We start from the raw sequence: 57,671 nt of genomic DNA, 5'->3' as shown, positions 1-57,671 counted from the left end.
CATCCAATGGAGTCACCTGTTTGGTGTATTCTGATAGCGGCTTGGCCTTGTTATCATCCCAAACATTGCGGGCAAGACTTTCCAGGTCATCATTAGACAGTAGGCTTAAATCAGCCAGTTGCTCCTGAATAAATTTGCCTATGCTTTCTTCCAGTTTCTGCTCAATTCGTTGTTGCTGGCGGTATGAAAAGCTTTTTAGTTTTTGCTGCCATTCATACTTGCTTTCAGATATTCTGTCTTCATCATCCTGTGAAAACAGTTTTGGCAACTTGTTCTGCAAGGTTGTGGTGGCAATGTACTGGCACAATTGCTCAATAGAGGGACTTTCTTTAAGGAAGTGGTTGAGATAGTGGCGGATATTTTCCAGTTCCAGAAATTTGGAAAGCCATATTTCAAACTGCTGATCTGAAAATAAGTCTTGTAATTCTGCTGAAGACTGTAAAGAAAAAACATGCAGCCGTTGAGCAATCTCACCAATAAATTCCAGTAACCCTGCACCAAGCTGCATTTCAAAGGCATAACGCTTAACGACGGCCTGAATTTGCTCCAGTTCAACAACTTCCCTGAGTTGGATGTCTGGCGCATGTTGTATAAAAAGCTGGATAAACTGTTGAAAAAACTCAGCAGAAAGCTGGGTAGTCAGTTGGTTTTTATAAAATGCCACCTGCTCAAGCAAAAGTGCTTGAGCAAGGTGTTGTGACTTTTCAGAAACAATCTGTTCAGTCATTCGCAGTCCATCCATTGACGATAGGGTAACGGCGTTCACGACTGAACGCACGCGAGCTGATACGTGGTCCAATTGCCCCTTGGCGACGCTTGTATTCGTTACGGTCAACCAAACGAATAACTTTCTCGACCACTTCAGCTTCATAGCCTTTGGCAATGATGTCTGCCTGACTCAGGTCTTCCTCAATGTAGGCGTACAGGATTGCATCCAGTACATCATACGCTGGTAAAGAATCCTGATCTTTCTGGTCTGGGCGTAACTCTGCTGATGGTGGACGTGTAATCACACGTTCAGGGATAACAGGTGTTTTACTCAAAGTATTGCGATATTTCGCCAACTCAAACACGATGGTTTTATACACATCCTTGAGTACAGAGAAACCACCCACCATATCACCATACAATGTGCAGTAACCCACTGAAATTTCCGACTTGTTACCTGTGGAAAGGACAAGGTTGCCAAACTTATTCGATAAGCCCATCAACAGAGTGCCACGGGTACGTGCCTGCAAATTTTCTTCGGTTGCATCGGCAGGGCTATTGCCAAAGAATGGATAAAGGGTTTGCATGAAACTGTTCACAATTGGATGAATTTCAGCAATACCAAAGGTTACACCCATACGGCGTGCCTGTTCAGTCGCATCCTCCACACTCATTTGAGAGGTATAAGTATAAGGCATCATCACAGCCTGTACCTTATCTGCGCCAATCGCATCCACCGCAATCGCAAGGGTGAGTGCGGAGTCAATACCACCCGATAGACCCAGAATCACGCCAGGGAAGCCTGAACGTTGCACATAGTCGCGGGTTGCCATGACCAATGCCTGATAAATTTCAGCAAAAGTGTCGAGGGGAGGCGTGGTTTTTGCGGTTTTAAACAGCTTCTGTTTTGCATCATATTCAGCGAAATAAACAGATTCCTGAAAACTTGGGGCCTGTAAGGCAAGCTGCCCATTATGATTGCTTACAAAACTCGACCCATCAAAAATCAGGTCATCTTGTCCACCCACCTGATTCACGTAAACAATATTCAGGCTAAGCTGTTTTGCCAGCTCATTCAGGGTTTGTACACGGTGCTGGGGTTTACCGACTTCATATGGTGAAGCATTTAAGATCAGCACAGTTTCAACATTGAGCTGGCTTAACTGTTTCACGGTACTGAGTGACCACACATCTTCACAGATCAAGACACCAAACTTATGCCCTAGATATTCAAAAACCAGGTGCTGGTGACCCTCCTGAAAATAACGTTTCTCATCAAACACACCGTAGTTTGGCAAGTTGTGTTTGTTGTAAACACCTAAAACCTGACCATCTTTCATTACAGCGGCGGAGTTGTAGCGATGTCCTTCCTCAGTCTGGTGCACAAAACCGAACACCATCACAATATCTTTGACTTCGTTTAACTGGGCAAACGCCTTTTGGGTTCGTTTTTGTAGGTTCGGACGAAGTATAAGGTCTTCAGCAGGGTAGCCCAGCGTGGAGAGTTCTGGGAAGATGATCAAGTCAGCCTGTTGTTGTTTCGCTGAATTTGCCTGTTCAACCATCTTTTGAGTATTTGCATCAATATTGCCAATATGCGGAGAGAACTGAGCAAGGGCAACTTTAAAATTTTTCATTCAAACTTAATCCTGAGTTTTAACAAATTATGATATGCAAGTTTTTGATTTATATAGGTATGGTTTTAAAAAACATTGCTATATCATGGCGCCAGACATTCTATATCTTAAAGAAAAATGACAAGTTTACTAATATATACTAAATGCACATTTTTCTGCGTAGAAAAAACAAATTTTTCTGTGTAAAACGGCAACATTTCTCAATGTTTGCGTAGTTATGCTGCATGAGTGTGAAGAAATTTCATATAGCGCTATAAAGTTTTTTTCCGCTCATTTTGGTGTATGGACATGATATGTACTGATAATCCATTTTAAAGTTTAATTTGTACAATAAATATACATAAAATAATAAAAATGACTATATTTTACTTATTTGAGGTGGGGTTTTTATGAAATAATTTAATTAAATCAATTTGTTAAAATTTTATATACCGTTTGTCGGGAGTTACTTTGCTACGCTTGAGTGTACAATTGTACACTGCTATTATCTTAATTAATGTGAACATATGTACACTATTGTTATCCAATGAAGCATCATGTCGTAATACATGATCAGAAAAAAGAGGTATTCGCTATGTCAGTAGTATGGTTTCCTGTAATTGCATTTGGTCTGGCTGTGGTTGTTGGTCGTATTGGTACAGTCATGTTCCGAGAACAAGAGCAGGAACTTAAATAAGTTCAGAAGAACCTGATTTTTAACATGAGAGGTAAGTAGTAATGATTCCAGTAATTTTATTTCCAGTGGTTGCATTTGGTTTGGTAATTGGCGTAGGGCGTGTTGGTACAATTGTTAAGGATGCAATGCGTGTGGATTTTACGACTGAAATGGATGATAGTCATGAACACAGCCCAGAAGCTCGCAAAGGCTCTATTGTTTAAAGTAGATTGCGATCCAATTACCTAAAAAGCCCTGTGGATAAAATCACGGGGCTTTTTATTTTTTAATGATATTTGGAATTTTCCTGAAAAAAATATCTCGTGCAATGTCACCCTGCTGTTCAATATTATAATCCTCAAAAGCTTTGCCCTGAATAAATTGATAACAGTAAGGATTGTATTTTTTAAAACTTAGATAATAGCCCAGTTGTAGGATTGCACCTTTCAGAATGACATTAGTCTGTTGCTGGTATTGTAAAATATGTGCCAGCTCATGAATAAAAACACCCTGTAATGCCATTGAGCATTTTGAATAGTCTGCACTGAAAGAGGGTTGACATGCGAATAAATTGCCATTCGGTGCGATAAAAATATTGGCTGGCTGCCAAGGTAAATAAGGGGTATTAAAAATTCTTACCTGATCATAGTTGATCAGGTTGCCAAAAACCTGCTGTGCAATCTCCACTTCACCCTGCGTGAGTCCACGACATTCAAATTCATTTATCCTGAAATGAACAATTAGGCTGGAAATAAATCTGGCTTCTAATCTCTGTATCAACGATTGTGTGGGCTGGGACATATTTGATGATATCTGGGATTAAAATTATTGTTGGGAATTATCTTCACTTGAAAAGAAAAACCCCAGTTAAAACTGAGGTTTTACCACAACTAAAATGACCACTGCAAGTAGGATCAGGGTGGGCATTTCATTAAAGAACCGCCAAAACTTATGTGATTTGTAGTGGGCATTACCAATCAGTTTTTTACGGTAATAACCACATACAAAATGGTAAATCACCAGTAAACCCACCAAACCGACTTTAAGATAAAACCATAACGCTTCATGATAGTGTCTGGTGGCATCCCCCCAGTCCACAAGGAAATGGGCGGTGATGAGTGTAGCAATCATGGATGGCCACATAATGCCACGGTACAATTTACGTTCCATGACCTCAAAGCGCTGATGACTGACAGTATCTTCACTCATCGCATGGTAAACATAAAGACGAGGCAGATAGAATAATGCAGCGAACCAACACACCACAGCGATAATATGTAATGCTTTCACCCACAAGAAAGCATCAGAAGGTGCATCCATCGATCATCCTAGGTGGGATTATGCATCCCACTTCTTGAAAATGAGGCAGGCGTTTACACCGCCAAAGCCAAAACTGTTACTCATGACAGTATTCAGTTTTGCATCACGTTTTTCAAGTACAATATCGAAACCCTGTGCGCCCTCATCCAGTTCTGTGACGTTGATATTTGGTGCAATAAAGTCATTTTGCATCATCAGTACAGAATAAATCGCTTCCTGAACACCAGCGGCACCCAGACTATGACCCGTCATGGATTTGGTTGAACTTAATGGTGGAACCTGACCCTCACCAAAAGCACGTTCGATTGCTTTAAGCTCCGTCACATCACCAGCAGGGGTGGAGGTACCATGCGTGTTGATATAATCAATCTGCTCAACACCATGTTGTTTGGCTTCTTCCAGTGCCATGAGGATACAGCGGGTCGCACCTTCACCACTTGGCGCAACCATGTCAGCACCATCACTATTCGCTGCATAACCGACAACTTCAGCTAAAATGTTAGCACCGCGGGCCTGAGCATGTTCCAGTGATTCAAGAATAACGAAACCACCACCGCCTGCAATGACGAAACCATCACGGTCTTTTGAATAAGGACGTGAAGCTGTTTCTGGGCTATCATTATATTTAGAGCACAATGCGCCCATTGCATCAAACAGCAGGCTTTGAGACCAGTGATCCTCTTCACCACCACCTGCTAGCATCAGGTCTTGTTTGCCCAATTGGATCAGGTTGTAAGCATAGCCAATCGCATCGGCAGATGTTGCACATGCGCTGGTAATGGAGTGAGCGATACCCTGAAGTTTTAATGACACACCAACGTTTGCAGTAATGGTGTTGCTCATATTGCGTGGAACAAAGAAAGGCCCAATTTTACGTGCGCCTTTTTCCTCTAAAAGTTTCACCATTTCAGCAACAGAGGCGGTTGAATTACCGCCACTACCACCTGTAATCCCATAACGTGGGTTATTGGCCAGGTCTTCCTGTTTAAGGCCTGCATTTTCTACCGCCGCAATCGCCGCATTGTAGGCATACATGGCACAGACACCCATAAAACGTTTAATTTTACGGTCAATGCCATCAAAATCTTGAACAGCCGCCGCGCTGACATGGCTCTTGAAATTAAGTTCAGCATAAGTTGGGTTAAAACGTGTCCCAGAGATTCCATTTTTTAAAGAATGAGTAACCTCTTCCAAAGAGTTGCCGATGCATGAGTTGATGCCCATACCAGTGATTACAACACGTTTCATTTACAGATCCCTTTTATGGTAATGCTAAGCTATGTACGATAATCGTTATTTATAAATCAGGAGAATATAACGATTAAAACAGCTTATAAGTGAATGACACCATGATAGCAGAAAGGTTTTTTATTTCTTATGGCAAATTTTATGCCTATTTCCAGTTGTGTAAATATTAGTAAATATCAGTCATGTTGTGACGAAACGTAATGAAAGTACACACATAAAAGTTGAGATAAATAGATATTCAACCTAGTATCTACCTAGAAATACACACAATTACAGAGCAGAGGTATTTGATGACAAAATCCCAAAATAAGCAATCTTCAGGTTTATTGGCACAGGCCTTTGGAGTGGCTAAAAAGCTCAGTTCAGAATTACAAAAACGTCAGGTTGCCCCAACGACTTCCGCAGCGGAACTCGCCCATTCATCAAATGTGATTGAGGGAAGTGCCCGCTTCAAACCTCCATTTGAGGTGGAAAGGTATGAAACACCACAACAGATGCTGCGCCAGCAATTGCCTAAACTGTCAAACCAGTTGCTGGGTCGTCATTACACGCGGGTCAATAATTTCGCCACCTTTATATCGCCAGACCTAGGTGAAAAAGTCTCTAACTACCTGTTTCAGTGGCTAAATGAGTTTAGTTCAAACACCTCTTTAACAGAAAAAATTCTTGAGGAGGCAGGGGTGAAAGACATTGCTGAACTCACCAGGGATACAGGTCGTTCCCAGCGTCTGAGTCAGGCCTTGATTGAACAGAACAAGCTTTTGGCTGCGGTGCAGGGTTTGATTACAGGTGCAACAGGGGTGTGGGGTGCGGCAATAGACATTCCTGCCTCAATAGTTCTGGCATTGAGAACTGTATATCAAACAGGTCGTTCCCATGGCTTTGACCTCAATGGCGACACAGACCAGGAAATTGTTGCATTTATTTTCAAGGAAATTGATTTGAGCCTTGTGGCGGAAAAGCAAACCCTGCTACTTACATTGAAAGCCGTGAAATCCATGCTGGAAACCCATGACCTGCAACAGTTCCAGCAATTGTTGGGTTCAAATAACGATATTGAAATGATCAGGAAATGGCTAGTTGATGATGAGGGACAATTTAAGTGGGGATGGCTCAACCGTATTCCCCAAGCCTCTGTGATTGGAAAATTGACTCCTGTGGCGGGTGCTGCATTGGGCAGCTTTTATAGCTGGAAACTGCTTGAGGATGTGGGCCATAAGTCACAGTCCGTATTTGGTGCCGCACGTTTCTATTTAAATGAGCATCCAGATGAAAAGATTTCCCCTTTGGCTGCTTATTACAAGGCCGAAGCCTTGCTTCGCAAGGCAAGTCCAAAACTGTTAAATCCAATTGAAACTGAACCACAAAAACCCTCTACAGCGGAAGCAACTAAAAATGATGTGATTACCCATGTTGATGTTCGGGCAAAAGAAAATGCTGCCGATCAGCCATCTGTGGAGGAAAAGGTGGAAACTGGTATCCAGCAACTGGCAAGCCAATATGTTGAAGAGCATGAACATGCTGAACAACAACCTGCCTTGACTGCACAGCAGGATGAGATAATCACAGAAGATGAACCTGAAATTGTGGCTGAACAAAAACCAATTGAGATGGAACCAGCTTCAAAAAAACACAGCTAATTTGTTTCATGATGTATTCATACATCAGAACGCAACAAAAACACTAGGAATGGTCAGCATTTGCTCTATTGTGCGATGTTGACCATTTTTACTTCTTAGCTTACAATTGTGTGCCCTCAAAAAGAGGTGTTTTTCTTTTTGAGGTTGTTTAATAACGGGAGAATTGCCAAATGGCAACAACAAATCAGTTGATCCGTAAGGGTCGTACAACTTTGATTGAAAAATCAAAAGTTCCTGCGTTGAAGGCTTGTCCACAACGTCGTGGTGTATGTACACGTGTATATACGACTACTCCTAAAAAACCTAACTCTGCAATGCGTAAGGTTTGCCGTGTTCGCTTAACTTCTGGTTTTGAAGTGTCTAGCTACATCGGTGGTGAAGGTCATAACCTACAAGAGCACAGCGTTGTTCTTATCCGTGGTGGTCGTGTTAAAGACTTACCAGGTGTACGTTACCATACCGTTCGTGGTTCTTTGGACTGTGCTGGCGTTAAAGATCGTAACCAGTCACGCTCTAAATACGGTGCGAAACGTCCTAAGAAGTAATTCTAGGAAAATAGCCCAAGTAATCCTTTAGCGTTTCGCTTGTTTGAATTCTTCATAGATTTGTAATTCAGGCGACGTATAGTAAGGCCAGCGTCATGTACACGACACTTAGTACAACTGCTGGATCATCCTGAAGTGTCATAATATTAGGTGTATTAAAATGCCAAGACGTCGCGTAGTCGCTGCTCGTGAGATCCTTCCAGATCCGAAATTTAGCAGCCAAACAATCGCTAAATTCATGAACCACGTTATGCAGGATGGTAAAAAATCTGTTGCTGAAGGTATCGTTTACGGTGCTTTGGAACGTGTTCAGGAAAAAAATAAAGTAGACCCAGTTGAATTTTTCGAGACTACTCTTGAAAAAGTTCGTCCTATGGTTGAAGTAAAGGCACGCCGTGTTGGTGGTGCTACTTATCAAGTACCTATGGAAGTGCGCCCATCCCGTCGTACTGCCTTGGCTATGCGTTGGTTAGTAGATGCTGCTGCTAAGCGTTCTGAAAAAACGATGGCTTTACGTCTTGCTGGTGAGTTGCTAGATGCGGCTGAAGGTAAAGGTGCTGCGATCAAAAAACGTGAAGACGTGCATCGTATGGCTGAAGCCAACAAAGCCTTCTCTCATTACCGTTTCTAAGCGGATAAAACAGTCCCTAATCAGGAGAATATTCATGCGTACCGCAGCTCGATTCAACATCGCTCTCTACCAAAGTGGGGGCTTTGCGGGTATTTAAGTTGCCTGCTTGAATATTTGTACGCATCAATTTAATTGATGCGTCCTGTTTTAAATATAACATTTAGGAATGTAGACATCATGGCTCGCCAAACCCCAATTAGTAATTACCGTAACATCGGTATCTCTGCGCACATTGACGCAGGTAAAACAACTACAACTGAACGTATTTTGTTCTACACAGGTGTATCTCACAAAATTGGTGAAGTACATGACGGTGCAGCAACAATGGACTGGATGGAACAAGAGCAAGAGCGTGGTATTACAATTACCTCTGCTGCGACAACTTGTTTCTGGTCTGGTATGGCTAACCAATTTCAACAACACCGTATCAACGTAATTGATACACCGGGACACGTAGACTTCACGATCGAAGTTGAACGTTCTATGCGTGTTCTTGATGGTGCGTGCATGGTTTACTGTGCTGTAGGTGGTGTACAACCTCAGTCTGAAACTGTATGGCGTCAGGCAAACAAATATAAAGTGCCTCGTTTAGCATTCGTGAACAAGATGGACCGTACAGGTGCAAACTTCTTCCGTGCTGTTGAGCAAGTTAAAACTCGTTTAGGTGGTAATCCTGTACCTATCGTTGTGCCAATCGGTGCTGAAGATACGTTTGCAGGTGTTGTTGACCTGATCGAGATGAAAGCGATTATCTGGGATGAAGCATCTCAAGGTATGAAGTTTGAATACGGCGATATTCCAGCTGACCTCGTTGATACTGCTGAAGAGTGGCGTACCAAGATGGTTGAAGCTGCTGCTGAAGCTTCAGAAGAATTAATGGACAAGTACCTAGAAGAAGGTGATCTTTCTAAAGAAGAAATCATCGCTGGTTTACGTGCTCGTACATTAGCATCTGAAATTCAAGTCATGCTTTGTGGTTCTGCATTCAAGAATAAAGGTGTTCAACGTATGTTGGATGCTGTAATTCAATTCTTGCCTTCTCCAACAGAAGTTAAAGCGATTGAAGGTATTCTTGACGATAAAGATGAAACTAAAGCATCTCGTGAAGCATCTGACGAAGCACCGTTCTCTGCACTTGCGTTCAAAATCATGAACGATAAGTTCGTAGGTAACTTAACTTTCGTACGTGTTTATTCTGGTGTTCTTAAACAAGGTGATCCAGTTTATAACCCTGTTAAGTCCAAGCGTGAACGTATTGGCCGTATCGTGCAAATGCACGCGAACGAGCGTCAAGACCTTGAAGAAATCCGTGCAGGTGATATTGCAGCGTGTGTTGGTCTTAAAGACGTTACTACGGGTGATACATTATGTGATGAGAAAAACATCATTACACTTGAACGTATGGAATTCCCAGAGCCAGTAATTTCATTGGCTGTTGAACCAAAAACTAAAGCTGACCAGGAAAAAATGTCTATCGCTTTAGGTCGTTTGGCGAAAGAAGATCCATCGTTCCGCGTTCGTACAGATGAAGAATCTGGTCAAACAATTATTGCTGGTATGGGTGAACTTCACCTTGACATCATCGTTGACCGTATGAAGCGTGAATTCGGTGTTGAAGCGAACATTGGTAAACCAATGGTTGCCTACCGCGAAACAATCAAAAAGACTGTTGAGCAAGAAGGTAAGTTTGTTCGTCAAACAGGTGGTAAAGGTAAATTCGGTCATGTATATGTTCGTTTAGAGCCTATGGATGTTGAAGAAGCTGGTAAAGAATACCAATTCGCTGAAGAAGTTGTCGGCGGTACTGTACCTAAAGAATTCTTTGGTGCGGTTGATAAAGGTATTCAAGAGCGTATGAAGAATGGTGTATTGGCTGGTTACCCTGTTGTGGGTATTAAGGCGACATTGTTTGATGGTTCTTACCATGATGTCGACTCTGATGAATTGTCGTTCAAAATGGCAGGTTCTTATGCATTCCGTGATGGTTTCATGAAAGCAGACCCTGTTCTTCTTGAGCCAATCATGAAAGTTGAAGTGGAAACTCCAGAAGACTACATGGGCGATATCATGGGTGACTTAAACCGTCGTCGTGGTATGGTTCAAGGTATGGACGATCTTCCTGGTGGAACGAAAGCAATTAAAGCAGAAGTTCCATTGGCTGAGATGTTTGGTTACGCGACTCAAATGCGTTCTATGTCTCAAGGTCGTGCGACATACTCGATGGAATTTGCTAAATATGCTGAAACTCCACGTAACGTGGCTGAAGGCATCATCGCTAAGTTCCAAGCTGGCGGTAAAAAAGGTGACGACGAGTAATCTTTCGATTACTATATTACCCAACTAAAATTTAGTTAAAAAACCAAGTGCTCATGGGCGACCCTCATGAGCAGTTTATAAAGGAAGATCATCATGGCTAAAGCCAAGTTTGAACGTAATAAACCACACGTAAACGTGGGTACAATTGGTCACGTTGACCATGGTAAAACAACTTTAACTGCTGCGATTGCAACTATCTGTGCAAAAACTTACGGCGGTGAAGCGAAAGATTACTCACAAATCGACTCAGCTCCTGAAGAAAAAGCACGTGGTATTACCATTAATACATCACACGTAGAATACGATTCTCCAATCCGTCACTACGCTCACGTAGACTGCCCAGGCCACGCCGATTATGTTAAAAACATGATCACTGGTGCTGCTCAGATGGATGGCGCGATCCTTGTATGTGCTGCGACTGATGGTCCAATGCCACAAACTCGTGAACACATCCTGCTTTCTCGTCAGGTAGGTGTACCTTACATCATCGTATTCTTAAACAAGTGTGACCTTGTTGATGATGAAGAATTACTTGAATTAGTAGAAATGGAAGTTCGTGAACTTCTTTCTACTTATGACTTCCCAGGTGATGACACTCCAATCATCCGTGGTTCAGCGCTTCAAGCATTGAACGGCAATGATGGCGAATATGGTGAGAAATCAGTTCTTGCACTTGTAGAAGCGCTTGACTCTTACATTCCAGAACCAGAGCGTGCAATCGATAAAGCATTCTTGATGCCAATCGAAGACGTATTCTCTATCTCTGGTCGTGGTACAGTGGTAACTGGTCGTGTAGAAGCTGGTATCGTTAAAGTTGGTGAATCTGTTGAAATCGTTGGTATCCGTGATACTCAAACGACTACAGTTACTGGCGTTGAAATGTTCCGTAAACTTCTTGACGAAGGTCGTGCGGGCGAGAACTGTGGTGTTCTTCTACGTGGTACTAAGCGTGAAGATGTACAACGTGGTCAGGTACTTGCTAAACCAGGTACAATCAAGCCACACACTAAATTCGATGCAGAAGTATACGTACTTTCTAAAGAAGAAGGTGGTCGTCATACTCCATTCCTTAACGGTTACCGTCCACAGTTCTACTTCCGTACAACTGACGTAACTGGCGCGATCAAACTACAAGATGGCGTAGAAATGGTAATGCCTGGTGACAACGTAGAAATGTCAGTAGAGTTAATCCACCCGATCGCAATGGACCCAGGTCTACGTTTTGCAATCCGTGAAGGTGGTCGTACTGTAGGTGCTGGTGTTGTTGCGAAAGTAACTGCATAATCGCCTAGAGTGATAAAAAAACACCCCTTTGGGGTGTTTTTTTATGTCTATTGCTAGACAAAGTTTCCTTGCGTCGAGAAAAATGATTTCACTCATCATCCTTTTTCTCTCTTGCGTCGAAAAATTTAATACTTAATTAAATTTTCCTCCTGATGTCCTAAACTGATACCTTGCTGTCCTAAACTGCACTTAATTCATCGCAATAAAACCGTAATATAAAACACAAGAAAATGAACAAAAGTAGTAAATGGAAATTTTCCATTTAAAAGGAGTCAGTAGCATGAATGCTAAAGTAAATATTTCAAATCGTGCAGGTGCAAGTTTTCCAGTACGTCGTATGAATTTTGATTTTGATCAAGTACCAGAATATTGGATGGATGGTTCGGCTGGCTTAACTCATTTCATGACTGGTTTGTCTGCATTATTCCCAGATGGCGAGAAATTATTTATTGATGCTGTACGTGCTGTACGTTATCACCCAACTATTAAAGATAATGCAGAACTACAAAAAGAAATCAGTGCTTTTATTGGTCAAGAAGCAATGCACACTCAAGAGCATGTAAATTTTAATGCTTCTGCACAAAAGTATGGTCATGATGTTAGATCTTTAGAGCAGATTACGGGACGGTATATCCAATTTGCGCTTAAGAATTTTTCAAAAATCGTCAAACCCTTTGGTATGACAAGAGAGATGGTTGATCTAACGGCAACAACAGCGCTAGAACATTTTACTGCAACGATTGCTTCCGAATTATTACGCAATAAACACATCCAAAATTTAATGACAGATGAGACCATGTCATATATGTGGTTCTGGCATGCAGTTGAAGAAAATGAACATAAAGCAGTGGCTTACGATGTCTATCAGTCAGTATTTGGAACTGGATTGAAAGCATATAGTTTACGTACTACAGCACTTGTATTTGCTATGGCTTTAATCTTTATTCTTCAATCTTATTTTACTTTACGGCTACTTCAACAAGATAAAAAACTAAATCTGAAAGAATTAGGCATGATTTACAAATATGCTTATAGTCCATCAAAAGGGATTATTACAGGTATGGCGGGTGAAATGTTGGCTTACTTTAGACCACGTTTTCATCCAAATGATTTAGATACCGTACAATTACTTAAAGATTGGAAAACGAAATTAGGTTTTTAACTTAAAACTTCCATTAGCTAAACCTATGTAAAAAGAGCAATAAAATTGCTCTTTTTTATTTTGAATATTACATTGAATAGACTTTTTAAAATCATACTGACATGTCCTAAGATGATGCTTTTCTGACCTTATCTGCACTTATTTAATACGTTCAAAGAAGCGTATAAATAAACCATAGATAATTTTTAAGCAAATATATCCATTGGGTAGGAGAAGAAAGTATGAATGCTAAAGTCAATATTTCAAACCGCGCTGGCGCTAGTTTTCCTGTACGCCGAATGGATTTTGAATTTGGCGAAGTGCCACGTTATTGGGCAAATGGAGATGCTGCTTTAACTCATTTTATGACTGCACTTTCAGCACTGTTTCCAGAGGGCGAACAATTTTTTGTGAATAGCACCCGTGCAGTTAGAAATGATCCAAAACTTGCTGATCCTCGATTACAAAAAGAAATTAGTGCTTTTATTGGACAAGAAGCAATGCATTCAAAGGAACACTTGGCTTTTAATGCAGCTGCTCAAGCTTATGGTTATGATGTGCGTAAATTGGAGGCAGAAACAGCTAAAGTGATTGAGTATGGAGTTGCTATAAGTACTAAATTATTAAAACCATTTGGTTTTACAAAAGAGATGATTGGCTTAACGGGTACTTGTGCCTTGGAGCATTTTACATCAACGATTGCTGAAGAATTATTAAGTAATCCAGATATTCAATCCATGTTTATGGATGAGACCATGTACCATTTATGGATGTGGCATGCAGTTGAAGAAAATGAGCATAAAGCGGTGGTATTTGACGTTTATGAAGCAATGTATGGGCAAGGATTTAAAGCTTATTTTATGCGTTCATTAGCTTTAGTGATTGCAATGGGTTTAATTTTTATTACCCAGTCATATTTCACTGCGACTCTTTTAAAAACTGATGGCAAACTTACATGGCGAGATACCAAATATATGCTCAAGTTCATGTATGGCTATAAAGGTTTTATGACGCGCCAGATTCCTACATTGCTTGCTTTTTTAAGACCTAAATTCCATCCAAATGATGATGACACCACTGAACTGTTAAATAAGTGGCGTGCTGAACTGGGTTTTAACCTGAACTAATGATAAATAGAAAATGGGCAATGAAAATTGCCCATTTTTTTTATTCAAATTTTGCATTAAATTGCTGATAATCTGCACCAGTATTTTATAAGGTAACAGTCCGTGATTCGATTGATGCAGGAAAGTGATATAGACCGTGTAGCTGAGATTGAGCGGTTGGTACAAACACATCCCTGGTCCAGACAGCAGTTTCAGGAATCCTTGACCTCCTACCAATGTACTGTTTATGAAAAAGCCAATCAGGTGGTGGGTTTTTGTATTTTGCAGCCTGTTCTAGATGAGGCTAATTTATTATTAATGGCGATTCATCCAAGCCAACAGGGCAAAGGTCTTGGATACGAGTTGTTAGATTATTCAATTCAACTTTTAAAAAATAATCCGATTCAAATTTTTTTAGAAGTACGTGAAAGCAATATTCCTGCAATTCGTTTGTATGAAAAAACGGATTTTCATCAGATTGATCTACGAAAAAATTATTATCCAAATATTGATGGTTCAAAGGAGCATGCCGTGATTATGGTCAAGACATGCACCGATGATTTTGCAGCCTTATTTCAATAAGGCTATTTAATAATCAGGTTATTCCATTCAGATGGAAGTGTGCTCATCAATGAGTTTCCAAGTTGCTGGATTTCGTTGTCTGAGAGTGGGCGGTTAAGTCTGCGCCATTGTCCATCAAGCAACAACTCAAGCGGGGTATACTGGGATTTGTAATTCATCTTGGATGAATGCGGCACCCAATAGCCGAGGTAGAGATAATCAAGATTTAAAGTGCTGACATATTCAATTTGTTTAAGAATCGCAAAAACACCAAGTGAACGACGTTGTTCTTGGGGATCAAAAAAAGTATATACAGCAGAGAGACCATCATCCATTAAGTCACAAGTAGAAACGGCAATCAGTTTCTGATCATCCCAAAGTTCGATGAAAAAACTTTCTGTGCAACTGTGAATGAGGAATTTTTCAAACTGATCTAATGTTGCTGGATACATATCGCCATCTGCATGACGCTCGTTAATATAACGCTCATACAAATCATAATGCTGTTGACTGGCTTGCGAAGTTGGCAAAATACTCATTTTTAAATCTTGATTACGTTTCCATGCTTTCTTCTGGCTACTATTCATTTTAAATTCTTGAATCGGAACGCGACAAGATAAACATTGGCGACATAAGTGGCATTCTGGTCGATAGACAAAATCACCACTACGCCTAAAACCGACACGGGAAAGTTCAGATAAGGTGACGACATCAATCCGATGAATCGGGTCCAGAAATACCATGCGCGCGGACTTGTTATCGAGGTAACTACAGTCGTGCGGTGGCGTGATGTAATACTGTAAGTCATTTAAAAGGGACTTGGGTTGGTATGATTTCATGAATCTGTCCCTCCAAGGCGTTAGTCCATTAACCGTCTAATTTTGCATTAACTGCTATTGTTTTACTTGAAAATACACGTTCCTGATAGTTTTTCCAATTGATAGGGGGGGCAATAATTACATCTTGTAACGATTTAAGGTATGCCTGGCGAGAAATTGTACTGGCACCTAGACTGAGGAGATGATCGTTAACCAGTTGGCAGTCAATCCAGGGCAACTGATTTTCCTGTCCAATTAGCATCAAGGTATAGAAAGCCATCTTGGAAACATCGGTTTCGGTACTAAACATGGACTCACCAAAACAGCCTTTGCCAATAGTGACACCATACAGGCCACCTACAAGCTGTTCATTATTCCAGACTTCAACACTGTAGGCATATCCTGCTTTAAATAGAGCTGAATATCCTTCAATTATATCTTCACTAATCCATGTCTCATTTGCATAACTTCGTGGTAACGAACAGGCACGAATGACTTGTTCAAATGCATGATTAATCGTAATTCGATAATCATGTTTTTTCATATTTCGTAGTAAGGATTTGCTCGGTTTATATGCCTCTGGTTCGATAATGCAGCGTGGTTCAGGACTCCACCAACAGATAGGTTCGTCTTCATTAAACCATGGAAATAGGCCGTGGGTATAGGCTTCAAATAAAGTCGATGGAGATAGGTCAGCACCAATGCAGATGAAACCATGACCCTCGGGATCAGCTTCCACAGGATTTGGGAAAATATATTGGGATAGGGGTAGTGGTTGCATAAGAAATGAGGTTAGTCAGAATAATTTTAAACTAACTGAACTGGAGAGCGTTGACAATCCATTGGACTGTCAACGTATGACAAGGAGAGGTAATTAATTCAGGTTGTCGAGGTATTTTTCTGCATCTAATGCTGCCATACAGCCTGAGCCTGCCGAGGTAATGGCCTGACGATAAACGCTATCCGCTACATCACCCGCCGCAAATACACCCTCAATGGAAGCTGCCGTTGCATTACCCGAAGTACCACTTTGAACCTGAATATAACCATCACGCAGGTTAAGCTGACCATCAAACATGCTGGTATTTGGTTTATGGCCAATCGCAACAAACAGGCCCTGAACCTGAACATCCTGTGTGCTGGCATCCTGGGTTGACTTGATACGCACAGCAGTTACACCCGTCTTGTCACCAAGCACTTCATCAACCTGATGGTTCCAGATGATACTGATCTTGCCTTCTTTTTCTTTGGCAAATAAATGGTCTTGTAAAATCTTTTCGGAACGCAGGCTGTCACGACGGTGTACCAGCGTTACATGCGCCGCAATGTTTGAAAGATAAAGCGCTTCCTCAACCGCAGTGTTACCACCACCCACAACCATGACATTCTGGTTTTTATAGAAGAAACCATCACAAGTTGCACAAGCACTTACACCTTGACCCATAAATGCAGCTTCAGATTCAAGACCCAAATATTGTGCTGTTGCACCTGTAGCAATAATCAGCGCATCACAGGTGTATTCTTCCATGTCGCCTTTTAAGACAAATGGACGCGTTTTAAGATCTACTTCGTTGATGTGATCATAGACAATTTCTGTACCGAAACGTTCTGCATGAGCTTGCATGCGTTCCATCAATACAGGACCAGTTAATCCCTCTGGGTCACCTGGCCAGTTATCCACTTCGGTGGTCGTTGTCAACTGTCCACCAAGTTGCAAACCAGCAATCAGGGTCGGCTTGAGGTTGGCACGCGCTGCATAAACTGCCGCGCTATAACCTGCAGGACCAGAACCCAAAATAATTAACCGTGAGTGACGAGCGCTCATTAAAGAACATCCTTTTTATATTGAAACTATTAAAATTATACGTGAATCCACAGGGGAGTGGGTTGGATAATATTGATATACTTAATCGAATTGGGCTATATCATCAATGGGGCTGTTGATATTTCGCCAGCGCTTTGCGATAAAGTCAACACGCCCACGATGTTAACAACAACATTAAACAATCGTGCATCTTTTTTGTAAGAACGAGTGCATAATAGAGAGCGTATTGATTGAAGATTCTTGATGAACTTCATTAATTCTAATGATAAATGAATTGGGTTACAGGACTGTATATGACTGCGGTGTCAAGTGTTTATGCACAACGCTTTTTAATGACATTATTTTTGATTTCTTTTGGCATTTACCTATTTCTTGCCACAGTGACTTATACACCATTTGATCCAGGATGGATGCATATCTCCAGTGATACCCAGCAGGTTTCCAACGCCAGTGGGGTGGCAGGTGCCTGGATTGCGGATCTGTTGTTTGGCTTTCTAGGCTGGGCTAGCCTGCTGATTCCATTATTCCTGTTTATGGAAGCGATTCAGGTCTGGTGGCCAAGAAGTTTTCTAAATCGCCCGTTTCGTTATGCGGCCCAGTTTTTCCTGATTTTATCGTTATCGAGCCTGTTGTATTTACACTGGAATATGCCAGCCGACACGCTGGAAAATGCGGCGGGTGGCATTATCGGTTATGAGCTGGGACAGAGTTTATCGCAGTTGCTGACGATTTATGGGGCAACCTTATTCTTACTGATATTTGGCATTGTATTGATTACCTTGGCATTTGGAATCCAGTGGGACAAAACCTGGGTGACATTGAAAAATACGCCCGCTTATTTGCAGGACCTGTTTTATAAAAATGTACCACAGACCGAGTCGGCCTATGACCTCACTGAACAATTGACTAAAGAAACACCTGCCATTAAAAATAAAGTTAAAACTGAGTCTGCGGTCGCGAATACTCCTGAAATTAAAGTGGTTGATTTAAAACAGAATGATCAATCAGCTAAAGTGGAGGATTCACATCATCAACAGGTGGCAGAAAGATTATTTGCGGATGTGGTTGCGAAAGAGCAGCAAAGTGTCCATTCAGACGAAGCCCATGTCATTGAGGATTTTGAACAAACCCTGCAAAAGGCACATCAACTGGAAGCGGAAAGCCAACGCCTGATTCAGACGGGTGAGGTATGGCGTGCGCTGCAAAGCGATGATATCAGCCATAAACAGGAGATTGATGCGTTGTTAAAGGCTGCCGATGATTCTGATCAGCATGTGGCATCCTACAATACCATGCAGTCTCAACGGATCGAACCTACTTTGCAAAGAGAAAGCGGTAGCAATTTAGACTGGAATGATGACCAAATTTTTGATGAGTTGCTGGCTGCCGTTCCAAATAATAAAACTGCAACGCACACGCCGTTTACGCAAGATGTTCCAGCACATTCAAACTTTCATGAACAAGTGAATGTGGTGGAGTTTGAAGCCGATATAGAGGCATTGATCGCAGAATCGGCACAAACCATTGTAGTCCAGCCACATGCGTCTTCAGTTCAAAATGTTGTTCAGGAAGAGAAGCACAGTTCTACAAGTGAAGCGTTTGATGAGTTTAACGATCTTCTTGTTGATGAAGAGCAGGAAAATATAAGACCTCAAGCTTCAAGTTATGCTCAGTCCTCTGCTTTTGTAAAAGCGCCAATTGAGGTCGCCGCACCAAAAGAGACACTTTCCAAGGAAGCCTTTATTGAGGCCTGGCAGGAGACCGCAGGTAAGGCTGAACCTGATGCAGACCTGAATATTGAAGATGATTTTGATCTGGATGCGCCATTAACCGATTCGTTTGGTCGTCCAATGTCCCGTGCCATGCAAGTGGCGCAGAAACGCCGTGACTTGCCAACCTTACCAGGTCTGGAACTACTGGATGATGTTGATCCAAATAAAAAGGTGAACTTCACTGCTGAACAATTAGCCCGATTGTCAGAGCTTCTGGAAATCAAGCTACAGGAATTTAACGTTAAGGCACAGGTGGTGGAAGCCCAGCCAGGTCCAGTGGTCACACGTTTTGAACTTGATCTTGCACCAGGGGTCAAGGCATCCAAAGTCACCAATATTTCGCGTGACTTGGCGCGTTCTATGTCGATGGCTTCAGTACGTGTAGTTGAGGTGATTCCAGGGAAACCGTATATCGGCATTGAAGTACCGAACAGTAGCCGTGAAATGGTACGTTTGATCGAATTATTGGAAACACCAACGTATCGTGATCCCAATAATTTAATTAGTATGGCGATGGGTAAGGATATTTCTGGTAATCCTGTACTGACTGATTTAGCCAAGGCGCCACATATGCTGGTTGCGGGTACTACAGGTTCGGGTAAATCGGTTGCGGTCAACTCGATGATCCTTTCGATGTTGCTGAAATATACACCTGATCAGTTGCGCCTGATCCTGATTGACCCGAAACAGTTGGAATTGGCCAACTATAATGATATTCCACATTTGTTAACACCAGTAGTCACTGACATGAAAGATGCGGTCAGTGCATTAAACTGGTGTGTGAATGAAATGGAACGCCGTTACAAACTAATGTCATTCCTAAAAATCCGTAAACTTAGTGACTACAACCGCAAGGTGGAAGAGGCGATTGCCAATGGTGAGGACCTGATTGATCCAACCTGGAAAGCAAGTGATTCGGTTGTGGGGGAGCGCGCACCGCGATTGACCCCACTCCCTTCGATCGTCATCGTTGCCGATGAGTTTGCTGATATGATCATGCAGGTCGGTAAAAAAGCTGAAGAGATGATTACCCGTTTGGCACAGAAATCCCGTGCGGCAGGCATTCATTTACTACTTGCGACACAGCGCCCCTCTGTAGATGTGATTACAGGCCTGATTAAGGCCAATATCCCAACCCGTGTGGCACTGCGTGTAAACAGTAAAATTGACTCACGTACCATTCTGGATGCGGGCGGGGCAGAAGATCTGCTTGGTCATGGTGATATGCTGTTCCTTGGACCAGGGAAGATTGAACCTGAACGTGTACATGGTGCATTTATCAGTGATGATGAGGTCAACCGTATCTGTGATGCTTGGCGTGAACGTGGTGAGCCTGATTATGTTGATGAAATCCTGACCCCATTTGACGAAGAGCCAACATCCCGTGGTTTTGAGGATGGAGAGGGTGATCCAAGTCGGGATGCATTATATGATCAGTGTGTATCTTTTGTACTGGAAACCCGTAAAGTATCTACTTCATCTATCCAGCGTAAATTTAGTCTGGGCTATAATCGTGCTGCCCGTATTGTTGATCAAATGGAAGAAAATGGGATTGTCAGTGCAATGGGAGCAAATGGCAAACGGGATATTCTGGTTTAACGATCATATTCCATTAACCAAGCCTCTATTCTGAGGCTTTGTCGTTTTTATTTTCTTGTTTTTATATGGTAATAATCACGTTTTTTATTTAAGCTAAACCTTTAGGGTTTTAACACTGGGTTTGGCTATGTGGGTTGCATTATGTACGCTCATCTTTATTCATTTTTGTGCATTGATTACCCCTGGTCCAGATTTTTTCTTAGTTTCCCAAACTGCAATTAGTCGCTCCCGCAAAGATGCGGTATTGGTGGTTCTCGGTATTTGTTTGGGTGCGATGTTGTGGTCTTTATTGGCACTCATGGGGCTGAATATTATTTTTGAAAAGATGGCATGGCTAAAGCAGGGCCTTTTAATTGCAGGTGGCCTGTATTTATGCTGGCTCGGTTTCCAGATGCTACGCTCAGCCTTTTCAAAGGGTGATGAAACAGTAAAACAGATGGTCCTACCTCAATCACCTTATCTATTCTTTATGAAAGGTCTGCTCACCAACCTGTCGAATCCCAAGGCGATTATTTACTTTGGTAGTGTATTTTCACTGTTTTTAGCCAATCCTTTATTTGACCAGCATCATTCCCTGCTTTTTATTATTGTGTCAATTGAGACAGCCTTGTGGTTCTTATTGGTTGCCTTTGTTTTTTCCTTGCCCACATTTAGAACTGCATACCAAAACTTTGCCAAATGGATTGATGGCATTTCTGGTGGAATATTCACTTTATTGGGTGTTTATCTGATTGGCAATCGATAATAATAGATATAAAGAAAAAGCCTGCATGATGCAGGCTTTTTTTTATTAAGCGAATTTCGCTAAAACTTCCAGAAAACCCTCTTTTTGACGAGGATACTGTGCGATGACATCATGGATGCGCTGCCCCTCTGGATTGGTTGCATTCAGGTCACGGCCATCTGCCAGAAACTTGGTAATCAAACGCTCATAGTCATGTGGACGCATATGCTTGAATGCATGATAGAGCACATGGAAGTCAGCATTTACACCCGCTGGTGGAAGCTGGTTGAGGTAGGCAAACACACGCTCATCTGACCATTCTTCATTGAAAGTTGCTGGCTGTGATAATGCCATGACAATCTCCTCAGTTTTATAAAACAATAAAGGCAAAATCCTTGAAGTGGATGAAAGCAATGCTTTCCAAATCCACTCACGTATTCTGCCTTTATTTGCGAAAAATCGCTAATAGAAAAACTTCTATCGTTCTTCAGGTAAATTGATATTCATCTCAAGCATTTCAATATTTGCTTCTGAGCGAACCTGCATTTGGATATGCTGTTCATCCACACCACGCACATAACGACTGACCACTTGCATGATTTCTTTCTTCATTTGATCAAGTTTGTCTTGCCCTAAACGGCGACCCAATCCCTGTTCAGATGCAACAATGACCTTTAAACGATCTTTAGCCGTTTGTGCACTTGATGGTTTTTCATCACCGCTAAACAGTTTACTCCAGAATCCTGCCATAATTACGCTCCAAATAGTCTAGCCAACCAACCTTTTGGCTGCACTGCAATGTGTCGATAAGGACGGTCTTCGCCAAGGAAACGAGCAACCAGATCATCATAGGCTTGTCCAGCCTTTGCTTCTGGATAAAGAATCACAGGTTTACCTTCGTTCGATGCCTGTAGCACGCTTGGACACTCTGGAATCACGCCCAAAGTTGGAACACGTAAAATATCTTTAGAAATATCATCAATGGTCAGCATTTCCTGTTTATCTGCACGTTCAGGGTTGAAACGTGTGATACAAAGGTGCTTACGGATACGGCCTTCATTTTGTTCAACTTTTCTGGTCTTGCTGTCCAGCATGCCAATGATACGGTCAGAGTCACGAACCGATGAAATCTCAGGGTTAGTGACAATGATGGCTTCATCCGCATGGTACATGGCTAGAATCGCACCACGTTCAATTCCAGCAGGAGAGTCACAGATAATGTAGTCAAATTCCTGTGAAAGCTCGTCGATGACGCGCGCTACACCTTCATCACTCAGCGCATCTTTATCACGCGTTTGTGATGCAGGCAAAATGAACAGGTTTTCAATGTCTTTATCACGGATCAGTGCTTGCTGTAGACGGGCTTCATTATTGATGACATTGACAAAGTCATAAACCACACGGCGTTCACAGCCCATAATCAAATCAAGGTTACGTAAACCCACATCGAAATCAATCACAACAGTTTTATGACCACGTAGGGCTAAACCTGTTGCAAAAGCTGCACTTGTTGTAGTTTTACCTACACCACCTTTGCCTGATGTTACGACAACAATTTTGGCCACCGAATCCACTCCTATTTATGGTCATACGCCCCTAAAAGGGCTTTTTGGTGCTTTTTTGACTTAATCAGTTAAGTTAAAACTGTAAGGGTTCAAATTCAAGCTCTTGCTTGTTATTTAAATAAATATGTACAGGTTTTTTGATCATATCTTTGGGGATATCATCCGCCACACAATAGGTTCCTGCAATCGAGATCAGTTCCGCTTCCAGAGAATTGCAGAAAATACGTGCTGAGCCATGTCCACCTGCGCCTGCAATGACTCTACCACGGGCATTGCCATAGATGTGAATATTTCCAGATGCAATCACTTCTGATCCACTATTCATGCCAGCATTCAGGATAATATCGCCCTGATCCTGTACCAAAGACTGACCTGTACGCAAAATCTCATCATGATATGAGGTGACATGGGTAACCGATGTGTTTTTTTGTGGTGTTTGTATTGCAGTGCTATCGACTGTTTTTTCAGGTGCATGGTCAACGACCTGCTCTTTAGAGGCCTTGATGCGTTGCAAGGGCTGATCGGTAGGCAAAACAGGGAACTGGATTGCGCGTGCCTCATCTCCCAGGATACCATCGATCACCGCCATTGGCTGTAAACCCAAATCAATTAACAGTTGGATCAGGGCAATCAGCTCTTGCTCGACGGTACTGTCAATAATGACTAAAGTCCCTAAATAAGAACCCTCATTGAGTGTGCTTGTCAGTTGCTGTCGGATTGCAGCATGGTCATTTGTGTCGAAAGTCAGTCGACTAAAATTCACCATTCTGCCCGTAATCCGTATATCAGCCATAATTTATCCTTCAGGGCTTTTTAAGCACTCTATTGTATAGGGTCTGTTGATATTTCAGCCATGCATTGCGTTATCGGCTAAAACGACATAAACAAGGCATGAAACGTAGGCAATGGCGATCCCCTTGTCAAGTTTCATAACGCAGTTTAGGGAAGTTTTAGCCATAACCCTGCGGGACAGGGACATTTTTTGCCGCTACGGCGTTATGTCTTATTTATTTAGAATGACTAAATTGCATAAGCCACGCCTTGTATCGTCTAAAAAATGTCCTCTGTCGCAATGAGAGCTGAAAGCTCGCAAGGTGAAATGTCAACAGACCCTAAGGGCAATGCCCTGCATATGTTGTAAATAAGAGCAAATGCTAGAACAAATTACAGTAATTCTCTAGCGTGATTGGTAAATTTTCTTGTCAACTTTCTGATTTTTTATCCAATTGATCGTATTCCTGCAAAGTTTGCTGCCACTGTTTGATCTTGACCTGCTTTCGTATTGCTTCAAGGCTTTCAAATACCACCGATTCCACCAGCTGTTCCAGATATTGGTTGTCAATGTTCAGTTCACTGACCTTTTCTGCGATAAGTTGATAGTTTTCATTGGGGCGATGTAGGGAACCTGCTGTAAATGGCTCAATTAAACCCGCACTGATATTCTCACCCAGACGTTGTCCAATACTCTGAATCTGCTGTTCAATCCGCCCCCCGACAATTGGAATCAAACGCAGCAGTTGTGTCAGCTCAGGTGTATCCTCAATCGCCTGATTAACGATGATACCCACTTTCTGAGTAATCACAGGCTGTTGCTGCTGTAATGCCTTGGCTAGCGATTCCTGTAGCATGGAGGAAAGCGTGATTGTAAACAATTCACGATGATGATCAACCAGGTCGTGGATAATCTTTTTGTGCGTGGAGCTGGTTTCAAGTTCGTGTCTTATACCATCAATCACGGTGATCACCACACGGTCAGACAGTTCTTCCATGATCACACTGTAATAAAACATCGCCTTAATGCGGATATTGTCTGGAATGACCTTGTAGCCAAGTTCATATAAACGGTAGGCGATGATACCTGCACGAAATAAGCGCAAAAAACGCAGGTGTGGAATGATGGCCAGAATCTCATACCAGTGGATAAAGGGAAAGAACCACCAGCGTGCATGATGTTTTTGCACAATTGAGAGTAGCCAGCGTACCGCCAGCTCAGTGATTAAAAAAATAATAAACCATGCTTCAGTGGTAATCACCCAGGGATGTAAATATGTACGATAGAACTCAAGGACACTGGGAAGATGGATGGTGTTGAAAAACCATTCCCCAATGTTGCTCATGAGGAAAAAGTTCATGCCCAGACAGAATAGATTGAAAACAATGATAAAGACCATGAAAATATCATAGGCGAGGAATAGTTTAAAAAACTTACTATTCGGATTCACATTATTATATTTAGGGTTTTGTCCTGAGTCCTGCTGGGTCATTTCTTGTTTAATCCCTAAAAAAATTATGGCTTATATTTGGATTTCATTGCAGTAATGAGTTGATCTTTTTCAGTCCAGACCTGATCCACCCATTTTTGGAAACGTTCCCGATAAACAGGATCATCTTCATAATTACCGCCAACCACCCAATTAGGAATGTCAATTTGACGCAAATCCACTGCAATGCGTGGAACATCGCCAAGCCAGAAATCTCCATAGTCTGGTACGCCGTCTGGATAGACAATAGTCATGTCAACCAGGGCATCAATCTTATCTCCCAGAATATTCAAGGCCAATGCCAGACCGCCTGCTTTAGGCTTGAGCAGGTTTTTATATGGGGATTGCTGCTGTGCATGCTTTTCTGGAGTGAAACGTGTACCTTCCAGATAGTTTAAAAGGGTAAACGGCTGGCTCAATAACTGTTCGCAGGCTTTTCGCGCCTCATACATATCGCGTGACTTCAGTTCAGGATTTTTTGCAATCTGTTCCTTGGTGTGGCGTTTCATCATCGGGAAACCCAGGATTTTAAATGCCTGACCCACAAACGGAATGAAAATAAGTTCCCATTTGGTAAAGAAACGGGTAAGGGGCATACGGCTTAAACCAAAATACTGGTTCACTGTGGTATCCACCCAGCTTTGATGGTTACAAATCATCATATAGCGGCCCTGTAAATTAAGGTCAAGCTTTTCATCAATGCTGATATCCCACTTTAGGTTTGGCAGCACCTTTTCAATCAGGTGGTTGTTTACACCAATCCAGCTATTGGTCAATTGAATATTGGTTTCGTCTACTTTTTTTGATTTTTTAAACAGCTTGGTAAAACCGAGTGCCAAAACAGGGGGACCATGTAAAAACGTGCTTCCTGTAATGACTGAACCAACTGTGAGTCCTTTACTGACTTTTTGCAATAAGGATGCTTTTTTATGGGCAGTAGACATAAATCTAACCTTGAGTACAGAGATTTAAAAAGATGTTCCAACTATAAACAACGGAAATTGCAATACAATTGTATATTTGAAGATGTTGACATTTTTTATGGACTTACCCATTTTCTGCAATTTTAATCCACTTTATCATATGTGAAGCACCCAGCATTTATAAAGTTCTTAAATAACTTTTATTGAAACATATATCTCATATTTTTAGAAATCCGATAAATTGAAAATAATGGAGAGAATATGAGGATTTTATGAAGTAAAATGCATCAAAATATTACAAAAAGATAAATAAATTGTTTATTATTAACAAAATATCAATGGTCTAGCTGAATTTTCTCATTCATTATTTGATCAGACAAAAATACATAGACAGGAGCTACGCAATGCGTGCATTAGTAATTTCAACACTGGTTGGGGCTGGATTGGTACTTTCTGGTTGCCAAACTACAGGTAATAACATGGGTGGCGTAGAATATGATAAAGCTGCCCTAGGTACAATAATTGGTGCTGCGGCAGGTTATGGCATATCTAAAGGTAATGCAAACACAAGTAAGCAAAATAACCGTGCTGCGGCAATTGGTGCGGTGCTTGGTGGTGCTGGCGGTTTATATCTTGACGATAAAGAGAAAAAACTACGTCAACAAATGCAGGGTACTGGTGTAGACGTGGGCCGTAATGCAGATGGTTCAGTTCAATTGATTATGCCTGGTAGCATTACATTTGACACCAACAAGTCAAACATTAAGCCAAACTTCTATGGTACCTTGAACAAAGTGGCGCAAACTTTGGCTGAAGATAACCAGAGTGCGATTCTTGTAACTGGTTATACAGACAATACAGGTAATGACTCAATCAACATTCCATTGTCTCAAGCGCGTGCTCAGTCAGTAAAAAGCTATTTGGCAAGTCAGGGTGTATCAGCGGGCCGTATTGATGCGCAAGGTTATGGTTCATCAAACCCAATTGCGGACAACAGCACTGCTTCTGGCCGTGAACAAAACCGTCGTGTTGAAATCAGCATTTATGCAAAACAGTAATCTTCTTTACTGATTTGTGGGAAACCAGCTTCGGCTGGTTTTTTATTGCCTAAAATTAGGGTGTTGGAACTTTTAATATAATTAGTGCGACGAGTGGCGACGTATGGGTTGAGCGAGGCATTATAATTTATACATATCCTGAGATTTAGGATTAGGATTCTAAAACGGAGATGTCTATACTTAGTCTCGCAAAATCGGGCTCAAAAATGAGGGGTATGTAAAGATGTCGACTGGTAGTCAACTCAATGACAAGCAATATGAAGCCATGAAATATGTTCAAGGGCCTTTGTTGGTGCTTGCAGGAGCAGGTTCTGGTAAAACATCTGTGATTACCCAAAAAATTGCCTATTTGGTGAAGCAATGTGGGATACCTGCCTACCGTATTACCGCGATGACCTTTACCAATAAGGCCGCACGTGAGATGAAAGAGCGTGTGGGGAAACTACTTTCCCGTGAAGAGGCCAAAGGGCTTTCTGTTTCAACGTTTCATACCTTTGGTTTGAATTTATTACGTTTGGAACTTAAACATTTACCGCTTAAAAATAATTTTTCCATTTTAGATGCTGATGACTGCAAACGTATCCTGATGGACTTGATGCAGCGTGACAACCTGTCTGGTGCGGAGAGTAAGGAACTCATTGCCAAGGCAATGAAGAAGATTTCAGACTGGAAGAATGATCTCATCATCCCTGAACAGGCGCATTCTGTCTGTGAAACAGTTGAGGATGTTCAACTTGCCCATTTGTATCAACTCTATGAACGTAACCTACGTGCCTATAATGCGGTTGATTTCGATGACTTGATTGTGCTGCCAACCCGCTTGCTTCAGGAAAATGCTGAGGTGCGAGAAAAATGGCAAAACCGTGTCCGTTATTTATTGGTCGATGAATATCAGGATACCAACACCGCCCAATATACCCTGGTTAAGCTTCTGGTTGGGGTAATGGGGCAGTTCACCGCCGTTGGTGATGATGACCAGTCCATTTACGCATGGCGTGGAGCAAAGCCTGAAAACATGGCATTGCTGAAAGAAGATTTTCATAATTTAAACGTGATCAAGCTGGAGCAAAACTATCGCTCCACCAGCCGTATCCTCAAAGCAGCAAATGCTGTCATTGGTAATAATCCACATATCTTTGACAAGAAATTGTGGAGTGACAAGGGACATGGTGAAACCATTCGGATTATCACCTGTTTAAATGACGATGATGAAGCTGAACGGGTGGTGAAAGACCTGATTACGCATAAACTAATGAATGGCAAAAGCTGGAAAGACTACGCAATTTTATATCGTGGCAACTTTCAGGCACGGGTTCTGGAAACGCAACTGCGCCAAATGCAGATTCCTTATAAACTATCAGGTGGTCAATCATTCTTTGCTCGTGCCGAGATTAAGGATGTGATGAGCTATTTACGCTTAATTATCAATCCAGAAGATGACAGTGCATTCTTGCGTATTATCAATACGCCAAAACGAGCCATTGGTCCTGTGACACTGGAAAAGCTTGGCTTGTTTGCACAGGAAAATACCTTGTCATTGCTTACCGCATCATCAGACCAGCGTTTAGCTATGGTATTGCCAAAAAAAGCAGCCACACAATTGCATGAGTTTGCCGAATTTATTGCCACTTTTACCCGTGAATTACTGGATGATGATACGCCTGTGCCTAAGGTTCGTCAGATGATTATGGAAGCGGGTTATATCGACTATGTCCGTGAACAGGCTGCGACTCCTGCACAGGAAAAAACCAAACTCGACAATATCGAGAGTCTATATACCAGTATTCAAAATCTAATTAATCGCACTGATGATGTTGATGAGAAAAATATTGAAAGCGTGATTCGCAAGCTGGTGCTGCTGGATATGCTGGAGCAGCAACAGGAAGAAGAAGACACGGATAAGGTGAATTTGTTGACATTACATGCAGCGAAAGGGCTGGAATTTCCGTATGTGTACATGATTGGGCTAGAAGAAGAACTATTACCACATAAAAACTCGATTGCGGCTGAAACGATTGAGGAAGAACGCCGTTTAATGTATGTAGGAATTACCCGTGCGCGTCAGGGTCTAACCCTGACTTTGGCTGAGCAACGCAAGAATGGTGGGCAGATGCGTCAAATGACCCCAAGCCGTTTTCTGGATGAATTGCCACAGGATGAACTGGAGTGGCATGGTCGTAAAAAGAAACTTGCCCCGAATGTTGATCCGAAAGAACAGGCTCAACAGCATCTCGCCAATTTAAGAGCTTTATTGAAACGTTAATAAATCATCAGTAGGAATTTGTCATGAAAGTTCAGGTTAAAGTATTAGATGCCCGTTTAGGTCAGGAGTGGGCAATGCCTGCCTATGCAACTACAGGTTCAGCAGGTCTGGATTTACGTGCCTGTTTAGATGAAGCGATTGAGATTGCAGCGGGTGAAACCGTCCTGGTCAAAACTGGTCTGGCCATTTATATTGAAGATCCAAACTTTGCGGGCTTGATCTTACCACGTTCGGGTTTGGGACATAAGCATGGCATCGTATTGGGTAATTTAGTGGGTTTAATTGACTCGGATTATCAAGGTGAATTGATGGTTTCTGTGTGGAACCGTGGACAAAACACTTTCCGTCTGGAACCAGGTGAACGTTTGGCACAATATGTTTTAGTGCCTGTGGTACAGGCAGAATTTGAACAAGTGGAAGAATTTGTTGCAACTGGGCGTGGTGCAGGTGGTTTTGGACATACTGGGAAACAGTAAGTTTTTCGTTAATTATCACTTTAAATGCAATGTTTTGCTTAAAAACGTTGCATTTTTCATATTGATTGTTCCTTAAAATTAGATTAAAAAGCAGCTGATTCATTATTTTAATTTTTCTGAATAAGGACTACTCATTTACTTAATAGTCTATATTTTTTAATTATTCTTAAATGTTGAGAATAGAGGGCTTGCTGTGAATATACAACAAACGTTTCCTCTGAATATTTTTCGTGCTTATGATATTCGCGGAAAACTTTCAAATCTTACCCCAGATATTATATGTTCCATTGCATATGCTTTAGCCCAACAATATAAATATGCTGAGCAGACTCAAATTGTGATTGGCTATGACGCACGTTTAACCAGCCCAAGCTATGCCAATATTATTCAAAAAGTATTAGAACAGCAAGGCTTGAACGTGACCAATATCGGTTGCTGTTCATCGCCAATGATGTACTACATTGCCCGTGATTTTGGTGGGAATGGTATTATGGTCACTGCCAGCCATAATCCTAAATCGGACAATGGTATTAAATGGATTTTAAAGGGTGAACCGCCTAGCCCTGAGATTATTCAGCAGGTCGGTTTAGCAGCTCAATTTGCCTCAGAAAAAATTGGAAAAAATACTGATCTACAAGAATTATCGCATCATATTATTCCTGAATTTTGTTTAAAATATCAACAATCCTTATTGAGTGATATTCAGTTGCTGCGCCCCTTAAAAATTGTTCTGGATGGCTTACATGGTTCAGCAGGACACTGTGCCAAACAGGTCTTGCAGAATTTGGGCTGTGAAGTCATTGCATTGCGTTGTGAGGCGAATGGCCATTTCCCAGACCATGCACCCGATCCATCCCATGCTGCCCATTTGCAGCAATTGCAGGCCACGATTATTGCTGAAAAAGCGGATTTGGGTATTGCCCTTGATGGGGATGGTGATCGGGTCGTATTGCTGGATGAACAGGCACATATTATTAGTCCTGACCGCCTCATCTCTTTATTTGCGCAAATATGCTTACAACAACATCCGCATAAAGAAATCGTATTTGATGTGAAATGCTCTCGGATGGTTGCTGATACGGTGGGGCAACTTGATGGTCAGGCCAAAATGATCCGTACGGGCAGCAGTTTCCTGCGTGCCTATTTGTCCAAATCACAAGGTACAGCCGTATTTGGTGGTGAATATGCAGGCCACTATGTATTTAATGATGGACGTGGCTTTGGCTACGATGATGGTTTGTATGCCGCGTTACGGGTGATGGAATACCTCACCCAGTCCAATGCTCAAAGTCTGTCTGAATTGTTTAGTATTTACCCTGAACGATATTGTACCGAAGATACCTATATCAGTACGCATGAGGTCAATCCTAAACAGGTTTTGGATGAGATTGAGCTGCTAAGCCAGCATTTAGGCGCTCGTTTAAGTAAAATTGATGGGGTAAGGCTTGATTTTGACGATGGTTTTGGCATTATTCGAGCATCCAACACAGGTGAATACTTCACTGTCCGCTTTGATGCAGATCATCCAGATCGGTTAACTGAGATTCGCCAAAAATTTGTTTCTATGCTGCAACATCAATATCCACAAATTGCACAAGAACTTGCACAGGCTTAATAAGGAGAGGGCGCATGCCACACGAGCATATCGGCATTGATAAAGCAAAAATTTTGATTGAAGCTTTGCCGTATATTCAGCGTTTTGCAGGAAAAACGCTGGTGGTCAAATATGGTGGCAATGCCATGACTGATCCAGAGCTGGAAAGTTCATTTGCTCGTGACATTGTGTTGTTGAAAACAGTGGGTTTAAATCCAATTGTGGTCCATGGCGGTGGTCCACAGGTCGATTCATTGTTGAAGCGTCTTGGACAGGAATCTGACCGTATTGATGGGATGCGTGTGACTGACCAAGCCACGATGGAAGTGGTTGAAATGGTGCTGGGCGGTAGTGTCAATAAATCCATTGTCAACCTGATCAACCAGCATGGTGGCCGTGCCATTGGTTTAACAGGTAAAGATGGTAACTTGCTGCGTGCCCGTAAATTACTGATGGAAAAACAGGAAGCCGACGGTTCAGTCACTCAAATTGATTTGGGTATGGTGGGTGAAGTCACAGGTGTTAAAACAGATGTACTGGAAATGTTTACCCAAGGTGACTTTATTCCAGTGATTGCGCCTTTGGGTGTGGATGAAGAGGGCAATACCTATAACATCAATGCAGACTTGGTGGCAGGCAAGGTTGCGGAAGCCCTAGGTGCTGAAAAATTGATTTTATTGACCAATATCACAGGGGTATTGGATGAGAATAAAAACCTGTTGACTGGACTCAGTACGCAGGAAGTTGATCGCCTGATTGAGACTGGTGTGATCTATGGTGGTATGATTCCTAAAGTGGGTTGTGCACTGGATGCGGTGAAAGGTGGTGTAGTCAGCGCACACATCGTTGATGGTCGTGTACCACATGCCACCTTATTGGAAATCTTTACCGATCATGGGGTGGGTACTTTAATTACCAATCGAGCAAAACACTAGGATTTTGCAAATAAAAAGAGACCTCATACAGGTCTCTTTTTTCGTCATCATCTGTTCATGTTTTATTCATTGAAGTGTCATTGAAGCGATTTAAGGTAACTCTAGTCATAAGGAGCTTTCATTATGCTAGAAAAATTAAATCAGTATCGTCATACACTGACTTCACCTTTACGCCAAAAACCATCACAAAACCAGTTTCGTTTTGAGTGGGTGGATAATCTAAAAGAATTACAACAAGTACAACGCTTTAGGGCAGCACAGTTTAGCCACCAGTTTGGACTGTCCTTTGAGGATGGCCTGGATCAGGACCTTTATGATTTTGGCTGTGAACATGCGGTATTACGTGAAAAATGGACAGGTGAAATTGTTGCCTATACTCGCCTCAAGTTGTTTCAGGGGCATGAAATTGGGCAGAGCTACAGTGCTCAGGAATTTGAAATCATCCCTCATTTGTCCCATTTACCAAACGTTTTGGAAATTGGACGTACCTGTGTACATCCACAGTTTCGATCTGGCAAGGCATTATCCATGTTGTGGCTGAATCTTGCCCCTAAAGTGCTCTGGTCGATGCGTGCCAAATACCTCATGGGCTGTGTCAGTATTCATCTGGAGGATAATCTGGCGCGTGCCTATTATACCCATCGCCAGCTTCAGCAGTTGGCGGATCATCAAAGCATTGACATTCGTTCCAAGCGTGCCTTTGAACCAGAGCGTCCTGACTACAGCTTTCCGCAGGATGAAAAGATGCCTAAGCTATTTCAAACCTATTTGGGCATGCAGTCCAGACTCTCCAAACAAGCCTTTTATGATGAGGATTTTAAATGTCTGGATTATTTTGTATTTCTGGAAGTGAACAAGATCGCCACCTCATTTGTGATGAATAAAATGGCGCAACGGTAGGAATTATCACACTTCATCCAATAGTGCGCACATATTCAGATTTACAACGCATCTGAACCTCATGCACAATAGGCATAGATGTTAGCAAGTTAGAAGATATGTGCCAGCTATTAGGAATGAATTGCGCCACCCCTACAGACATTACCTTTTCTTTTCGTGGTTTTTCCCAACGAGCTGGTGTCACGTCTGATCACTGTGATGGTTTTGGTATTGCTTTTTTTGAAGATAAAGCCTGTCGCCTATTTGTCGATAATCAGTCTGCGGTTGAATCGCCAATTGCCGATTTAATTCGCAATTATCCGATTAAATCCCGTAATGTGATTGCACATATCCGAAAAGCAACACAAGGCAAAATTACGCTGGAAAATTCCCATCCATTTTTGCGTGAGTTATGGGGGCGGCATTGGATTTTTGCGCATAATGGCGATTTACATGATTTTAATCCCCAACTCAGTGGTCGTTTTGAACCTGTGGGCAATACCGATAGTGAACGTGCATTCTGTTACTTGCTGGATCAAATGGTTCAAACATTTGGCTATACCGAGCCTTGTATCGAAAAAGTCTTTTCCCTGTTAGAGCGTATTGCGCCACAGATTGCTGAATTCGGCACGTTCAATTTCTGCCTGTCCAATGGCAAGGCACTGTTTAGCTATGCAACCACCAAGCTGCACTGGCTGGTACGTGAATACCCATTTCAGCATGCCCACCTGATTGATCTGGATGTCGAGGTTGACTTTAGTGAGGTGACCACCCCAGAAGATCGTGTGGCTGTGATTACCACTGAACCTTTAACGCATAATGAAGCGTGGAAAGCGTATCAGCCTGGAGAAATGATCTTGTTTGAACATGGTCAACCGACTAAACATGCTTTAACGCGGGTCGAGCGTCTTATGCGGGAAGCTGAAAATCCAGCATTAAAGCGCATAACAAGGGCAGACCAATATTAGGGAAGAGAACAACAGAATGGCTATTATCTCATTCAGATATTGTAGAGGGTATTCATTTTATAGATTTAAAAACACTTGCTGGTTTTAAAGCAGGTTATGGGTGTGAAAAATATATTCCTGATTTAAAGTGATAGAGCCTTATCTTTAAAATCTGAATAATAGGTTTTAATACCAAAGTATAATTTAAAATAATGAAGTTAATTTTATCATTGATTAAAAAATACTTGAGTGTTTTGATCGGTATAATATTAAATTAAATAGAAGACAATAGGTTAATTGTTTTTAAGTGAAAATTTTTAAAATCTGACAAAAATGCTGTGTTTTTATTTAAAAAATTTGTCGATATGATGTTTGAATTCGCCTTTTTATTCACTAAATAACGTTGGTTTTCAGGTGGGGTGTGGGGATGAAGTGGTCTGTCGAATATAATACTGGAATAGACGTCATTGATGATCAACATCGTCGTATTCTGGATTATATTAATGAAATTGCTGATTTAAAATATGCCAGTGATCGGGTAAAGATGAAAGGGATTCTGGATAATATTATTGATTATACCCAGTCACATTTTATCTTCGAGGAAAGCTTGCAGGAAGAGGCAAACTATAAATACCGTATACCACACAAGCGCGTACATGACTTATTTATCAAGAAAATAGAGTCCTATCGAGAGCGTTTTGAGTGGGGGCATGATAAATAAGAGATCGAACGAGTAAAATAATAAATGATGCGCGGCAAATCATCTGAATGGGTGATTTGCTTTTTTCTTTCGGCATCTTTTGTTTTGATTTTCAAGCTTGAGAAAGGCAAAATAGATTGAATATTTCATTGTAAGCTCCATAAAGAAGTGCAATGAGTTCAAGGATTTTTTCAAGGAATGCATTATGCAGGACACCGCTCTGTCACGCTGGCTGGCTCCAGTGATGGCATTTTGCCTATCTTTTGTCATGATCACAACATTGGCCCCTACCGTTGTTATCCAGATTGATCGTCAATTTGACTTCTGGCTGTTGTGGTTGGGTACTATGTTTGTGTTGGCATTACCCATTGGCTATCTTGAAATTGCTTTAGCAAAGCGTTCACAGACCACAGCATTACAGGCACTTTCCAGCTTAACACGTGATGCGGATGCCTCACCTAGATGGCGTCTGGTTGGCTGGTTAGCTGTGATTTTTGTTCCCTTTTTTACAGGGAGTGTTTTAACCACAGCAACGCATGTGGTCGCTCTGCAACTTGCAGCAGATATGTCCAGCCAAATTATTTTTGCGGTTTTGGCAATCATCGCTGTTGGCGTGTCCTTTATTCCACGTTTATGGTTAATTGCACTGACAGCAATTGCTGTGATTAGCGCATTTATCCTTGCCAATGTAATGGGAACCCAGCTACAGGCATGGCACTGGACAGGAGTGGAGTTTAGGGAATGGGGCAATGCCACCGTTTTGGCTCTGGTGGCCAGTGGTTTAGGCTTGGGTCTATATTGGCAGAGCAGCTTGTCTACAATTAAAAAGCAGGACAATGCATCTTCAGCCACATTACCGATCTGGATAGCCCAGTTATTTGCTGTGATTGCTTTTGGATTCTTTTCAATTCAGGCCCAGCTTCCAGCTCTAGCCTGGGTGTTTGCTGCAATCATGTCAGCCGCGTTATTGATTCAATTGGCGAAAGAACAGTTGGCACAACGTCAACTTGCAGTCATTGTGCAGTGGGTGATTATTGTTGCTGCCATTGCAGTTTGGATCATACCTCAGGTTGAGCAAATCTTTAATGTTTTACTGATGTTATGGGGACTGGTAATTTGCCTGATCTATGCCATTTTTGCAGGCTGGATCATGAAGATTAGCCATCTGCGTAAAGCCATGAATTTTAGCAATGAACTGTTTTATAACCTGTGGCGTATTGCCGTGCGTCTGGTGTTGCCACTTTCCATTATTGTTGCGATGGTGGCCGTTATTGGACAAAGTCTATAATGGAACAGGGCAAACAAGTCTGGGTTGCCTTTGCCAGCCCTGAGCATCAATTTCATATCGCCGTTGCCTTTATTGAGGGCATGACTGCATTGCAGGCAATCCAGAACAGTGGCTTGGCTGATCAGGTCAGTTTACCTGAACCTTTGCAGTTGGGCGTTTTTGGTTCAAGAATTGAGGCTGAAACAATATTGCAGGCTGGGGACCGTGTTGAGGTCTATCGCGCTTTAACCATTAATCCCAAAGATATTCGACGTAAGCGAGCTGCAAAGAATCCAGTTGGTCGATTTGTAAAGGGGAATCGGTTTAGACCATCACAATAAGAGGGGCTGCTGATATTTCAGCCATGCCTTGCGTTATAGGCTAAAACCATACAAACAAGGCATGAAACGCAGGCAATGGCGATACCCTTGTCAAGTTTCATAACGAAGTTTGGGGCAGTTTTAGCCATAACCCTGCGGGACAGGGACATTTTTTGCCGCTACTGCGTTATGCCTTATTCATTTAGAATAGCTAAATCTCATAAGTCATGCCTTGTATCGTCTAAAAAATGTCCTCTGTCGCAAGCATCTGTGAAATATTAGCAGCCCCTCAGAATAAAACCCCTCACGAATGCTTCGATGAGGGGCTTTATTTATGGGAAAGTGGTTATAGTGGGGGCGCAGTCAAGATGGCTTCTTTTGATGCTGGTAAACCAGGCTGTGATTCAGGGATGGTATCCAGGCCCTCAATACGTTGTACATTACCATTTTCGTCAAAGTAAACTTTTAAATGTTGGCCATGGGCTGCTGGTATTTTTGCTTTTTTTGCATAGGTACCTGGTATATAGTTGTAGATGTAGTCCCAGCGCTGTGGATTTAAAGGATCTGTTACAGTTGGACTACCCAGCAAGAAACGGACTTGCTGAAAGCTCATGCCGACCTGTACTTGAGATGCCTGTGCTTTGGTTAAGGGTGTTCCCTGTGGAATATCAACTTTATAAACACCAAAGACTGAACAACCGCTAAGTACTGAAGTGACGAACAACGCCAGCATGATTTTTTGCATTTTGCTACACTATCCTGATAAATGATGATGCATTTGATTCAAGGATAGATCATACTGCATTTAAATACTAGGGTCTGCTGCCATTTCAGCCATGCCTTGCGTTATCGGTTAGAACGACATAAACGAGGCATGAAACGCAGGCAATGGCGACTCCCTTGTCAAGTTTCATAACGAAGTTTGGGGAAGTTTTAACCATAACCCTGTGGGACAGGGGCATTTTTTGCCGCTACTGCGTTATATCTTACTTATTTAGAATTGCTAAATTTCGTAAGTTATGCCTTGTATCGTCTAAAAAATGCCCTCTGTCGCAAGCATCTGTGAAATGTCAGCAGACCCTACTTGCCTATTCCAACTTAAGATTTGTTGAGAGACCTTTTTTCATGCCTATTTCCAACCAAGACTTACGTAAAGCTGGACTTAAAGTCACCCTTCCTCGTATTAAGATTTTGGAATTATTAGAAAATTCAAAGCAACACCATTTAAGTGCGGAAGATATTTATAAAACACTGCTAGAGCAAGGTGAAGATGTTGGCTTGGCAACAGTTTACCGTGTGTTAACACAATTTGAGGCTGCTGGAATCATTCAGCGTCATCATTTTGAAAACAACCACTCTGTTTTTGAAATTATGCAGGAAGATCACCACGACCACCTCGTATGCCTGAATTGCAACAAAGTTGTTGAATTTACAAATGATGTGATTGAAAAGGAGCAACATTCAGTTGCAGATCAGCATGGTTTTGCCTTAACTGGCCATTCGCTGAATTTGTATGGTTATTGTAGTGATGCTGAATGTCAGGAAGCTTTTCGTAAGAAATAAGTATTCAAGCTCGTAAAGTTTGTTTAATTGACCAAAATTAAACCAATAAAAAAGAGAAAGTTGCTCACAACTTTCTCTTTTTTAATGGATGGCGGATTCAAGCGGCAAGTGCAACAGTATAAAAACCAGCCATAACTTCACTCGGTGTATACCAACCTAGGGTTTTTCTAGGACGATGGTTGAGTGCAAATTCTATCTGCTCTATTTGTTCCTTTGACACGTCATCAAACGATGATGATTTTGGCAGATATTGACGGATTAAACCATTCGTATTTTCATTTCTAGCTCGCTGAATAGACTTGTAAGGATCAGCAAAATACGTCTCTATGCCAGCATCAGTAATTCTTTTGTGTTCGGAAAATTCTTTGCCATTATCAAATGTCACACTATAAGCATGGCTCATTTGTAAACGATCTAGTGCACAAGTAATCGTTTGAGAGGATGCTCTCGTTGGCCCTAAATGAACAATATGTACATACAGGCTCTTTCGATCAACGAGAGTCAATAAAGCACCTTTATGATGTTTACCAATCACCGTGTCACCTTCGAAATCTCCTAAACGTTGTCGTTGATCAATGACCTGGTCTCGGCAGTGAATACTTGTTTTATCAATGATTTGACCCCTACGATCCGTGTTTTTGTAACCGCGTTTTCGATATTTCTTCTGATGCCTTAAGTGTAGATGAAGTTTACCACCTTTTGATTTATCTTGATAAATGTACTGGTAAATCCACTCATGTGAAGGTACATCCAGCCAACCGCGTTGTGTTAAAGCACCTGAAATTTGTTCGGGTGACCAGTCCAAACCAATCAAATAATCAATATAAGCGAAGGCAAATGCTGTCATTGATGATGAAGGACGGTACCGTCTTTGACTTGCAAATTTAGCTGCCTGTTGAGCTCTATATCCACGTTGCCCAGTATTTCTTTTTAATTCACGGTAGATGGTTGATCGTGAACGTCCTAACTCCCGAGCAAGGGTAGCGATTGAACTTTTACTTTTCAAAGTAGCATAAATTTCGTATCTTTCATCTTGAGAAAGTTGGGTGTATTTCTTCATTGTGTGCTTTCCAATTGCGAGTTGAAAAAGTCTAATGATTCTATGAATACACCTAACTTTTTCAACTAACTACAAATGTGTTGCACTTGGGATTTGAATCTGCGGATTAAAAAATCGCTTATTGACCATCAAAGGTAATATTTTTGCTGGCACTGAGTAGTTGATCTGCACCTTCTTCTGAAAGTTTGATGGTGAGACGTAAATCGTTTGGCGAGTCTGCATGTTTAAGTGCATCTTTGTAGGTGATTTCACCTGCCTTATAAAGGTCAAATAACGCTTGGTCAAAGGTCTGCATCCCTAATTCACGTGAACGCTTCATCAGATCTTTAATTTCATGGATTTCACCCTTACGGATGTAATCTGCCAATAATGGTGTATTGATCAAAATTTCAATGGCAGCACGGCGTGAATTACCGTCAGGGGTTGGAATCAGCTGTTGTGCGACCATTGCTCTCATATTAAGCGACAAGTCCATATAAAGCTGGCTATGGCGGTCGGCTTCAAAGAAATGAATAATACGGTCCAGCGCCTGGTTGGCGTTGTTGGCATGTAGGGTGGCTAAAACCAAGTGACCAGTTTCTGCGAATGCAATGGCATAGTCCATGGTTTCACGGGAACGGATCTCACCAATCAGGATCACATCAGGTGCCTGACGTAAGGTATTCTTCAATGCAATCTCAAATGAGTCAGTATCAATACCCACTTCACGTTGAGTGACAATACAACCCGCATGTTGATGTACAAATTCAATTGGGTCCTCAATGGTAATAATATGACCCTTTGAATTTTGGTTACGGTAACCAATCATCGAAGCTAATGAGGTTGATTTACCTGTACCTGTTGCGCCTACAAAGATAATAATACCACGTTTGGTCATGGCGAGTTCTTTCAGCACACTAGGGAGCTTGAGTTCATCCATGGTTGGAATAACAGTTTCAATACGACGTAAAACCATTCCAGGCATATCACGCTGTTGAAAGGCGCTTACACGGAAACGAGCTGTTTTCTCACGATTGACGATTGCAAAATTACACTCTCTTGTTTCAGCGAATTCTTTGCGCTGCTTGTCCGTCATCACTGAATGGATCAGTTGACCGACAATTTCACCCGATAGCTTGGTTTTGGCAACAGGCACAATTTGTCCGTTAATCTTCATTGACGGTTCAACATCTGCGGTGACAAACAAGTCCGATGCATTTTGTTGAATCATCAGATTAAGTAAATCATTAAAATCCATATTATTTCTCTAATCCATTTTATTCTTATAAGAATGATTCAGGCTGTTTGGCTGCGGTACGAGCAGTTTGAGTATTGATGATTCCCTTGGATACAAGTGTTTTCAGACTCTGATCCAGTGTGGTCATACCGTAGTTTGCACCTGTTTGAATCGCAGAGTACATTTGGGCAACCTTGTTCTCACGGACAAGGTTACGAATCGCTGGAATACCAATCATGATCTCGTGCGCTGCAACACGACCGCCACCATTCTTTTTCAAGAGGGTTTGGGAAATCACCGCTTGTAGAGATTCTGAAAGCATGGCACGTACCATGTCTTTTTCTTCAGCAGGGAATACGTCAATCACACGGTCAATGGTTTTTGCCGCAGAGGTGGTATGTAGTGTACCAAACACCAAGTGACCCGTTTCCGCAGCAGTCAATGCCAGACGAATGGTTTCCAGGTCACGCATTTCACCAACCAGGATAATGTCAGGGTCTTCACGCAGTGCTGAACGCAGTGCTTCATTGAAGCCATGTGTATCACGGTGCACTTCACGCTGGTTGATCAGGCATTTTTTAGATTGGTGTACAAATTCGATTGGGTCTTCAACCGTTAAAATGTGGTCATAGCGGTTTTCGTTGATATAGTCGATCATCGCGGCAAGTGTGGTTGATTTACCAGAACCCGTAGGCCCTGTCACCAGCACAATCCCGCGTGGATAATCACAGATTTCCTTGAAGATTGAACCCAGCCCCAGATCTTCCATACTTAAAACCTTTGATGGAATGGTACGGAACACCGCACCCGCACCACGGTTCTGGTTAAATGCATTGACACGGAAACGGGCAATGTTGGGCACTTCAAATGAAAAGTCGGTTTCCAGCTTTTCTTCATAATCACGGCGTTGTTTATCGTTCATGATGTCATACACCAGACGGTGTACATCTTTATGCTCAAGTGCTGGCAAGTTGATTCGGCGAACTTCACCATCCACACGAATCATAGGAGGCATACCTGATGAAAGGTGTAAATCCGAAGCACCGTTTTTGACTGAAAAGGCGAGTAGTTCTGTAATATCCATAATTTCCCCGAAACAAACCAAAATGTCTCATTATTTTGTAGAATAATATACGGCTTTCATTCAGGCTTACCAACACCCTGAGTCCTATCAATGTAAAAAAAGATTTTACAAGTGAGAACTGTGTCAATGAATCAATCGCAACAATCCCGTCAATCCGTATTAGATCAGATTCAACTGGCGTGTGGGCGTGTTCAGCGTGATCCTGCATCCGTGCAATTGCTGGCTGTTTCAAAGACTCATCCCAGCCAAAGTCTGCGGGAAATGTATCAGGCTGGACAGCGTAGCTTTGGGGAAAACTATTTGCAGGAAGCGTTGACAAAAATTGATGAACTACAGGATTTAGAGATTGAATGGCATTTTATTGGTCATGTACAGCGCAATAAAACTAAACATTTGGCGGAAAAGTTTGATTGGGTGCATGGCGTAGATCGCCTGATTATTGCTGAGCGATTATCCAGTCAGCGTATGGACAGTCGAAAGCCTTTAAATATCTGTATTCAGGTGAATATTGATGGGCAAGACAGCAAGGATGGCTGCCAGCCTGATGAGGTTGCTGAACTCGTTAAACAGATTAGCCAACTTCCAAACATACGTTTACGTGGGCTAATGGTGATTCCAGCGCCAGAAAATAGTGTCGCATTTGCCGATGCAAAAACCTTGTTTGAGCAAGTAAAATCACTACATGCACGGCCTCAAGATTGGGATACCTTGAGTATGGGAATGTCAGGTGATTTGGACGCTGCTATTGCGGCAGGTTCAACCATGGTCAGAGTCGGGACAGCGCTGTTTGGTGCACGGGACTATCATCATTAGAGCTTGGTAATTTGGGGTTTGATTTTGATCAGTTCGGCTGTTCCAAATAAAGAGGCAAAGGGCACATCTTTAGCATCCAAACCTGTACCAACCCTTACAAACTCATCAATCGCTCCCATATTCGTTGCATCAAACAGTATCCATTGTTGACCCAGATAAACTTCAAAAATGGCATGGAAATCAGGTAGTGCCTGGTAAAAAGGCATATAGCCAAACACGATTTGACATGGTGAAATTCTAAGGTAATGAACGAATCGTAACAACTTAAGCTAAGCAAACAAAATGCCAAGTTGGGTTTGCCAGTTTTTAAATGAAGCGTTGGGTTACTGCATATTAACCCACTACTTCAATCCGACTTGAACCAGAACCCATCGGCTGCACCTGAATCTGCACAGGAATCCGTTCATGCATTTCCTGAATATGTGAAATTAAAATGACTTTACGCCCTTGGCTTTGTAATTGATCCAGCGCATTCATCACCATATGCAACGAAGATGCATCCAGCGTGCCAAAACCTTCATCAATAAATAGTGATTCGATTTTCATTGAACCTGAGGCCATATTGGCAATCGCCAATGAAATTGCAAGGGCAGTGAGGAATGATTCCCCACCAGAAAGAGAAGCCACTGAACGGGTTTCACCATCCATATCATGATCGATAATCGCCAGACTAAGCGAGTTATCCAGGCGCTTTAATGTGTAACGTTGCGATAACATCGCCAATTGCTGATTGGCATATTCCAGCAAAATATCCAGATTATATTGTTGGGCCAAATCACGGAAATCTTTGCCCTTAGAATCGCCAATCAAACTGGAAATTTTATTCCAGCGGTATTCCTGCTGTTGTATCTGTTGAATTTGATCTGCAAACTGTTTTTGCTTGGCAAGGTTTTGCTGATGCAATTCAAGCTGAACTTTATATTGATCTCGTTGTTCAAGCTGCTGTTGCAGTTTGTCCTGATTTAGCTGAATCAGTTCGGTCAGTTGTTCATGTTGAATCTCAGGTTGCTGTTGCTGGTGTTCATTGAATAGCTGTTGCGCAGTTTTAAGCGCATAAGCGGCCTCACTCAAGACACGATCCGCATTTTGTAGCGTTAAGCGGATTTGCTGTTCCTGCGTTGAAGAAATGGCTAGCAATTGACTGAGTTGCTGCTCTTCAAAATCTCTGTGCTGCGTCAACCATATACTGATTTCTGTGGTGCATTGCGTGAAGGTTTGTTGGTTGTGCTGATGCTGTGCTTTGAGTTGCTCTAGTTCATTTTTGTGTTGCTCAAAGCTTTGTCGCGCCTGTTCGAAATTGTGTTTTAGCTGCTGGTATTGATGCTGCAGTTGCTGGCGTTGTTGATCATGTTGATGCAACCATTCATTGGCTTTGAGTTCTGTTGAACCTGCCATGGCCAGAATGAGTTGATTGGCATCCTCACTATTTTGTTGACCCTTTTTCGCAATGTCCTGCAACTGCTGATTTAGCTCAGTATGTTGCGTGCTCAAAGCATTGAGATTTGATATTAATAAATTGAGTTGTTGTGTGCTGTACTGTTGCTGTTTACCTAGTCCGTCCGCATGATCAAGCTGTTGTAGGCGTTGCTTTAAACGCTGCACAATCTGTTTTGATTGTACTAATGGTTGTTCCAGCCAAACTGTTTTCTCATGTGAATCCAGGCAATCCACAATATGCTGAATCTGTTGTTGTAACTGCTGTACTGTTTCCAGTTGGTAGGCCGTGTTCTGGATAGACTGGTTTAAATGAAGCTGCTGTTTACTGGCCTGATTGAGCTGTTGTAATTCCTGATCAATCTGTTGTTTTGCCTGTGCAGATTCGATATTTAAGCCTTGCAGGTAAACTTCAAGTTCAGGTTGCGCTAAATTAAAATCGAGTTGAATATGCGTTTGAGTCAAATATTGCTGTAACTCTTGCTGTTGAGTATTTAATTTTTCCTGAGTTTGTTGCAAGGCGATTTGGCGCTGTTTTTGCTCAGATTGAAGCTGGGTAAATTGTTGCTGTGTAGTCTGCCAAAGCTGGAAGCATTGTTGCTCTTGCTGTAATGCCTGTTGTTCCTGCTGTTGCTGTAATGCATATAAGGCTTTCGAAACAGGACTTTCATCCTCACGATAGGGGTGTTCAGTACTGCCACAGACCAGACAAGCTTCACCTTGTTTCAGTTCAGCACGTAAATGTTCAATATTCTCGGCATGGAGTAAGCGTTGCTGTTGCAAGATGTGCTGTAATTTTTCCCGCTCGGTTTTTGCTGCCTGAAATTCAATTTCTGCTTTTTGAGTATTTTGCTCGAGCTGTTGATACTGGACTTGTATGGTGTTTAATTTGTGTTGCAGCTCTGAGACTTCATTTTTTAATTGAAAATGATGTTGTAGTTTTTGTTGAATCACATCCAGTTGATTTAGCTGAATCAACACTTGCTCTTTCTGTGTCTGTTTCTGCTCAAGGGTGTGATCAATCTGCTGCGTTGTACCAAACTGCGAGATTAATTGCTCAAGTTGGCTTTTATCTTGCTCAAGTTTGCTTTGGGCCTGTTGAATATTTCCCAGCGTATTTTCAACTTTTTGATAATGCTGAATAAACTGCTCTAATTGTTGCACATGGGCATGCAGGCCCTTATCCAAAGTTGAGAAGTGGGCACTTTGCTGTAATTGCTCAAGGCAGCAGGTCTGTTGTGTGCCTATATTCTGGAGGTTCTGCTCAAGCTGTTGCTGCTGTTGTAGCAAAGGTTGTTGCTGGGTTTCGATGTGCGTCAGTCTGCTTTTGGTTTTTTTATAATCTTCGGCAATATAGTCACGTTCCTGAACGTATTTACGTAGCTGACTCAACTCATCTTGATGTTGTAGCTCAAAATTTTGAAATTGTTGCAGCGCCGTTTCCGCTTGAATATAGCAGACTTTTTCCTGCTCAAATTCTGTGGTTAAGCGACTAAAATGTTGCTGTTTTTGTTGAAGCTGTGGCTCAAGTTGTTGCTGTGTTTTTTGGATTTGCTGTTGTTGAAACACAACAGGGCGAATGTCAGAAAAGATGTCCAGTTGTGCAAGCAACTGGCGATCTGTTGCGAGGGCAGTATGGGCATTGAGTTGCGTTTCATGCTGCCGCTGTTTGATGGTGATTTCACTTTCTAGCTTTTGTTGTTGTTCAAACCATTGCTGTTGTTGCTTGAGTTGAGTCCGCTCGGTTTCAAGCTGCTGGACCTGTTGTTGTGTCTGTTGGAATTGCACTTGTATGGCTGCAATTTCTTCCTCGGAACGGATTTCAATATGACCTAAAACATTTTCCAGTTGTTTGCGCTGGTTGGTCATTTCACGGGTTTTTTCAAACGCCAGTTGTCCAATTTTGGCAAAGATACTTGAGTTGGTCAGGTATTCCAGCAATTCGCCTCGTTCAGTATCACGCGCCTTTAAAAATGCGGTCACTTCCGATTGTGCCAGTAAAACGGCACGAGTGAATTGTTCAAAACTGAGTTGGGTAATTTGCTGGATATGGCTTTCAACGGCTTTACTTTTATCTGCAACCACCACACCATCGGTCAGACATTTGAGCGAGCGCTGCACACTTTGCAATTTCCCACTGGCATTTTCACGGGCACGCTTAATTTCCCAACGCGCCTGATAATGTTTTTGGTCTTGTGCCACAAAACACAGTTCAGCAAAGCCGTGTCCTGTACCGCGACGTAAAACGGTCAGGGGAGAGTTGGTCAGCAGTTCAGAACCATCTACGTCCAGAAGCTTGCCGTCACTTTCTTTAAGGCGAGGAATTTTATTAAACAGGGCCAGACACATGGCATCTAAAATGGTGGATTTGCCTGCACCAGTTTTCCCGATAATCGCGATCAAGCCTGCATTGGCTAAAGGATCACATTCAAAATCAATAAAATGCTCACCTGCAAGAGATGCCAGATTTTTTAGTCGAATCGATAAAATTTTCATGGCATGTCCTTAAGAACTTTGATCATCTTCAAGTTTTTTTTGTGCTTCATTGACTAGACTTAAGAAATCTTTGGTGACTTCATCATCGGCGTGATAGCCCTTTTTCTCCCAGATCTGCTGGAATAATTTTTCTGGTGTGGGTGGCTCTAGGCTAATACTCTGCTTGTTTTCAGCATTACTTTCATTCGATAAATATTGTCTGGAAATACGCACCAGACGGTAGCGATCTTTCGGCAAGGCATCTTCGAATTGTTGGCGCAAATTCGGCTGTGGAGGAATCGCCGTATGATATTCGATATCGACATATTCTCGATGGTCAATATTTTCGATAGGGCCACTGGGTAGGTTTTTAAGCTGCTGCATAACCGCTGTGAGTTCATCTTTAATTTTATGCAGTTGAATACTTCGTGGGATGGCCAATGCTTCAAAATCCAGCTTATTTTCTGGTTTGGTCGAGTCAATCGTGACTTCAACCACTTGGTGCTTATAGTTGATTTCACTAAAGGACAAGGGAATTGGGGAACCGCTATACCGAATATGATCTTGCCCAACTTTCTGCGGTTTATGTAGATGTCCAAGCGCCACATAATCAATGCTGTCATCAAACAGGCTGGTCGAAAGTGCCTCTTCATTGCCAATAATAATTGGCCGTTCTGAATCTGAAGTTTCCCCCCCTTGCATATGGGCATGTGACATCAGAATTAGGGCCTGATCATCTGTTTTGCGCCGTTTGGCCTCGGCAATGAGTTGCTGATGTAAATAGGCAATGGCATTTTGACTATTAGTGGTATGTTCATTAAAGCCTGTGATTTCGGCAGAGCGTAAGAAAGGCAGGGCAATACACCATGCCACAATCTGTTTTTGTTCATCGTAGATTGGCAAAATTAAACGATCTAAATCTAAATCATTTTCTTTATTCGGGCGAATTACCCCGACTGTTTTGGCATTATATTTCGCTAATAATGGCTCAACCTGTTCGATGCGATAACCAGAATCGTGGTTACCTGCAATCATCAGGGTTTGCATGTGCGGTGCGCGTTCATGCGCATCGGCAAGGAATTGATACAGTTGTTTTTGTGCCTGAGAACTTGGATTGATCACATCAAAAATATCGCCTGCAATCAGCAAGGCATGCGGTTGTTTCTGTTTGATTTGTTCAAGTAACCATGTCAGAAATTGTTCATGTTCATAATGGCGGGAATGATTATAAAAGAATTGCCCCAAATGCCAGTCAGAAGTATGAAAAAAACGCACGGTCATGAAATAGAAAATCCCTATTTTTGTATGGGAATAAGGTAGCATAAATTTGTACATGACAATTTGCAAAATAATGGTTAAAGATAAAAGTGATGCTTAAAAATGTATTTTTTATAACTACGACATCTTGAGTCGTTGAGTTTATTCAGTCAACTATAGAGTTGACTGAATTATTGATATGATAAGTTTTTATATTCATGATGTATGAGAAAATATGAATATTCAGGGGATACAGGCAACTTACCGCCGTTTATATCATGAAAGTCCAGTCTGGAAATTATTAAGAGCAGAAAATGCGCCACACATTTTAGCATTTATTGCCGATTTATTTGTCGAAGAAACCGAAGTTCCCTATGGTCGTGCCCGAAGCTTACTGGATGAATTTATTAAATATAGTCGCGAACAGGGATTGTGGCAAACCGAAAATAATGCAGCCTATTATTTAAATAGCTGGATTAAGGCAGGCTGGTTGCGTGAAATGGACGACATGCTCAGCAAGACTGATGCCAGTGAAACAGTATTGCGTTTTTGTCGCAATCTGGACGAGCGTCATAGCAGTACTACTGCCTCACATTTGAGAATTGTACAGGATGCAGTACGGGATTTCGTGGTTGCCATTAGCGACAGTATTGATGATCGTGTCAACTTATTAGAACAAAAGAAAGCCCAGATTCAACAAGAAATTGATGACTTGCATGCAGGGGTGGTTACGCAGCTCAATGAAACGGAGCAACGAGAACGGATTCGGGAAATTTATCAACTGGCTTCTATTTTAACAGGTGATTTTAGGCGAGTCGAAGATGAAATTCGTCAGTTAGATAAAGAGTTAAGAATTGATATGATTGAGGGCAATGCTTCACGAGGTGAAGTGTTACTGGCATTGATGCAAAAAGAGCAATTACTTGCCAAGAGCGATGCTGGCAGTGCTTTTGATGGTTTCTGTCAATTATTACAGGATCAGGATCGTTCCACTGAGTTTCGGGAACAACTACGCAGTATTCTCAATCACCCTGTAGCACAGCAACTTAGTGAAGCACAAAAGAAATATCTAGGACAGCTCATACGTGAACTGGCGCGGGAAAGTGGTCGGGTATTTCAGGTGCGTCGCCGTACTGAAGAGGGATTGCGGGCATATATTGAAAGTGGAGCTGCACTGGAAAATCGTATGATCGAGCGTTTGCTATCGCAACTGGAAAAACAGGCAGTGAATTTAACACTGGAACAGCAGTGCGATTTAAAAACCGAAATGCAGGTGTATTTGGCAGTCGGTTCGGTTCAGATCAGCTCACCTGAAAATTTTGCTTTGAAAAGTCCGAATGAACACATGGATACACGTGGCGTACAGCAACAACAAAATCGTAAAGAACCGAGTAATCAAATGCTGCACTATCTGGACAGTGTACAGGTACGAGAGGTTGCTGAAAAAGCACGCCATACATTGCTGAAAAAAGGGGCTATGAGTATTGCACATTTAACCCAAGAACATCCATTACAGGCAGGTCTGGAGGAATTGGTGGCATACTTACGAATTGCCAAAGCCATTAAAGCGCCGCAATTAACAGAACAAAATGAGCAGATTCAATTTCAGGATCAACATGGCGTGAATCTACAAGCCCGTATCCCGACCTATTATTTAAGTGCAGAATTATTCCCTGAAAATTTAGATGAATTGGCATTATAAGAGTGTAGAGACATGCAACCACAAGAGAGCAGTTTTTTTGATAGGGTGCGTCGCCCAACATCAGACGAAAATCATGATATTCAACCGCAGCGCATCGCCGAAGTCGAAGTCGAAGATGAACTGATAGAAGTTGAAGCAGATCAAGAGGTGGAGAGCGATTTACAGCTAAGTGATGAACTATCTAGTATGCCGCATGAAGCCAGACGGGTTTTGGTCTATTTGATGCGACAGGGAACGATTCTGGCAGCTGAAAATCTAAAACTGTTTGATGTGTTATGTCGTTATGAAACAGTGATTCGCCAGCATCTTGCCGAAGTATATATTCAACTGGTTTTAGATGCCAAACAGGGCGTGGCGTATATTATTAATACTGAAAACATCAATGATGAAAATGACGATACAGCATTATCAGATGATTTCCCTACGCTGATTCGAAAGCGTACCTTAACCTTATATGACACTTTGGTATTACTCATTTTACGGAAATATTATCAGGAGCGGGAAACCGCAGGTGAGCAAAAAATTATTATTGATCTGGAACGAATTCAGGCAAGTTTGATTCCTTTTATTCCGATTACCAATCATGACAGTAAAGACCGTAAAAAACTAAGTGGCACACTAGATAAATTCAGTGAAAAGAAAATTCTCAGTGTAATACGAGGTGAGGATGGGCGTTATGAAATTACACCGATTATCCGTTATGTGGTCAATGCTGAATTTCTACAAAGTTTATTGACCGAATATGAGCAACTGGCAGATAAAGCAGCTATGCATCAATGCGAGCAGAATAAAGGAAAGGTATAATGCAAGAAATGACTTTGGATACTTTATTTGCTCAGGGACAAATTCGTCTGGCTGAGATTTCCGTGTTTAACTGGGGCTCATTCCATAATTTACATACAGCCCGAATTGATCCTGAAGGGACGTTGATTACAGGTGACAATGGTGCTGGCAAATCTACCTTTATTGATGGACTGATGGCATTGTTACAACCTGCCAGCAAAGCCAGTTTTAACGTAGCAGCCGCACAGGGTGACCGTTCAGATCGTTCTTTAGTTACCTATATGCGCGGCAGTTACGGCTCTGAACATGATGGTTCCACTACCAAAGTCAAAAGTAAACGAGAAAAAGCTGTAACCACGGCACTGCGAGCCTTGTATATTGCAGAGGATGGTTCTCAGATTACCCTGATTGGCTTGTTTTGGCTTGGACAAGGCAAAAATTCACTCAGTGATGTCAATCGTTTATATATGATAGCCAGTCGCAATGTGTTACTGACTGAAGTATTAGAGATTTTTGCCGATGGTAATACACGCCAACTGAAACAGCATTTTAATCCCAAGACAGATCAGCGTATTCATTATTTTGAAAGTGATTTTAAAAGCTATCAGGATATGTACCGTAAATATTTATTTATGGACAATCAGAATGCACCTGCATTACTTTCCCGAGCATTGGGTTTAAAGAAAATTGATGATTTAACCAAGCTGATTCGGGAATTGGTGTTAGAGCCGAGTAATTTACGAGAAACTGCACAAACGGCGGTGAATGAATTTGCTGATTTAGAAGCCAATTATAAGCATCTGGTGGATACGCGTGAACAGGTGGAGCATATAGAGCGTTTGCCACAATGTGCTGAACAAATTGCCGAATTGACGCAGCGTTTAGCGCAGCTTCATTTGGAAAAACAATCGATTGCTGCTTATTTTGGTGAATTATTTGCCGCATTATGGACTGAAAAGTTACAGCAGCTTGAACAGGAATTGCTACAACTCAAACAACAATTTCAGCAGATTGAACAACTGGAACAGGATGCAGAGACACGGCAGGAACGTCGTCATGAGGAATATTTACAGTTGGGTGGTCATCAGATTGAAAATCTGCACAAAGAACTGGGTTTTATTACAGATAAACTCAAAAGTCTGGTTATAGAAGCATCTCGTTATCAGGACGATGCCCGACAGTTACAACTTGCGGATGATTTAACCGAGCATGCTTTGCTGGAAAATCAGGGCATTGCGACTGAAAAATTGGTCAATACTGAACAGGATACCAAGCAACGTCAGGATGAATTTGCTGAAATCAGTGGAAAATACGCACAAACCCAACAACAGCTCAAAGATATTCAGGAAGATATTCAGGAAATTGAAGCCAGACCCGATAGTAATATTCATGATGTGCATTTATTGCGTTTACGTGATGAATTAAAACAGCATTTATCTTTTGATGAACATGAACTGATGTTTATTGGGGAATTGATTGATGTTAAAGAGCACGAAAAAGCATGGCAAGGCGCGATTGAGCGAGCATTAGGTGGACTCAAAACCACATTACTTGTGCCACAGGATCGTTATTCGATGGTGACCAAATGGGTCAATGCGCGTAATAATAAAACCCATGTGCGTTTACAGGTGGTTAATCTAGAACAAGTGGAGCATGTCCATTTTAAGGACAATGGTTTTCTTGGGAAGTTGCTTTGGCGAGAACACGCCTATCGTGACTGGTTAAAACAGCATTTACAGCGTTTTGATTTAAATTGCGTGAGTGATATCCAAATACTGGATCATATGCCATTTTCCATGACTCAACAGGGCTTAATTCATTTAGAACGAGGACGCTTTGAGAAAAAAGACCAACAACGTGTTGATGATCGTAAAGCATGGTGTCTGGGCTTTTCCAATACCTCTCGTCTGAGCTTGCTTAAACATGAATATAGTCAGTTAGAACAACAGCTTAAACAGCTATACCAACAGATTGAACAGGCTCGGCAGTTACTTAATAATGTGAATCAGCAAAAAGGCTTGTGGGAAAGATTGCAGCGTTATCAATGGGATACTATTAATTTACCGTATTGGCAACAACGTCAGCAGCAAACCCAACAGGACTTGCAGCGTTTACAGCAGGCAGATTCTGATGCTGAACAGGCTCGCCAGCGTTGGGAAGATGCAAAAAATGAGCTCAAACAGATTCGCTTACAAAAAGGTGAGTCACAAAAAATCCGAGGTCAGTTAGAACAGCAACATCGTGATACCCAGTTAAAACAGCAAAAAGCACAACAAGCAGCTGAGCAGGGAATCAGTGATGATGCCCGACAATTATTGAAACAACGGATAGGCGAAGTCAAACAACTAGATGATGCGTTGCAAGGCAAATTCGAAAAAGAGCTAGATGAACTGGTTGGACAAGCGAATGATCAGAAAGCAAAGGCAAGTAATACGGCAATAGGAATTATTGGAGCATTTCGTGGTAAAGATAAATGGGCACATATTCCTTTACAACGAGAATGGGCGACAGGGCTGGCTGCTTTAGAGGATTATGTTGCCTATTTGCAGGAATTACAGCAGGAGGGTTTGCCGAATCTGGTTGAGCAATTCCAGCAACGTTTGCATAAACACACCGCTCAGTCTTTAAGTGTGATTCAGGATAAATTGAATGCAAATCGGGAAGAAATCATTGACCGAATTGACATGATTAATCAGGTATTACAACGCACGGAATTTAAGCTCGGCAGCTATTTAAGACTGGGCTATAAGAAAGAAAAATATCCACATGTACACGATTTCGAACAACGTTTAAAACAGGTTTTATCTGGCGTGAATAGTGAAGAATATGAACGTCGTTTTAAACACTTGGCGGAGTTAATGGCGATTTTGGACAGAGCCAGTAGCTCGGCAACTGCCAATAATCAGGAAAGTTTACGTTTGCTTGATCCTCGTTATCAAATGTCATTCCATGCCGAAGAAGTGGATGCGCAAACAAGTGAAATAAGGGATGTGTTGGAATCCTCTAGTGGAAAATCAGGCGGTGAAAAAGAATCCTTTGCAGGTACCATTGTCGCAGCAAGTTTAGCTTATGTATTGACACCTGATGGTTATGATTACCCGATTTATAGCACTGTATTTTTAGATGAAGCTTTTTCCAATACCGCTGAAGCAGTCAGTCGCCGTGTGCTAAAAGTATTTAAGGCACTCAAAATACATGTCAATCTGATTACACCCTATAAAAACCTGAATCTGGCACGTGAATCTGCCCGATCATTACTGATTGCTGAACGTGATATTGACCAACATGAAAGTCATTTATGTGAAGTCACATGGCAAGAGATTGATGAACGGATGCAGCAACGCAAACAGACCATAGCCACCGAGGCGCAGCAACTTGGAATTGAGCTTCATGGCTAAAACAGTAGCATGGGGAATTTTGCCTGATGATGCCATCGCTCAGTTACGCAAGAAAGAATGGGATAATCCACGGCATTTAAAACAACGTTTGCGCCATCAACGTCCATTCCCGATTGTACTTTCACTCAAAGCCCCGACAGGTCAGCAGGCATTTGCAGATATAGATCATTTCCATACATTTTTTAAGACATGGAAAAATTTTGCCTATCCTGATCTGGTGGAATGGCAACAACGTCAATTTAAACAGTTGGCAACACAGCATGTCCCTGTCAAACTGGTCATTCCTACATTGGATGTCATGGTGGAGTTGTTAGGACAGCAACAGCGATTTAAAAAAATTTCAGACAAAATTTCCTTTCTGTTGCAACAGCTATTTGTAGAGCCACATATAGAATATGCACTATTTTCTACATTAATTGAATATTTAGAACAGATTGAACAATACCCTGAACATGATTGGCAATTACTGATCCACTTGATTGCCCAGCTTAAAGCAAATATGGGCGCAGGGCATTATTTAAGAGCATTGCCTTTACAGCATGTCGATACCAAATTTTTAGAAAAAAATCTGATTTTTGTGGAAGCTATTTGTGATGTCTTGCATCAAGGCGAAATACAAGCAACAGGTGGATTACTCAGTTGGCTTAATTGTCTGGATCATCCTAAAGGCTGGCTAATGATCAAACCCTTATGTGCCAAAGTGCAACAATCATTGGGTGGATTTCCAGTCTTTCAGCTTTCGACTGATGTATTGACAGAATTTGAATTGCCTGCCCAACATATTATTGTGGTTGAAAATATTCAGTCAGGTTTAGCCTTACCTATGTTGGAAAACAGTATCGTGGTCTGTGGCGGCGGTAAAAATATCAAATGGCTGGATGCGGCTTGGCTACAACATAAAAAAGTTTATTACTGGGGTGATCTGGATTCAGAGGGTTTAAATATCCTGAGCATGGTACGCCAAAAAATTCCGGATGTTATTCCTTTAATGATGGATGAAGCCACAGTACTGCAATTTCAGGATAAAATGGTCGATGAACCTGATTCTGTCTTTAGCGAACCGCAATATTTAACAGCAGAAGAGTTGAGTTTGTTTCATGCTTTAAGAAAGAATTGCTATAAAAATAAGCGACTGGAACAGGAACGAATCAGCAATGACTGGATAAATTTATATTTGACAGTAGAATCGAAGTTATTAAAAAAATGAGGAAATACAAAAATGAGTTCAGGAAAAGTAAGCCGCGAAATTATTGATCGCATGATGTTGATTGGTTTGGATCGGGTCGCAAAACGAAATGCCTTTGATAGTCATATGATTGAGGATTTATCTCTGGCTTTAACCGAATATGAGAACAATCCTGAATTACGTTGCGCCGTGATTTTTGCACATGGTGATCATTTCACGGCAGGTCTGGACTTGGTGGAATTACAACCCAAAATTCCACAGGGCATTTTTAATTTTGGGGAAAGCCAAATTAATCCCTGGGGTGTTGGTGGGCGGCACAGAACAAAGCCTGTCGTTGTCGCAGTACAAGGGATTTGTTATACCGCTGGGGTGGAGTTGATGCTGAATGCTGATGTGGTGATTGCCAGTGAAAATACGGTATTTGGTCAGCTTGAAGTGCTACGCGGAATTATGCCTTTTGGAGGAGCAACTGTGCGTTTTGTACAAGCGGCAGGTTGGCAAAAAGCTATGCCTTATTTATTGACAGGTAAAACCTTTAATAGCAAAACGGCTGATCAACTGAATCTTGTGTCTGAGATTGTTGAAAATGGTAAACAATTGCAACGTGCCATCGAAATTGCCAAAGAAATTTGTATTGCTGCACCGCTTGCTGTACAGGCCTTATTGGCTTCGGCAACCGATGCGGTGACACAGGGGCAGACTTTTGCATTCCAGAACATGGACAGTTATCTCAAACCACTGTTTGTATCAGAAGATGCACAAGAGGGAGTACGTGCCATGCTGGAGAGACGTTTGCCACAGTTTAAAGGGCAATAAAAACCAGAATTGACAATTCATGCCATGAGGGAGTGTCGGTGAATAATTTTAAATCGGTTTATCTTCGCTCAGGTTTATATTGTGATTGTATTCTTTTCAATGCATGAAATAAGTAGTGGTGTCTTTCTGGAGCGAGTCCAAGACCAAATGTGATAGGCTGATTTGCCTCAATGACAATTTGAGCTTGTTGTTTATTGGATGAGTTGGCGACATAATTCTCACGGATTCTGGTCACTTCATGCCATTGGAAAGATTTGGATTTTCCTATTTTTCCAATGCCTGTAAAAACACGTCCTCCTTGACGGTCAATGCTTAGTTCCACTTTGCCGAATGTCATCATCAGGGTAATGAATCCAAAAAATAATGTGCCAAGCAGAAATGGAATCCCAAATAGGCTTTGTAAAAGGCTGAACTGCTGCTTTGCGATTTGAGTACCATAAATACCACCCAATGACCCACCTGACCAAATCAGCATAAATGGCACAAGAAAGAACGCGATTGGACTTCTTAGCGTTGCCCCAAGCCTAATTTCCTGCATATTGTTTTTATACCAGGCCCCTTTAGGAGGCTGGTTCAGGTCAAATGCAAATGCAGGCATGTCGAAATGTTCTGAAACACGAAACAGGTGATTGCATGCCTGGCATTTTCCCATATCACTTTGAATATTGATATTGTCGTTTGCCACTTCTGTTTGACAGTTTGGACATTTCATTTTTAAAACTTAACTATTTTAATTTTATGAAATTTTAGTATAACACTGACATTTTACATTCATATTCATTTCTTAAATATTAATGAAATGATGATCTTAAATATTTTAAGGCTATCTAAAAAAATAAAACCGACGATTCGAGTGATGAGGAATCGTCGGTCAAAATCTTAATCTGCATTTTGGCTGCTAACAAAAGCACAGACAAAGATTGGAGAGTCATAATGAAAGGTCACCGAAAACGTTGCGGATGCCGTGCAATGTCCAATCGGTTGCTGCGACCTAATACCCTATATAACGGTGATAGTTGAGGATTGGTTGACATAAAAATGAAAAAAAAGTGAAAAAAAATTATAATTATTTCTCGAAACCGCTCTAGCTAGGTTTATGTTAATGATTTCATTGCGTTTGTACTATATTTGGTTTTTTATTATTTGTCTGGTTTCAACCTTGGTTGCTGGGGTATTGGCAGCAATTCTACCCAATAGTATTGGTGGTGTGCTTACCGCTGTTCCTTATTTAATCGCGATTATTTTTGTCTTATTCAGGTTTTTAAAGCAACAGCGCCGCGCCCCAACTATGCAGGAAAAGAAATGCCTAGCTTTTGGATTTACCCTGATTTTTTGGGGATATAACATTTGTGGTTTATTACTTGGTTTATTTATCTTTGCCCGTAAAGACCCTGAAATCTGGCAGAATTTCTTACTCTATTTAAAGCAGCCGCAATTTTTACTTGCTGTTTTAGCCATGTGGTTGGTGATTGCCTTACCCTTATTTTTAATTACTTACTGGTTCTATGGTCCACAAGCACAAAGAATGGCAAACAAGATGGTTAATTAGGATAAAAAACTTCACTTGTAATTCATGCCAATTTTGCCAAGACTAGGATGCATATCATTTTATAAAGGTTGTGTGATGCAAAAATTAACCGTCCTGGTCACGGGCGCCAGTGGTTTTATCGGTTCCTATCTATTGCCATTTTTATTGGAAAGGCAATATAAGGTCATTGCGCTCACTCGGCAAATGAATAAAGTTTCTGATCATCCCGATTTAGTCTGGGTCAATGATTTTGACCACATTCAAACGCAACAGATTAATTATGTCATTAATCTGGCTGGGGAAAATATTGGTGCAAAACGCTGGACGGAACAGAGGAAGCAACAACTCATTGAAAGTCGTGTCTCTATGACCCAAAGACTGTATGAATGGTTAGAACAAAAGCAGATTTTCCCACAATGCATTCTTTCAGGTTCAGCGATTGGCTATTATGGCATTGATCCGCAGGAACAGTGGACGACCATCTGTGATGAAAACACACCGCCTCAAACAATTTTTATGTCTGAGCTTTGTCAGGCTTGGGAACAAACTGCACTGGAATTTAGTCAGCAAAATACCAAAATTATTCGGTTAGGCGTTGTGTTTGGAAATGGGGGTATTTTACCGCAAATGCTGTTCCC

The 57,671-nt window shown here is 41.7% G+C and carries 51 protein-coding genes and 1 pseudogene (2 of these 52 only partly in view); 30 read left to right on the top strand and 22 right to left on the bottom strand.

Features of this window, described 5'->3' with window-relative positions; all coding sequences use genetic code 11:
• Together F973_RS11005 and F973_RS11000 are read right to left on the bottom strand one after the other, a co-directional pair.
• On the bottom strand, window positions 1-727 hold the 5' portion of the coding sequence (locus tag F973_RS11005) for a hypothetical protein (RefSeq protein ID WP_004761815.1). The gene continues 305 nt to the left of window position 1, outside the view; 727 of the gene's 1,032 nt are visible here — the first part of the coding sequence; its start codon is at window positions 725-727; its stop codon lies off the left edge, out of view.
• On the bottom strand, window positions 720-2,345 hold the full coding sequence (locus F973_RS11000) for an NAD+ synthase (protein WP_004761814.1): 1,626 nt from the start codon (window positions 2,343-2,345) through the stop codon (window positions 720-722). Before F973_RS11000 ends, F973_RS11005 begins: the two co-directional genes overlap by 8 nt.
• Window positions 2,346-3,062: 717 nt before the next feature.
• On the opposite strand from F973_RS11000, the gene F973_RS15295 reads away from it, so the two are divergent.
• The gene (locus F973_RS15295) at window positions 3,063-3,224 is read left to right on the top strand and encodes a hypothetical protein (protein WP_004676555.1); all 162 of its coding nucleotides are present in this window, start codon (window positions 3,063-3,065) and stop codon (window positions 3,222-3,224) included.
• Window positions 3,225-3,279: 55 nt separating this feature from the next.
• Here F973_RS15295 and F973_RS10995 read toward each other — a convergent pair whose 3' ends face one another.
• The 3 genes from F973_RS10995 to F973_RS10985 all read right to left on the bottom strand — a co-directional run bounded on the left by F973_RS10995 (window position 3,280) and on the right by F973_RS10985 (window position 5,568).
• Window positions 3,280-3,801 (bottom strand): hypothetical protein, encoded by a 522-nt coding sequence (locus tag F973_RS10995; RefSeq protein WP_004761813.1) that lies wholly within the window; start codon window positions 3,799-3,801, stop codon window positions 3,280-3,282.
• Window positions 3,802-3,867: 66 nt separating this feature from the next.
• Window positions 3,868-4,320: a protoporphyrinogen oxidase HemJ gene (hemJ, locus tag F973_RS10990; RefSeq protein WP_004676559.1), complete on the bottom strand. Its 453-nt coding sequence runs from the start codon at window positions 4,318-4,320 to the stop codon at window positions 3,868-3,870.
• An 18-nt stretch (window positions 4,321-4,338) separates the two neighbouring features.
• Window positions 4,339-5,568 carry a beta-ketoacyl-ACP synthase II gene (locus tag F973_RS10985; RefSeq protein WP_004761812.1) on the bottom strand — a complete coding sequence of 410 codons (1,230 nt, stop codon included), beginning with the start codon at window positions 5,566-5,568 and terminating at the stop codon, window positions 4,339-4,341.
• 290 nt (window positions 5,569-5,858) lie between these two features.
• Between F973_RS10985 and F973_RS10980 the strand changes: the two genes are divergently transcribed.
• The 8 genes from F973_RS10980 (at window position 5,859) to rimI (ending at window position 14,813) form a co-directional block, all read left to right on the top strand.
• Entirely contained in the window at window positions 5,859-7,208 is a 1,350-nt protein-coding gene (locus F973_RS10980) for an EcsC family protein (protein ID WP_004761811.1), read from the top strand.
• Window positions 7,209-7,378: 170 nt separating this feature from the next.
• Complete coding sequence (rpsL, locus tag F973_RS10975; protein WP_004638184.1) at window positions 7,379-7,753, top strand: 30S ribosomal protein S12; 375 nt, start codon at window positions 7,379-7,381, stop codon at window positions 7,751-7,753.
• Between the two features lie 160 nt (window positions 7,754-7,913).
• A complete protein-coding gene (rpsG, locus tag F973_RS10970) occupies window positions 7,914-8,384 on the top strand; it encodes a 30S ribosomal protein S7 (RefSeq protein WP_004638185.1) in 471 nt (156 codons plus the stop codon).
• Window positions 8,385-8,561: 177 nt separating this feature from the next.
• Window positions 8,562-10,700, top strand: a complete 2,139-nt coding sequence (gene fusA, locus F973_RS10965; RefSeq protein ID WP_004761810.1) for an elongation factor G — start codon at window positions 8,562-8,564, stop codon at window positions 10,698-10,700.
• A gap of 93 nt (window positions 10,701-10,793) precedes the next feature.
• A complete protein-coding gene (gene tuf / locus F973_RS10960) occupies window positions 10,794-11,984 on the top strand; it encodes an elongation factor Tu (protein ID WP_004674338.1) in 1,191 nt (396 codons plus the stop codon).
• 280 nt (window positions 11,985-12,264) lie between these two features.
• Window positions 12,265-13,146 carry a metal-dependent hydrolase gene (locus F973_RS10955; RefSeq protein WP_004761809.1) on the top strand — a complete coding sequence of 294 codons (882 nt, stop codon included), beginning with the start codon at window positions 12,265-12,267 and terminating at the stop codon, window positions 13,144-13,146.
• Between the two features lie 221 nt (window positions 13,147-13,367).
• The gene (locus tag F973_RS10950) at window positions 13,368-14,252 is read left to right on the top strand and encodes a metal-dependent hydrolase (RefSeq protein WP_004761808.1); all 885 of its coding nucleotides are present in this window, start codon (window positions 13,368-13,370) and stop codon (window positions 14,250-14,252) included.
• A gap of 102 nt (window positions 14,253-14,354) precedes the next feature.
• Complete coding sequence (gene rimI / locus F973_RS10945) at window positions 14,355-14,813, top strand: ribosomal protein S18-alanine N-acetyltransferase (protein ID WP_212749546.1); 459 nt, start codon at window positions 14,355-14,357, stop codon at window positions 14,811-14,813.
• A 2-nt stretch (window positions 14,814-14,815) separates the two neighbouring features.
• On the opposite strand, the gene F973_RS10940 is transcribed toward rimI, so the two are convergent.
• The 3 genes from F973_RS10940 to trxB form a co-directional block, all read right to left on the bottom strand.
• The gene (locus F973_RS10940; RefSeq protein WP_004676572.1) at window positions 14,816-15,631 is read right to left on the bottom strand and encodes an arginyltransferase; all 816 of its coding nucleotides are present in this window, start codon (window positions 15,629-15,631) and stop codon (window positions 14,816-14,818) included.
• Window positions 15,632-15,659: 28 nt separating this feature from the next.
• Window positions 15,660-16,391, bottom strand: a complete 732-nt coding sequence (gene aat / locus F973_RS10935) for a leucyl/phenylalanyl-tRNA--protein transferase (RefSeq protein ID WP_004761806.1) — start codon at window positions 16,389-16,391, stop codon at window positions 15,660-15,662.
• 93 nt (window positions 16,392-16,484) lie between these two features.
• Window positions 16,485-17,435: a thioredoxin-disulfide reductase gene (trxB, locus tag F973_RS10930; RefSeq protein WP_004761805.1), complete on the bottom strand. Its 951-nt coding sequence runs from the start codon at window positions 17,433-17,435 to the stop codon at window positions 16,485-16,487.
• Window positions 17,436-17,728: 293 nt separating this feature from the next.
• On the opposite strand from trxB, the gene F973_RS10925 reads away from it, so the two are divergent.
• Window positions 17,729-20,806, top strand: coding sequence for a DNA translocase FtsK (locus F973_RS10925; protein WP_004761804.1), 3,078 nt, complete (start codon window positions 17,729-17,731; stop codon window positions 20,804-20,806).
• Between the two features lie 127 nt (window positions 20,807-20,933).
• A complete protein-coding gene (rhtC, locus tag F973_RS10920; RefSeq protein WP_004676581.1) occupies window positions 20,934-21,551 on the top strand; it encodes a threonine export protein RhtC in 618 nt (205 codons plus the stop codon).
• Window positions 21,552-21,596: 45 nt separating this feature from the next.
• Here rhtC and F973_RS10915 read toward each other — a convergent pair whose 3' ends face one another.
• From F973_RS10915 to F973_RS10890, 6 genes are all read right to left on the bottom strand, one after another.
• Complete coding sequence (locus F973_RS10915) at window positions 21,597-21,884, bottom strand: PA4642 family protein (RefSeq protein ID WP_004676583.1); 288 nt, start codon at window positions 21,882-21,884, stop codon at window positions 21,597-21,599.
• 123 nt (window positions 21,885-22,007) lie between these two features.
• Window positions 22,008-22,280: a cell division topological specificity factor MinE gene (gene minE, locus F973_RS10910; RefSeq protein WP_004676585.1), complete on the bottom strand. Its 273-nt coding sequence runs from the start codon at window positions 22,278-22,280 to the stop codon at window positions 22,008-22,010.
• A gap of 2 nt (window positions 22,281-22,282) precedes the next feature.
• Window positions 22,283-23,095 carry a septum site-determining protein MinD gene (minD, locus tag F973_RS10905; protein ID WP_004676587.1) on the bottom strand — a complete coding sequence of 271 codons (813 nt, stop codon included), beginning with the start codon at window positions 23,093-23,095 and terminating at the stop codon, window positions 22,283-22,285.
• A 73-nt stretch (window positions 23,096-23,168) separates the two neighbouring features.
• Window positions 23,169-23,888, bottom strand: coding sequence for a septum site-determining protein MinC (gene minC, locus F973_RS10900; protein ID WP_004676589.1), 720 nt, complete (start codon window positions 23,886-23,888; stop codon window positions 23,169-23,171).
• 409 nt (window positions 23,889-24,297) lie between these two features.
• Window positions 24,298-25,359 carry a hypothetical protein gene (locus F973_RS10895; protein WP_004761803.1) on the bottom strand — a complete coding sequence of 354 codons (1,062 nt, stop codon included), beginning with the start codon at window positions 25,357-25,359 and terminating at the stop codon, window positions 24,298-24,300.
• Between the two features lie 23 nt (window positions 25,360-25,382).
• Window positions 25,383-26,300: an acyltransferase gene (locus F973_RS10890; protein ID WP_004761801.1), complete on the bottom strand. Its 918-nt coding sequence runs from the start codon at window positions 26,298-26,300 to the stop codon at window positions 25,383-25,385.
• 383 nt (window positions 26,301-26,683) lie between these two features.
• Between F973_RS10890 and F973_RS10885 the strand changes: the two genes are divergently transcribed.
• From F973_RS10885 to F973_RS10840, 10 genes and pseudogenes are all read left to right on the top strand, one after another.
• Complete coding sequence (locus F973_RS10885) at window positions 26,684-27,337, top strand: YiaD family glycine zipper/OmpA-like lipoprotein (RefSeq protein WP_004761800.1); 654 nt, start codon at window positions 26,684-26,686, stop codon at window positions 27,335-27,337.
• Window positions 27,338-27,560: 223 nt separating this feature from the next.
• Complete coding sequence (locus F973_RS10880; protein WP_004761799.1) at window positions 27,561-29,600, top strand: UvrD-helicase domain-containing protein; 2,040 nt, start codon at window positions 27,561-27,563, stop codon at window positions 29,598-29,600.
• A gap of 23 nt (window positions 29,601-29,623) precedes the next feature.
• Window positions 29,624-30,076, top strand: coding sequence for a dUTP diphosphatase (gene dut, locus F973_RS10875; RefSeq protein WP_004682795.1), 453 nt, complete (start codon window positions 29,624-29,626; stop codon window positions 30,074-30,076).
• A gap of 193 nt (window positions 30,077-30,269) precedes the next feature.
• Window positions 30,270-31,691 (top strand): phosphomannomutase/phosphoglucomutase, encoded by a 1,422-nt coding sequence (locus F973_RS10870; RefSeq protein ID WP_004761797.1) that lies wholly within the window; start codon window positions 30,270-30,272, stop codon window positions 31,689-31,691.
• A 14-nt stretch (window positions 31,692-31,705) separates the two neighbouring features.
• Entirely contained in the window at window positions 31,706-32,605 is a 900-nt protein-coding gene (argB, locus tag F973_RS10865) for an acetylglutamate kinase (RefSeq protein ID WP_004761795.1), read from the top strand.
• Between the two features lie 123 nt (window positions 32,606-32,728).
• Window positions 32,729-33,505, top strand: a complete 777-nt coding sequence (locus F973_RS10860; RefSeq protein WP_004757387.1) for a GNAT family N-acetyltransferase — start codon at window positions 32,729-32,731, stop codon at window positions 33,503-33,505.
• Between the two features lie 98 nt (window positions 33,506-33,603).
• Entirely contained in the window at window positions 33,604-34,452 is an 849-nt protein-coding gene (locus F973_RS10855) for a class II glutamine amidotransferase (protein WP_004682790.1), read from the top strand.
• Window positions 34,453-34,852: 400 nt separating this feature from the next.
• Window positions 34,853-35,143 (top strand): annotated as a pseudogene (locus F973_RS10850) (bacteriohemerythrin); the annotation flags it as partial.
• A 193-nt stretch (window positions 35,144-35,336) separates the two neighbouring features.
• Window positions 35,337-36,419: an SLC5/6 family protein gene (locus tag F973_RS10845; protein ID WP_004761791.1), complete on the top strand. Its 1,083-nt coding sequence runs from the start codon at window positions 35,337-35,339 to the stop codon at window positions 36,417-36,419.
• Window positions 36,419-36,739 carry an RnfH family protein gene (locus F973_RS10840; protein WP_004682787.1) on the top strand — a complete coding sequence of 107 codons (321 nt, stop codon included), beginning with the start codon at window positions 36,419-36,421 and terminating at the stop codon, window positions 36,737-36,739. The genes F973_RS10845 and F973_RS10840 overlap by 1 nt, the downstream gene beginning before the upstream one ends.
• 325 nt (window positions 36,740-37,064) lie before the next feature.
• Here F973_RS10840 and F973_RS10835 read toward each other — a convergent pair whose 3' ends face one another.
• The gene (locus tag F973_RS10835; protein ID WP_004676608.1) at window positions 37,065-37,463 is read right to left on the bottom strand and encodes an outer membrane protein assembly factor BamE; all 399 of its coding nucleotides are present in this window, start codon (window positions 37,461-37,463) and stop codon (window positions 37,065-37,067) included.
• A gap of 380 nt (window positions 37,464-37,843) precedes the next feature.
• Between F973_RS10835 and fur the strand changes: the two genes are divergently transcribed.
• Window positions 37,844-38,281 carry a ferric iron uptake transcriptional regulator gene (fur, locus tag F973_RS10830; RefSeq protein WP_004682786.1) on the top strand — a complete coding sequence of 146 codons (438 nt, stop codon included), beginning with the start codon at window positions 37,844-37,846 and terminating at the stop codon, window positions 38,279-38,281.
• Between the two features lie 97 nt (window positions 38,282-38,378).
• Here the strand turns inward: fur and F973_RS10825 are convergent, their stop codons facing one another.
• The 3 genes from F973_RS10825 to F973_RS10815 all read right to left on the bottom strand — a co-directional run bounded on the left by F973_RS10825 (window position 38,379) and on the right by F973_RS10815 (window position 41,641).
• Window positions 38,379-39,341 carry an IS30 family transposase gene (locus F973_RS10825; protein ID WP_004682288.1) on the bottom strand — a complete coding sequence of 321 codons (963 nt, stop codon included), beginning with the start codon at window positions 39,339-39,341 and terminating at the stop codon, window positions 38,379-38,381.
• 118 nt (window positions 39,342-39,459) lie between these two features.
• Window positions 39,460-40,578 carry a PilT/PilU family type 4a pilus ATPase gene (locus tag F973_RS10820; protein WP_004761790.1) on the bottom strand — a complete coding sequence of 373 codons (1,119 nt, stop codon included), beginning with the start codon at window positions 40,576-40,578 and terminating at the stop codon, window positions 39,460-39,462.
• 25 nt (window positions 40,579-40,603) lie between these two features.
• Window positions 40,604-41,641, bottom strand: a complete 1,038-nt coding sequence (locus F973_RS10815; protein ID WP_004757396.1) for a type IV pilus twitching motility protein PilT — start codon at window positions 41,639-41,641, stop codon at window positions 40,604-40,606.
• A 126-nt stretch (window positions 41,642-41,767) separates the two neighbouring features.
• On the opposite strand from F973_RS10815, the gene F973_RS10810 reads away from it, so the two are divergent.
• Window positions 41,768-42,454: a YggS family pyridoxal phosphate-dependent enzyme gene (locus F973_RS10810; RefSeq protein WP_004761789.1), complete on the top strand. Its 687-nt coding sequence runs from the start codon at window positions 41,768-41,770 to the stop codon at window positions 42,452-42,454.
• Here F973_RS10810 and F973_RS10805 read toward each other — a convergent pair.
• The 3 genes from F973_RS10805 to F973_RS10795 form a co-directional block, all read right to left on the bottom strand.
• Window positions 42,451-42,660, bottom strand: coding sequence for a hypothetical protein (locus F973_RS10805; RefSeq protein WP_004676613.1), 210 nt, complete (start codon window positions 42,658-42,660; stop codon window positions 42,451-42,453). The genes F973_RS10810 and F973_RS10805 overlap by 4 nt on opposite strands.
• Window positions 42,661-42,787: 127 nt before the next feature.
• Window positions 42,788-46,384: an SbcC/MukB-like Walker B domain-containing protein gene (locus tag F973_RS10800; protein WP_004761787.1), complete on the bottom strand. Its 3,597-nt coding sequence runs from the start codon at window positions 46,382-46,384 to the stop codon at window positions 42,788-42,790.
• Between the two features lie 9 nt (window positions 46,385-46,393).
• Window positions 46,394-47,644, bottom strand: coding sequence for an exonuclease SbcCD subunit D (locus F973_RS10795; protein ID WP_004761785.1), 1,251 nt, complete (start codon window positions 47,642-47,644; stop codon window positions 46,394-46,396).
• 211 nt (window positions 47,645-47,855) lie between these two features.
• Here F973_RS10795 and F973_RS10790 point away from each other — a divergent pair, with 211 nt between their 5' ends.
• From F973_RS10790 to F973_RS10770, 5 genes are read left to right on the top strand one after another with little or no spacing between them, the layout of a single operon-like run.
• Window positions 47,856-49,322, top strand: coding sequence for a DUF3375 domain-containing protein (locus F973_RS10790; RefSeq protein ID WP_004761783.1), 1,467 nt, complete (start codon window positions 47,856-47,858; stop codon window positions 49,320-49,322).
• A 12-nt stretch (window positions 49,323-49,334) separates the two neighbouring features.
• Window positions 49,335-50,126 (top strand): DUF4194 domain-containing protein, encoded by a 792-nt coding sequence (locus F973_RS10785; RefSeq protein WP_004761780.1) that lies wholly within the window; start codon window positions 49,335-49,337, stop codon window positions 50,124-50,126.
• Window positions 50,126-53,503 (top strand): ATP-binding protein, encoded by a 3,378-nt coding sequence (locus tag F973_RS10780; protein WP_004761778.1) that lies wholly within the window; start codon window positions 50,126-50,128, stop codon window positions 53,501-53,503. The genes F973_RS10785 and F973_RS10780 overlap by 1 nt, the downstream gene beginning before the upstream one ends.
• On the top strand, window positions 53,496-54,710 hold the full coding sequence (locus F973_RS10775) for a Wadjet anti-phage system protein JetD domain-containing protein (RefSeq protein ID WP_004761776.1): 1,215 nt from the start codon (window positions 53,496-53,498) through the stop codon (window positions 54,708-54,710). Before F973_RS10780 ends, F973_RS10775 begins: the two co-directional genes overlap by 8 nt.
• A gap of 12 nt (window positions 54,711-54,722) precedes the next feature.
• Window positions 54,723-55,505, top strand: coding sequence for a crotonase/enoyl-CoA hydratase family protein (locus F973_RS10770; protein ID WP_004682775.1), 783 nt, complete (start codon window positions 54,723-54,725; stop codon window positions 55,503-55,505).
• Between the two features lie 58 nt (window positions 55,506-55,563).
• On the opposite strand, the gene F973_RS10765 is transcribed toward F973_RS10770, so the two are convergent.
• Entirely contained in the window at window positions 55,564-56,217 is a 654-nt protein-coding gene (locus tag F973_RS10765; protein ID WP_004761774.1) for a hypothetical protein, read from the bottom strand.
• A gap of 390 nt (window positions 56,218-56,607) precedes the next feature.
• Between F973_RS10765 and F973_RS10760 the strand changes: the two genes are divergently transcribed.
• A complete protein-coding gene (locus tag F973_RS10760; RefSeq protein ID WP_004761772.1) occupies window positions 56,608-57,054 on the top strand; it encodes an ABZJ_00895 family protein in 447 nt (148 codons plus the stop codon).
• Between the two features lie 75 nt (window positions 57,055-57,129).
• A protein-coding gene (locus tag F973_RS10755) for a TIGR01777 family oxidoreductase (protein WP_004761770.1) crosses the window boundary here: on the top strand, window positions 57,130-57,671 show its 5' portion. Its footprint extends 364 nt past the window's final position; only the first 542 of its 906 coding nucleotides appear in the window; it begins with the start codon at window positions 57,130-57,132; the stop codon falls past the right edge of the window.

Origin of the sequence: Acinetobacter sp. CIP 102129, from assembly GCF_000368305.1 — a bacterium.
GTDB classification, from domain to species: Bacteria; Pseudomonadota; Gammaproteobacteria; order Pseudomonadales; family Moraxellaceae; genus Acinetobacter; species Acinetobacter parvus.
The sequence above is the reverse complement of the archived record's forward strand: the minus strand, read 5'-3'. Positions and strand labels throughout refer to the sequence as shown.

Excerpts from the sequence above, each read along its gene's own strand:
- F973_RS10805 (WP_004676613.1), bottom strand. The coding sequence starts at position 42,660 with ATGCCTTTTTACCAGGCACTACCTGATTTCCATGCCATTTTTGAAGTT.
- F973_RS10890 (WP_004761801.1), bottom strand. The coding sequence starts at position 26,300 with ATGTCTACTGCCCATAAAAAAGCATCCTTATTGCAAAAAGTCAGTAAA.
- F973_RS10780 (WP_004761778.1), top strand. The coding sequence starts at position 50,126 with ATGCAAGAAATGACTTTGGATACTTTATTTGCTCAGGGACAAATTCGT.
- rpsG (WP_004638185.1), top strand. The coding sequence starts at position 7,914 with ATGCCAAGACGTCGCGTAGTCGCTGCTCGTGAGATCCTTCCAGATCCG.
- F973_RS10795 (WP_004761785.1), bottom strand. The coding sequence starts at position 47,644 with ATGACCGTGCGTTTTTTTCATACTTCTGACTGGCATTTGGGGCAATTC.
- tuf (WP_004674338.1), top strand. The coding sequence starts at position 10,794 with ATGGCTAAAGCCAAGTTTGAACGTAATAAACCACACGTAAACGTGGGT.
- minE (WP_004676585.1), bottom strand. The coding sequence starts at position 22,280 with ATGGCAGGATTCTGGAGTAAACTGTTTAGCGGTGATGAAAAACCATCA.
- F973_RS10995 (WP_004761813.1), bottom strand. The coding sequence starts at position 3,801 with ATGTCCCAGCCCACACAATCGTTGATACAGAGATTAGAAGCCAGATTT.
- F973_RS10925 (WP_004761804.1), top strand. The coding sequence starts at position 17,729 with ATGACTGCGGTGTCAAGTGTTTATGCACAACGCTTTTTAATGACATTA.
- F973_RS10775 (WP_004761776.1), top strand. The coding sequence starts at position 53,496 with ATGGCTAAAACAGTAGCATGGGGAATTTTGCCTGATGATGCCATCGCT.
- fusA (WP_004761810.1), top strand. The coding sequence starts at position 8,562 with ATGGCTCGCCAAACCCCAATTAGTAATTACCGTAACATCGGTATCTCT.
- F973_RS10760 (WP_004761772.1), top strand. The coding sequence starts at position 56,608 with ATGATTTCATTGCGTTTGTACTATATTTGGTTTTTTATTATTTGTCTG.
- F973_RS10955 (WP_004761809.1), top strand. The coding sequence starts at position 12,265 with ATGAATGCTAAAGTAAATATTTCAAATCGTGCAGGTGCAAGTTTTCCA.
- hemJ (WP_004676559.1), bottom strand. The coding sequence starts at position 4,320 with ATGGATGCACCTTCTGATGCTTTCTTGTGGGTGAAAGCATTACATATT.
- F973_RS10885 (WP_004761800.1), top strand. The coding sequence starts at position 26,684 with ATGCGTGCATTAGTAATTTCAACACTGGTTGGGGCTGGATTGGTACTT.
- F973_RS10985 (WP_004761812.1), bottom strand. The coding sequence starts at position 5,568 with ATGAAACGTGTTGTAATCACTGGTATGGGCATCAACTCATGCATCGGC.
- fur (WP_004682786.1), top strand. The coding sequence starts at position 37,844 with ATGCCTATTTCCAACCAAGACTTACGTAAAGCTGGACTTAAAGTCACC.
- F973_RS10840 (WP_004682787.1), top strand. The coding sequence starts at position 36,419 with ATGGAACAGGGCAAACAAGTCTGGGTTGCCTTTGCCAGCCCTGAGCAT.
- argB (WP_004761795.1), top strand. The coding sequence starts at position 31,706 with ATGCCACACGAGCATATCGGCATTGATAAAGCAAAAATTTTGATTGAA.
- F973_RS10785 (WP_004761780.1), top strand. The coding sequence starts at position 49,335 with ATGCAACCACAAGAGAGCAGTTTTTTTGATAGGGTGCGTCGCCCAACA.
- trxB (WP_004761805.1), bottom strand. The coding sequence starts at position 17,435 with ATGAGCGCTCGTCACTCACGGTTAATTATTTTGGGTTCTGGTCCTGCA.
- F973_RS11000 (WP_004761814.1), bottom strand. The coding sequence starts at position 2,345 with ATGAAAAATTTTAAAGTTGCCCTTGCTCAGTTCTCTCCGCATATTGGC.
- F973_RS10980 (WP_004761811.1), top strand. The coding sequence starts at position 5,859 with ATGACAAAATCCCAAAATAAGCAATCTTCAGGTTTATTGGCACAGGCC.
- F973_RS10895 (WP_004761803.1), bottom strand. The coding sequence starts at position 25,359 with ATGACCCAGCAGGACTCAGGACAAAACCCTAAATATAATAATGTGAAT.
- F973_RS10880 (WP_004761799.1), top strand. The coding sequence starts at position 27,561 with ATGTCGACTGGTAGTCAACTCAATGACAAGCAATATGAAGCCATGAAA.
- F973_RS10950 (WP_004761808.1), top strand. The coding sequence starts at position 13,368 with ATGAATGCTAAAGTCAATATTTCAAACCGCGCTGGCGCTAGTTTTCCT.
- F973_RS10810 (WP_004761789.1), top strand. The coding sequence starts at position 41,768 with ATGAATCAATCGCAACAATCCCGTCAATCCGTATTAGATCAGATTCAA.
- F973_RS10825 (WP_004682288.1), bottom strand. The coding sequence starts at position 39,341 with ATGAAGAAATACACCCAACTTTCTCAAGATGAAAGATACGAAATTTAT.
- F973_RS10800 (WP_004761787.1), bottom strand. The coding sequence starts at position 46,384 with ATGAAAATTTTATCGATTCGACTAAAAAATCTGGCATCTCTTGCAGGT.
- rhtC (WP_004676581.1), top strand. The coding sequence starts at position 20,934 with ATGTGGGTTGCATTATGTACGCTCATCTTTATTCATTTTTGTGCATTG.
- F973_RS10915 (WP_004676583.1), bottom strand. The coding sequence starts at position 21,884 with ATGGCATTATCACAGCCAGCAACTTTCAATGAAGAATGGTCAGATGAG.
- dut (WP_004682795.1), top strand. The coding sequence starts at position 29,624 with ATGAAAGTTCAGGTTAAAGTATTAGATGCCCGTTTAGGTCAGGAGTGG.
- rpsL (WP_004638184.1), top strand. The coding sequence starts at position 7,379 with ATGGCAACAACAAATCAGTTGATCCGTAAGGGTCGTACAACTTTGATT.
- aat (WP_004761806.1), bottom strand. The coding sequence starts at position 16,391 with ATGCAACCACTACCCCTATCCCAATATATTTTCCCAAATCCTGTGGAA.
- F973_RS10820 (WP_004761790.1), bottom strand. The coding sequence starts at position 40,578 with ATGGATTTTAATGATTTACTTAATCTGATGATTCAACAAAATGCATCG.
- F973_RS10940 (WP_004676572.1), bottom strand. The coding sequence starts at position 15,631 with ATGAAATCATACCAACCCAAGTCCCTTTTAAATGACTTACAGTATTAC.
- F973_RS10765 (WP_004761774.1), bottom strand. The coding sequence starts at position 56,217 with ATGAAATGTCCAAACTGTCAAACAGAAGTGGCAAACGACAATATCAAT.
- F973_RS10815 (WP_004757396.1), bottom strand. The coding sequence starts at position 41,641 with ATGGATATTACAGAACTACTCGCCTTTTCAGTCAAAAACGGTGCTTCG.
- F973_RS10855 (WP_004682790.1), top strand. The coding sequence starts at position 33,604 with ATGTGCCAGCTATTAGGAATGAATTGCGCCACCCCTACAGACATTACC.
- F973_RS15295 (WP_004676555.1), top strand. The coding sequence starts at position 3,063 with ATGATTCCAGTAATTTTATTTCCAGTGGTTGCATTTGGTTTGGTAATT.
- F973_RS10770 (WP_004682775.1), top strand. The coding sequence starts at position 54,723 with ATGAGTTCAGGAAAAGTAAGCCGCGAAATTATTGATCGCATGATGTTG.
- F973_RS10860 (WP_004757387.1), top strand. The coding sequence starts at position 32,729 with ATGCTAGAAAAATTAAATCAGTATCGTCATACACTGACTTCACCTTTA.
- F973_RS10790 (WP_004761783.1), top strand. The coding sequence starts at position 47,856 with ATGAATATTCAGGGGATACAGGCAACTTACCGCCGTTTATATCATGAA.
- F973_RS10845 (WP_004761791.1), top strand. The coding sequence starts at position 35,337 with ATGCAGGACACCGCTCTGTCACGCTGGCTGGCTCCAGTGATGGCATTT.
- minC (WP_004676589.1), bottom strand. The coding sequence starts at position 23,888 with ATGGCTGATATACGGATTACGGGCAGAATGGTGAATTTTAGTCGACTG.
- F973_RS10835 (WP_004676608.1), bottom strand. The coding sequence starts at position 37,463 with ATGCAAAAAATCATGCTGGCGTTGTTCGTCACTTCAGTACTTAGCGGT.